The sequence below is a fragment of the Candidatus Nitrotoga sp. M5 genome, from assembly GCF_927904885.1.
GTDB lineage: Bacteria > Pseudomonadota > Gammaproteobacteria > Burkholderiales > Gallionellaceae > Nitrotoga.
The window spans coordinates 1-45,529 of sequence record NZ_CAKMNW010000034.1; the positions used below are offsets into that span (position 1 = coordinate 1).

The 45,529-nt window shown below is 48.5% G+C and carries 37 protein-coding genes and 1 pseudogene; 21 read left to right on the forward strand and 17 right to left on the reverse strand.

Features of this window, described 5'->3' with window-relative positions; translation table 11 throughout:
- The first annotated feature begins 113 nt into the window (after window positions 1-113).
- The 3 genes from MJ770_RS08455 (at window position 114) to MJ770_RS08465 (ending at window position 4,644) form a co-directional block, all read left to right on the forward strand.
- Entirely contained in the window at window positions 114-290 is a 177-nt protein-coding gene (locus MJ770_RS08455; RefSeq protein ID WP_239251385.1) for a 4-oxalocrotonate tautomerase, read from the forward strand.
- Window positions 287-1,534 carry a TIGR03862 family flavoprotein gene (locus tag MJ770_RS08460; RefSeq protein WP_239251400.1) on the forward strand — a complete coding sequence of 416 codons (1,248 nt, stop codon included), beginning with the start codon at window positions 287-289 and terminating at the stop codon, window positions 1,532-1,534. The genes MJ770_RS08455 and MJ770_RS08460 overlap by 4 nt, the downstream gene beginning before the upstream one ends.
- Before the next feature lie 230 nt (window positions 1,535-1,764).
- Window positions 1,765-4,644: an aconitate hydratase gene (locus tag MJ770_RS08465; RefSeq protein WP_239251413.1), complete on the forward strand. Its 2,880-nt coding sequence runs from the start codon at window positions 1,765-1,767 to the stop codon at window positions 4,642-4,644.
- A gap of 125 nt (window positions 4,645-4,769) precedes the next feature.
- Here MJ770_RS08465 and purT read toward each other — a convergent pair whose 3' ends face one another.
- The 5 genes from purT to MJ770_RS08490 form a co-directional block, all read right to left on the reverse strand.
- On the reverse strand, window positions 4,770-5,981 hold the full coding sequence (purT, locus tag MJ770_RS08470) for a formate-dependent phosphoribosylglycinamide formyltransferase (RefSeq protein ID WP_239251424.1): 1,212 nt from the start codon (window positions 5,979-5,981) through the stop codon (window positions 4,770-4,772).
- 184 nt (window positions 5,982-6,165) lie between these two features.
- Window positions 6,166-6,336 (reverse strand): hypothetical protein, encoded by a 171-nt coding sequence (locus tag MJ770_RS08475; protein WP_239251426.1) that lies wholly within the window; start codon window positions 6,334-6,336, stop codon window positions 6,166-6,168.
- A 27-nt stretch (window positions 6,337-6,363) separates the two neighbouring features.
- Entirely contained in the window at window positions 6,364-6,843 is a 480-nt protein-coding gene (locus MJ770_RS08480; RefSeq protein WP_239251435.1) for a GGDEF domain-containing protein, read from the reverse strand.
- A gap of 33 nt (window positions 6,844-6,876) precedes the next feature.
- Window positions 6,877-7,158 carry a hypothetical protein gene (locus MJ770_RS08485; RefSeq protein ID WP_239251437.1) on the reverse strand — a complete coding sequence of 94 codons (282 nt, stop codon included), beginning with the start codon at window positions 7,156-7,158 and terminating at the stop codon, window positions 6,877-6,879.
- 124 nt (window positions 7,159-7,282) lie between these two features.
- On the reverse strand, window positions 7,283-8,203 hold the full coding sequence (locus MJ770_RS08490; RefSeq protein ID WP_239251449.1) for a hypothetical protein: 921 nt from the start codon (window positions 8,201-8,203) through the stop codon (window positions 7,283-7,285).
- A 338-nt stretch (window positions 8,204-8,541) separates the two neighbouring features.
- Here MJ770_RS08490 and MJ770_RS08495 point away from each other — a divergent pair, with 338 nt between their 5' ends.
- The 12 genes from MJ770_RS08495 to accD all read left to right on the forward strand — a co-directional run bounded on the left by MJ770_RS08495 (window position 8,542) and on the right by accD (window position 23,345).
- A complete protein-coding gene (locus MJ770_RS08495; RefSeq protein WP_239251463.1) occupies window positions 8,542-10,320 on the forward strand; it encodes an ABCB family ABC transporter ATP-binding protein/permease in 1,779 nt (592 codons plus the stop codon).
- Between the two features lie 197 nt (window positions 10,321-10,517).
- A complete protein-coding gene (gene leuC / locus MJ770_RS08500) occupies window positions 10,518-11,921 on the forward strand; it encodes a 3-isopropylmalate dehydratase large subunit (protein WP_239252126.1) in 1,404 nt (467 codons plus the stop codon).
- A 30-nt stretch (window positions 11,922-11,951) separates the two neighbouring features.
- The gene (locus MJ770_RS08505; RefSeq protein ID WP_239251472.1) at window positions 11,952-12,098 is read left to right on the forward strand and encodes an entericidin A/B family lipoprotein; all 147 of its coding nucleotides are present in this window, start codon (window positions 11,952-11,954) and stop codon (window positions 12,096-12,098) included.
- Window positions 12,099-12,100: 2 nt separating this feature from the next.
- Window positions 12,101-12,745 carry a 3-isopropylmalate dehydratase small subunit gene (gene leuD, locus MJ770_RS08510; protein WP_239251492.1) on the forward strand — a complete coding sequence of 215 codons (645 nt, stop codon included), beginning with the start codon at window positions 12,101-12,103 and terminating at the stop codon, window positions 12,743-12,745.
- A gap of 4 nt (window positions 12,746-12,749) precedes the next feature.
- On the forward strand, window positions 12,750-13,835 hold the full coding sequence (gene leuB, locus MJ770_RS08515; protein WP_239251505.1) for a 3-isopropylmalate dehydrogenase: 1,086 nt from the start codon (window positions 12,750-12,752) through the stop codon (window positions 13,833-13,835).
- A 134-nt stretch (window positions 13,836-13,969) separates the two neighbouring features.
- Entirely contained in the window at window positions 13,970-14,992 is a 1,023-nt protein-coding gene (locus MJ770_RS08520; RefSeq protein ID WP_239251516.1) for an aspartate-semialdehyde dehydrogenase, read from the forward strand.
- Window positions 14,993-15,224: 232 nt separating this feature from the next.
- On the forward strand, window positions 15,225-17,879 hold the full coding sequence (locus MJ770_RS08525; RefSeq protein WP_239251525.1) for a FimV/HubP family polar landmark protein: 2,655 nt from the start codon (window positions 15,225-15,227) through the stop codon (window positions 17,877-17,879).
- Window positions 17,880-18,454: 575 nt separating this feature from the next.
- Window positions 18,455-19,216 (forward strand): tRNA pseudouridine(38-40) synthase TruA, encoded by a 762-nt coding sequence (gene truA, locus MJ770_RS08530; RefSeq protein ID WP_239251536.1) that lies wholly within the window; start codon window positions 18,455-18,457, stop codon window positions 19,214-19,216.
- 253 nt (window positions 19,217-19,469) lie between these two features.
- Complete coding sequence (locus MJ770_RS08535; protein WP_239251556.1) at window positions 19,470-20,099, forward strand: phosphoribosylanthranilate isomerase; 630 nt, start codon at window positions 19,470-19,472, stop codon at window positions 20,097-20,099.
- Window positions 20,065-21,276: a tryptophan synthase subunit beta gene (gene trpB / locus MJ770_RS08540; protein ID WP_239251582.1), complete on the forward strand. Its 1,212-nt coding sequence runs from the start codon at window positions 20,065-20,067 to the stop codon at window positions 21,274-21,276. The genes MJ770_RS08535 and trpB overlap by 35 nt, the downstream gene beginning before the upstream one ends.
- Window positions 21,277-21,306: 30 nt before the next feature.
- Window positions 21,307-22,107 (forward strand): tryptophan synthase subunit alpha, encoded by an 801-nt coding sequence (gene trpA / locus MJ770_RS08545; protein WP_239251598.1) that lies wholly within the window; start codon window positions 21,307-21,309, stop codon window positions 22,105-22,107.
- 323 nt (window positions 22,108-22,430) lie between these two features.
- Window positions 22,431-23,345 (forward strand): acetyl-CoA carboxylase, carboxyltransferase subunit beta, encoded by a 915-nt coding sequence (gene accD, locus MJ770_RS08550; protein WP_239251626.1) that lies wholly within the window; start codon window positions 22,431-22,433, stop codon window positions 23,343-23,345.
- A gap of 263 nt (window positions 23,346-23,608) precedes the next feature.
- On the opposite strand, the gene MJ770_RS08555 is transcribed toward accD, so the two are convergent.
- Genes MJ770_RS08555 through MJ770_RS08565 form a run of 4 tightly spaced genes read right to left on the reverse strand, consistent with a single transcriptional unit; the run spans window position 23,609 to window position 25,364 of the window.
- A complete protein-coding gene (locus MJ770_RS08555; protein WP_239251681.1) occupies window positions 23,609-24,409 on the reverse strand; it encodes a sulfite exporter TauE/SafE family protein in 801 nt (266 codons plus the stop codon).
- A complete protein-coding gene (locus tag MJ770_RS08560) occupies window positions 24,406-24,837 on the reverse strand; it encodes a YeeE/YedE family protein (RefSeq protein ID WP_320412224.1) in 432 nt (143 codons plus the stop codon). The genes MJ770_RS08555 and MJ770_RS08560 overlap by 4 nt, the downstream gene beginning before the upstream one ends.
- Window positions 24,827-24,922, reverse strand: coding sequence for a DUF6691 family protein (locus MJ770_RS15650; protein WP_445083140.1), 96 nt, complete (start codon window positions 24,920-24,922; stop codon window positions 24,827-24,829). The genes MJ770_RS08560 and MJ770_RS15650 overlap by 11 nt, the downstream gene beginning before the upstream one ends.
- A 10-nt stretch (window positions 24,923-24,932) precedes the next feature.
- Window positions 24,933-25,364, reverse strand: a complete 432-nt coding sequence (locus MJ770_RS08565) for a YeeE/YedE family protein (RefSeq protein WP_239251729.1) — start codon at window positions 25,362-25,364, stop codon at window positions 24,933-24,935.
- 548 nt (window positions 25,365-25,912) lie between these two features.
- Here MJ770_RS08565 and MJ770_RS08570 point away from each other — a divergent pair.
- Both MJ770_RS08570 and MJ770_RS08575 read left to right on the forward strand, forming a co-directional pair.
- Window positions 25,913-26,662 (forward strand): MBL fold metallo-hydrolase, encoded by a 750-nt coding sequence (locus MJ770_RS08570; RefSeq protein ID WP_239251754.1) that lies wholly within the window; start codon window positions 25,913-25,915, stop codon window positions 26,660-26,662.
- Window positions 26,663-26,857: 195 nt separating this feature from the next.
- On the forward strand, window positions 26,858-27,544 hold the full coding sequence (locus MJ770_RS08575; protein WP_239251793.1) for a dienelactone hydrolase family protein: 687 nt from the start codon (window positions 26,858-26,860) through the stop codon (window positions 27,542-27,544).
- 86 nt (window positions 27,545-27,630) lie between these two features.
- Here MJ770_RS08575 and MJ770_RS08580 read toward each other — a convergent pair whose 3' ends face one another.
- From MJ770_RS08580 to MJ770_RS08595, 4 genes are all read right to left on the reverse strand, one after another.
- On the reverse strand, window positions 27,631-28,806 hold the full coding sequence (locus tag MJ770_RS08580; protein WP_239251828.1) for a response regulator: 1,176 nt from the start codon (window positions 28,804-28,806) through the stop codon (window positions 27,631-27,633).
- 109 nt (window positions 28,807-28,915) lie between these two features.
- Window positions 28,916-29,137 (reverse strand): response regulator, encoded by a 222-nt coding sequence (locus MJ770_RS08585; protein ID WP_239251886.1) that lies wholly within the window; start codon window positions 29,135-29,137, stop codon window positions 28,916-28,918.
- The gene (locus MJ770_RS08590) at window positions 29,134-33,267 is read right to left on the reverse strand and encodes a PAS domain S-box protein (protein WP_239251910.1); all 4,134 of its coding nucleotides are present in this window, start codon (window positions 33,265-33,267) and stop codon (window positions 29,134-29,136) included. The genes MJ770_RS08585 and MJ770_RS08590 overlap by 4 nt, the downstream gene beginning before the upstream one ends.
- On the reverse strand, window positions 33,264-34,496 hold the full coding sequence (locus MJ770_RS08595) for an ABC transporter substrate-binding protein (RefSeq protein ID WP_239251933.1): 1,233 nt from the start codon (window positions 34,494-34,496) through the stop codon (window positions 33,264-33,266). The genes MJ770_RS08590 and MJ770_RS08595 overlap by 4 nt, the downstream gene beginning before the upstream one ends.
- 188 nt (window positions 34,497-34,684) lie before the next feature.
- Here MJ770_RS08595 and MJ770_RS08600 point away from each other — a divergent pair.
- Window positions 34,685-34,928: pseudogene (locus tag MJ770_RS08600) on the forward strand (hypothetical protein); the annotation flags it as partial.
- A 34-nt stretch (window positions 34,929-34,962) separates the two neighbouring features.
- On the opposite strand, the gene MJ770_RS08605 reads toward MJ770_RS08600, so the two are convergent.
- Both MJ770_RS08605 and xerD read right to left on the reverse strand, forming a co-directional pair.
- The gene (locus MJ770_RS08605; RefSeq protein ID WP_239251974.1) at window positions 34,963-35,850 is read right to left on the reverse strand and encodes a cytochrome c; all 888 of its coding nucleotides are present in this window, start codon (window positions 35,848-35,850) and stop codon (window positions 34,963-34,965) included.
- A 134-nt stretch (window positions 35,851-35,984) separates the two neighbouring features.
- Entirely contained in the window at window positions 35,985-36,881 is an 897-nt protein-coding gene (gene xerD / locus MJ770_RS08610; protein ID WP_239251995.1) for a site-specific tyrosine recombinase XerD, read from the reverse strand.
- Between the two features lie 859 nt (window positions 36,882-37,740).
- On the opposite strand from xerD, the gene MJ770_RS08615 reads away from it, so the two are divergent.
- Together MJ770_RS08615 and MJ770_RS08620 are read left to right on the forward strand one after the other, a co-directional pair.
- Window positions 37,741-38,649, forward strand: coding sequence for a mechanosensitive ion channel family protein (locus tag MJ770_RS08615; protein ID WP_239252015.1), 909 nt, complete (start codon window positions 37,741-37,743; stop codon window positions 38,647-38,649).
- 267 nt (window positions 38,650-38,916) lie between these two features.
- On the forward strand, window positions 38,917-39,618 hold the full coding sequence (locus tag MJ770_RS08620; RefSeq protein WP_239252032.1) for a DUF481 domain-containing protein: 702 nt from the start codon (window positions 38,917-38,919) through the stop codon (window positions 39,616-39,618).
- 115 nt (window positions 39,619-39,733) lie between these two features.
- Here the strand turns inward: MJ770_RS08620 and parC are convergent, their stop codons facing one another.
- Window positions 39,734-42,166, reverse strand: a complete 2,433-nt coding sequence (gene parC / locus MJ770_RS08625; RefSeq protein ID WP_239252049.1) for a DNA topoisomerase IV subunit A — start codon at window positions 42,164-42,166, stop codon at window positions 39,734-39,736.
- Window positions 42,153-44,126, reverse strand: a complete 1,974-nt coding sequence (locus MJ770_RS08630) for a DNA topoisomerase IV subunit B (protein WP_239252072.1) — start codon at window positions 44,124-44,126, stop codon at window positions 42,153-42,155. The genes parC and MJ770_RS08630 overlap by 14 nt, the downstream gene beginning before the upstream one ends.
- A 223-nt stretch (window positions 44,127-44,349) precedes the next feature.
- Here MJ770_RS08630 and MJ770_RS08635 point away from each other — a divergent pair, with 223 nt between their 5' ends.
- Complete coding sequence (locus tag MJ770_RS08635; protein WP_239252109.1) at window positions 44,350-45,279, forward strand: SEL1-like repeat protein; 930 nt, start codon at window positions 44,350-44,352, stop codon at window positions 45,277-45,279.
- Window positions 45,280-45,529: the final 250 nt, after the last annotated feature.

A 45,529-nucleotide genomic window follows, 5' to 3' on the forward strand; every position in this document is an offset into this window, starting at 1 on the left:
GCTGCTTGCGTAGCCTGATCTGAACGACAGAATCGAATAATTCAGTGTCGACTAAATAATCCTGTAGGTTTCATCTCCTCTTTAAATTTTTTTTGTTCACTCAGGAAATTACTATGCTTTATGTCAATTTTCGCTTCACTAGTACCCTTAAGTCGCGAACAGAAATCAAAGATCGCAGTAGAAATGATCGTGCTTTGGAGCGTATTGCACGCAAACCAAAGTATTACACCTCCATTGCCTTTAACGAACTGCCAGACGAACTGTGCGATTACAGAAAAGTTGCCAGATGAAGGATGAGCTGAACTTCAGATCAGTTGCTGTCATTGGTGGAGGGCCTGCGGGGCTGATGGCTGCAGAGGTGTTGATTCAGGGCGGAGTAAGAGTCGATCTTTACGACGCCATGCCATCAGTGGGACGCAAGTTTCTGATGGCTGGCAAGGGTGGAATGAACATCACGCATTCTGAGCCGATAACGCTTTTCCTTTCGCGTTACGGTGCGCATAGCGCCCAAGTCAAGCCGCTGCTTGACGCCTTCGGGCCGGAGGCTTTGCGAGAGTGGGTGCATAACCTCGGTATAGCGACATTCGTCGGTACGTCTGGGCGCGTATTTCCGACTGACATGAAAGCGGCGCCGCTCTTGCGCGCTTGGTTGCATCGCTTACGTGAGACAGGCGTGCATTTTCATATGCGTCATCGCTGGTGTGGGTGGGATGAAAATGGTGCGCTTCGTTTTGCTACACCACAGGGCGAACACACCGCGAATGTTGATGCAGTGGTGTTGGCACAGGGTGGTGGCAGTTGGGCGCGGCTCGGTTCTGATGGCGCATGGATGCCGTTGCTTGCGCAGTGCGGCATGTCCGTTGTGCCATTACGGCCTGCAAACTGCGGTTTCGATGTTGGCTGGAGCGAGCACTTTAGCTCACGCTTCGCTGGACATCCGCTAAAAGCGGTGACGGTGACGTTCACCGATGCAACGGGAGTGTTACACCGTCGGCAGGGTGACCTCATGGTGACTGCGACCGGGGTTGAAGGCGGCCTGATCTACGCTTTGTCTGCACTCCTGCGCGATGAGATTGCAGCTACAGGCGCGGCAGTCGTATACCTTGATCTCACGCCCGGAAAAGATTTGCCGCGTGTTATCTCCGAAATAGCGCATCCGCGTGGTTCCCGCTCGATGTCCAGCCATTTGCAGAGTCGAGCAAACATCAGGGGAGTAAAAACTGGTCTGCTGCGCGAACTGGTGCCGCCATCAGACTTCGCTAGCCCTGAGCGCCTTGCGGCTGCAATTAAATCATTGCCGTTGCGCCTTATCGCATCGCGCCCGCTTGATGAGGCCATCAGCAGTGCAGGGGGCGTTGCTTTCGAGGCGCTGGATGAGTGCTTGATGGTACGCGCTATACCCGGCGTATTCTGTGCGGGTGAAATGCTTGATTGGGAAGCGCCCACCGGTGGTTATCTGCTCACCGCCTGTTTCGCAAGTGGGCGTACCGCAGGGTTAGGAGCACTGGGGTACTTGGCAGCCTGTCGGACTTAAAGAATCGTAGCCAAAATTGAGCTGAATGAGGGGTGATTTTGCGAGCTTTTAATTTGCGGCGAAGTGACCGCTTACTCCACAAATATTTTTTATTATTTGTTCAAACTGCGTAGTTTCGCTGCATTTCGCAGCATATAGTACCTACAGTTTTAGTTGGCCGATGTCAGTTCCACCCCCGACGCGTTATAATTGCGTTTTTTCATTCATAGCTTTCATTCGGAACCTTCGCCATGTCGCATAATCTGTTCAATACTCGCCAAACATTCACTCTCGCCAACGGCAAAACTGGCACGTTATACTCCTTGCAAGCACTTGAAACAGCAGGGCTGGGGAAAATTTCACGCTTGCCGGTTTCCGTCCGCATTGTGCTTGAAGCGGTGCTGCGCAATTACGATGGCAAGAAAATCAGCGAAGCGCACATTCGCCAACTGGCGAGCTGGCAGCCAAATGCACCACGCACCGAAGAAATTCCGTTCGTAGTAGCACGTATCGTGTTGCAGGATTTTACCGGCATTCCGCTGCTGGTTGACCTCGCCACCATGCGCGATGCCGCTGTGAAGCTTGGCAAAGATCCGATGATCATTGAACCGTTGGTGCCAGTGGATCTGGTAGTGGATCATTCTGTACAGGTGGATTATTACAACAGTCCGGATGCGTTGCGACTCAATATGGAGTTGGAGTTTGAACGTAATAATGAGCGCTACAAATTCATGAAATGGGGCATGCAGGCATTTGATACGTTCAAGGTGGTGCCGCCCGGCGTCGGCATTGTGCATCAGGTGAATTTGGAATATCTGGCGCGCGGCGTGCTGCAAAAAGATGGCGTTTATTATCCCGATACGCTGGTAGGTACCGACAGCCATACCACTATGATTAATGGCGTCGGCGTAGTCGGATGGGGTGTGGGCGGCATTGAAGCAGAAGCAGGCATGCTTGGCCAGCCGGTCTATTTCCTCACGCCGGATGTGGTGGGTGTTCATCTCACGGGCAAGTTGCGCGAAGGTATCACCGCGACCGATCTGGTGTTGACCGTCACCGAAATGCTGCGCAAGCATAAAGTGGTGGGAAAGTTTGTGGAATTTTTCGGTTCAGGCACCGCTGCGCTTACCCTGCCGGATCGCGCCACCCTTGCCAACATGGCGCCGGAATACGGCGCAACAATGGGTTTTTTCCCAGTGGACGACATAACGTCGGACTACTTGCGCAATACCGGGCGCAGTGATGAAGAAGTGGATGCCTTCCAGTCCTACTTTAAAGCGCAAGGGTTGTATGGCATACCTGATGCAGGCGAAATCGATTACAGCAGTGTTGTCGAGCTGGATTTGAACAGCATCGAACCTTCTCTGGCCGGACCAAAGCGTCCGCAAGACCGCGTACCGCTCTCTGGGATGAAAGAGAATTTCAATGCTTTGTTCAGCAAGTCGGTGGCAGAGAACGGCTTCAACCAGTCGGCTGAAAATTTAAAAAAACGATATATAACTGATTTGGCCGATCTTAGCGGGAACGTTTGTGTACCCATCGCCGGAGGTGGCCTGCAGGATCAGGAAAGCGCACCCGCTGGAAACGGTACACAAAGTAAGAACAACACCAGCACCGTGACTGAAATCGAGATGATGGATAACCACCCGACACCCAGCGTGCGCTGCGAAACAAGCGGTGAGATGATGCCGGCATTACAGCTGCGTCATGGCGATGTATTAATAGCTGCCATCACTTCCTGTACCAATACTTCCAACCCCAGTGTGATGCTGGCGGCAGGTTTGCTTGCGAAAAAGGCGGTGGAAGCAGGTCTTCGCGTGCAGCCGCACATTAAAACGTCGCTCGCCCCCGGCTCACGCGTGGTGACGGACTATTTGACTCACTCTGGTCTGCTACCCTATATGGAGCAACTCGGTTTCCGACTGGTGGGTTATGGTTGCACCACTTGTATCGGCAATTCTGGCCCATTGAATGCAAAAATAGAAGATGCCATTCTCACTCACGATTTGATTGCAGCAGCAGTGTTGTCCGGTAATCGCAACTTTGAGGCACGCGTCCATGCCAACATTAAGGCCAACTTTCTTGCCAGCCCGCCGCTGGTCGTTGCCTTTGCTCTGGCTGGCAGAGTAAATATTAATCTGGATAGTGAACCAATTGGCATCGGCCGCAATGGTCAATTAGTCTATCTGAAAGATATCTGGCCGAGCAGTGCGGAAATCCATGCAGCAATGAAATTTGCCGCTGACCCCATGGTGTATCGTCGGCTATATACTGACCTTACTCGCGACCTGCCACTGTGGAACGGTATTGCGGCTCCCGCTGGCAACCAGTACCACTGGGATGATTCCACTTACATTGCGCGCCCACCGTACTTCGACGATTTTGGCATGACTGTCGGTAGTGTTGCCGACATCCGTAATGCCAAGCCGCTAGGCATTTTCGGTGACTCGGTTACCACTGATCACATTAGCCCGGCTGGTAGTTTTAAATCCACTACTTCTGCTGGCAAATACTTGCAAAGTAAAGGCGTGGCCATCAAGGATTTCAACAGTTACGGCGCACGACGCGGTAATCATGAGGTCATGATCCGCGGCACTTTTGCCAACGTGCGTATAAAGAATCTGATGTTGCCACCCAATGCTGACGGCAGTCGCGTGGAAGGCGGCTACACGCTTTACAACGGTGAACAGATAGCGATTTACGACGCAGCAATGAAATATATCGCAGATGGCACCCCTACTGTTATTTTTGCCGGGGAAGAATACGGCACGGGCTCATCTCGAGATTGGGCAGCGAAAGGCACACAGTTGCTGGGTGTGAAAGCAGTCGTGGCGAAGAGCTTTGAGCGCATCCATCGCAGCAATCTGGTGGGCATGGGTGTACTGCCTTTACAATTCAAGGGCGACGACAGCGTCGCTTCGCTTAAACTGACCGGCGAAGAAACATTCGATCTCACCGGCATAGAAAATGTCATTAAGCCACAACAGGATGTAATGCTCACCGTCAAGCGTCGGGATGGAAGCACGCAACAAGTTAAGCTGCTGCTGCGGATCGACACGCCCGTCGAAGTGGATTACTACCGCCATGGTGGCATTCTGCCTTATGTACTGCGCGAGCTGGTAACTCAGTAGTATCAATACTCGACAGCAATATTAATAATGCTTCATGCAGCAGTGGATCCAGATGTGTTTAAACATTTGGATCCCACCCGTTCAAGAAGTTAAATGATGCTGCCTTCTGGCAACCGGAAATAACACTAAACCTTGACTGGCACCACTTTGCTGGCAGCCAGTTTTGCGCGTACCCTTGCTTCGTCGGTATTTGCTCCGTTCGCCAACGCCACGCCCATGCGCCGTTTGGAAAACGATTGCGGTTTACCAAACAAGCGTAAATCGCTTTGCGGGACACGTAACGCTTCATCGACACCAGTGAAAGCAATAACCGATTCTTCCAGTTGTCCGTAAATCACGGCGCTTGCGCCCGGTGCACGCAAAGCGGTGCTTACAGGCAGTCCAAGTATGGCGCGAGCATGCAACTCAAACTCATTCTGAACCTGACTGCACATCGTAACCATGCCAGTGTCGTGCGGACGTGGGCTGACTTCACTGAACCATACCTCATCGCCATTGACGAACAGCTCTACGCCAAAGATGCCTAAGCCCCCGAGATTGTCCGTAACTTTCCTGGAAATATCTCGTGTGCGCTTTAAAGCCAGCTCAGACATAGCCTGCGGCTGCCAGCTTTCAACATAATCTCCGGCAATTTGGACATGTCCGATTGGTTCGCAAAAATGAGTTTCAACTTCGCCATTACTACCTATCGCACGTATGGTGAGCTGAGTAATTTCATATTCGAAATTAATAAAACCCTCGACGATTACCCGCCCCTGGTTCACGCGGCTGCCGCTGGCGGCATCATTCCACGCTTGCTCCACATCTGCCGCACTATCGACTTTGGACTGTCCTTTGCCGGAGGAAGACATCACTGGTTTCACCACGCATGGATAACCGATGCCGTTATCGATCGCGGCACGTAACGATTCCAGACTGCTGGCAAAGGCATAAGGAGAAGTGGCCAATCCCAGTGTTTCTGCTGCAAGGCGGCGAATCCCCTCTCGGTGCATGGTAAGTTGCACGGCACGTGCGGTGGGAATAACCCGCGCCAAGCCCTCTCGCTCGATCTCGACCAACATGTCGGTCGCAATCGCTTCGATCTCCGGTACGATTAGGTGCGGCTGTTCGCGCTCGATCAGATTACGCAATGCCGCAGCATCTGTCATGTTGATGACATGTGCGCGATGTGCCACCTGATGTCCCGGTGCATTGGGATAACGATCCACGGCTATCGTCTCTACGCCCAAGCGTTGCAAAGCGATGATAACTTCCTTGCCGAGTTCACCGCTGCCCAGCAACATAACTTTGGTAGCAGAGGGGCTGAGTGGGGTGCCGAATGTGAGTTGTTTTTTCATATCTAAATTTCGGAGCTAGCTCCCTCTTTAAAATGCACTTGATATAATTATTTTAAAAATTAAATACGTCCTGCAAAAGGTTCGGATTGTGGTTTTGCTCGTACGATCTTACCTTAGAGGTACCTTTCTTACTGTAACTACTCCGTTTAAACTGGCTTTATTCCATATTATTTAACTGTGAATTTCACAAAAAATACAGCGACTGGCTCGGACTAAATATCAGCAACTCCTTTATTTTATGGCTAAAACTAAGACTAATGGAAGCTTGGCGCTCAGCTTCAAAGTCAGTCGGTAAACCTACGCCGGAAAATAATTTAAATTCCGGGCTAAAGTCAGTTGATTTATAACCAAGCATGACCGTTGTACCAAAGGAAGTAATAAATTAAGCGCTTTTCATAATGGGCATCTGCGTGGGTGCTGGCGCGCCAACCACTCGATTACGCCCAGTCTGTTTGGCCTGATAAAGTGCAGCGTCTGCTCGTGCCAATGTTTCATCTACCGTTTCATCCGAAAATCTCTCTGCAACACCCGCACTAAAAGTAATGAGTACACGCTCGTTATTATTTAGAAAAAAATTCTTGGTTAGATCGCGCTGCACTCCTTTAACTATTTCTATTGCATCATCTATTTTTGTGCCAGGAAGTATAATAGTGAATTCCTCACCACCGTAGCGGGCCAGCATATCGGTACTGCGTATTACGTTCTTAACCACTTTTGCCAAGTGTGCCAGTGCCACATCACCAGCAGAGTGTCCAAGGGTATCGTTAATTTTTTTAAAATGATCAATGTCCATCATTGCAAGTGATATAGGTGTGCCATGCCTATCTGTTCTGTCGAATTCTTGCACCAGCGCCGCATCCATACCGCGTCTATTCAGCGCACCTGTTAAAAAATCCTAGTGCGCAGTTTCACTTATATAGTCAAGCTTTGTAGTGAGTTCATTAATTTTTTCCTCAGCTTCGCCCACTTTTTTCTGAGTTTCTTGGAAGACTGCAAGATTACGTTTCACATTCACACTCATTCTACCTATATCGTTCACCAAATCCTCAAGTATGGCGTCTAAATGGGTTATGTCATGTGTCGATGTGATTTGCTCCTGATAATTCTTGAGCTTAAGTTGATAACTATCCGTGCTATCTGTCATGTCTGCCAAATTATTTACAAAATTTGCAGACATTTTTTGAATAGCTTCTTTAGCCTCAATGAGTCCAGGTCTGATATGTGATTGCTTATAGATTAGCTCTTTGAGGCTGCTTTTTGCATTGTAAAGTGCATCAATATTGATCGGCTTTGAAATAATCTCATGAACAGATTTTTATCTGTCCATGTAACCCATTGTCTTCGATAGTCATCTCGCTCATGCTGGAAACCAGCAGACGCAGCATTTGAACAAGCAATTCCTGCATGCGACGCTGTACATCGTTCTGCAACTCCGCACGGAGCAAGGTAGATTTTAGTGCCTCACTTAGCATATTCACTTCTTCTATTGTCAGAGATTCGCGCATGCGATTTAGCAGAATTTCTATTCTCTGCGACGCACCTGAAGTATCAGCTAGTTGTGGAGCAATGGCTAAATCAATGGTTCTGATCAGCATGTCTCGCCAAACATTTGCCAATTCCTGCTGGCTTTTGCCAGTATCAAGTCCTGGATTAGATGGCTGAAATATTGCCTGAGTTGAAGGCTGTGCTTGCATTCCTTTTTTTTTGCTGGAGTGATTTATTTCTGCAGTTTGTTGGGTTGCCGGATTTTTCTCCCAGGATAAGATTAAAATATGCATTTCCCGGCCCAACTGCTTGGGGTCATTGGAAAATTTGATTAATACATGATTTAGTTTTTCAATTTTTTGACTCAGGTTAAAATTTTCATGATTAATTTCTAATTGTTTTAGAAGGGCGCATAAAAGCGTAGTCCAATTCACCCCAACGTCTTCATCACCTTTTGAAAGAAGGCTGCGCAGGAAAGCCTCCAGTTCAGTCGGATCCGGTTTCTTAATTAAGTTACAAATGGTCTTGGCAACTTTTGTCAATTCGGGACGTTCCTTGCCCATCTCATCTAAAGCTTTTTCCAGCGATTGATAAGATTTTTCAGAATTGTCTACAGACACTACGCCTGCTATTGCGTCATAAACACGACGATAGTTATCCGGCGTTGGTGGAATCTTGTCATTGGAAAGGCGCATTAATGCTTGCCGAGCAAGCTCTATTGGTGTCATGTTTTTCATATCTATCCTGAACGCTTTTAGCGGCAAACAATATCACGCAATTTTTTGGTAACGTAGAAATGGGAGATCTGCGTTATACCCGTAGTTATATTTAAAGATAATTGTCCTCAAATATGGTGTTCGATTTTTTGCAGGAACAAAATCTAAATAGAGGGCAATATGGAAGCCCCTGCTCCAGAAAGATATGACGATTGAATTTGACTGTCAATTCTGAAAGCTAAAGTGGTAGGCTGGCTTTGATATCGGGTCGGGTGAACTGTGCCAATTTGAATCGACCATGTGAAATGTGCATTGCGTGACGCACGTTATAATGAACCTCCCCTTTTTTGCACATCATAATGCTCCCTCTTCCTGCCTCCTCAAATTCTGCGCCTCGTGGCGATTGGAATGTCATTCGCACCCTGCTGCCTTACCTGCTGGAATTCAAGAGTCGAGTTGTGCTGGCGTTATTGCTGCTGGTGCTGGCCAAACTGGCTAACGTGACAGTACCACTGTTACTCAAAGAAATCGTGGATGCTCTGGATAAACCAAAAGCAATGCTTTTGGTGCCGGTGTCACTTGTGGTTGGCTATGGATTGCTGAGACTCTTCAGCACACTGTTTGGCGAATTGCGCGATGCGGTATTTGCTAAGGTAACACAGCGTGCCATACGGCGCGTGGCACTCAAACTGTTTGTTCATCTACATAGCTTAAGTCTGCGCTTCCATCTGGAGCGGCAGACTGGTGGCGTATCGCGTGACATTGAACGTGGTACGAAAGGAATAAGCTTTTTACTCAATTTTATGCTGTTCAGCATATTGCCGACGTTGCTGGAAATTGGCCTGGTTGCCGGCATTCTATTTTATAAATATAACCCTTGGTTTGCGATTATCACTTTCATTACACTGACTGTGTACATCGTCTTTACCTTATTCATTACCGAGTGGCGCATGGTATTTCGCCGCTCCATGAATGATATGGATTCAAAGGCAAACACGCGCGCCATAGATAGTCTGCTTAACTATGAAACGGTAAAGTATTTTGGTAACGAGGACTATGAGGCGCGACGCTACGATGAACACATGAGCAAGTGGGAAACTTCGGCGGTGAAGAACCAGACTTCTTTGGCAACGTTGAATTCTGGACAGAGTACTATTATTGCCATCGGCATGACTGCGTTGATGTTGCTGGCTTCGAACGGAGTGGTCAAAGGGGAATTGACCTTGGGCGACCTGGTTCTCATCAATGTTTTCATGTTGCAGCTTTATATGCCACTGCATTTTCTGGGCTTTGTTTATCGTGAGATCAAGCATTCTCTGGTGGATATGGAAAAAATGTTCCGCCTGCTTGATGAAAACCGTGAGATACAAAATGCGCCAGATGCGTTTGAGCTGAAGCTTGGCCAAGCTTCAGTTCGGTTTGAGCAGGTGTGTTTTTCTTACGAGCCTAAGCGGCAAATTTTATTTGATATCAGTTTTGATATTCCGACTGGACATACGGTCGCTGTGGTAGGTTCAAGCGGAGCGGGAAAATCTACCTTGTCACGATTGCTGTTCCGTTTTTATGATGTCGATTCAGGACGCATACTGATAGAGAATCAGGATATTCGCAAGGTGACGCAGGCCAGCTTGCGCGCCGCGATTGGTATCGTGCCACAAGACACCGTGCTGTTTAACGATAGCATTTATTACAATATAGCTTATGGCCGTCCCGAAGCTACACGTGAAGAAGTTTTGTATGCGGCGAAATCGGCCCATATTCATGCTTTTATAATATCTTTACCGGATGGCTACGATACCATGGTAGGCGAGCGTGGATTAAAGTTGTCTGGCGGGGAGAAGCAGCGTGTGGCGATTGCGCGCGCTATCCTTAAAAATCCTGCTATCCTGATTTTTGATGAAGCGACTTCTGCATTGGATTCAAAATCCGAGAAGGTGATTCAGCATGAATTACGCAACGTTGCACATGATCGTACCACACTGATTATTGCTCATCGCCTCTCTACTATCGTGGATGCGAACCAGATATTGGTAATGGAGGATGGGCGAATTGCTGAGCGTGGTACTCACCGTGAGTTACTGGCGAAACAAGGTGCATATGCGCAAATGTGGGCTTTGCAACAGCAAAAAAAAGAGTGACCAAATCCTAATTGTGTGTTGGTGCATTTTTGCCCAGTACTTTGCCAAAGTAAAATTAGCCTGAGCGTCTTGATCACAGGTTACTGTTGTTTGGAAAAACACAGCCATCCTCTCCAGCATCATGTGTTTATAGAGGCCGTTCGTGGCGACAGTCCTCATGCTGTGGCATAATCATGAGCTATAAAACGGAAGTGAATATGGGCACACAAACTCTTTACGACAAACTTTGGAACAGTCATGCGGTGCGCGAAGAACCTGATGGCACCACGTTGATTTATATTGATCGCCATTTGGTACATGAAGTGACCAGTCCGCAGGCATTTGAGGGCTTGCGCCTGGCTGGGCGCAAGCCCTGGCGCATAGCATCCATGCTCGCTGTGGCAGATCACAATGTGCCAACTACGGATCGCACACAGGGAATTACCGATTCGATTTCGCGACTGCAAGTAGACACACTGGACAGCAATTGTGATGAACTCGGCATTACCGAGTTCAGGATGTCAGATGTGCGCCAGGGTATCGTGCATGTCATTGGGCCTGAGCAGGGTGCAACCTTGCCGGGCATGACCGTGGTATGTGGTGACTCACATACCAGTACGCATGGTGCGTTTGCTGCACTGGCGTTTGGCATTGGCACTTCAGAAGTTGAGCATGTAATGGCGACACAGTGCTTGCTAATGAAAAAAGCGCGTGCCATGCAGGTGTTGGTGGAAGGCACGCTCGGCAAGGGTGTCACTGCCAAGGACTTGGTGCTGGCAGTGATCGGCAAAATTGGTACGGCAGGTGGAACAGGTCATGCGATCGAATTTGGCGGTAGCGCTATTCGAGCGCTGTCTATGGAAGGACGAATGACAGTATGCAACATGGCCATCGAAGCAGGAGCCCGCGCGGGAATGATAGCAGCCGATGACACCACGATCAGCTATCTCAAGGGACGGCCTTTCGCACCTCAAGGTGAATTATGGGACAAGGCGGTAGACTATTGGCGTACGTTGCATAGCGACGAGGGCGCACAGTTTGACAAGGTTATACAAATTGATGCGGCGGAAATAAAGCCGCAAGTAACTTGGGGTACCTCGCCGGAAATGGTGGTAGAGGTAGATGGCAACGTACCTGATCCGGCGCGGGAGAGCGATCCCGTTAAACGCAGCAGTATTGATCTCTCATTAAAGTATATGGGATTGCAGCCGAATACACCTATTACTGAAATTCGGATTGACAAAGTATTTATCGGTTCATGCACTAATGCTCGCATTGAGGATTTGCGTGCTGCGGCAGAGGTGGTGCGTGGCAAGCATGTAGCTGCCAACGTAAAGCTGGCGATGGCAGTGCCCGGCTCAGGACTTGTCAAGCTGCAGGCTGAGCGCGAGGGTCTGGACAAAATATTTGTTGAGGCGGGTTTTGAGTGGCGTGAGCCAGGATGCTCCATGTGCCTTGCGATGAATGCGGACAAACTGGAGTCAGGTGAACGGTGCGCTTCAACTTCCAACCGTAATTTCGAAGGACGGCAGGGGCCGGGTGGCAGAACACATTTGGTGAGCCCCGCCATGGCAGCAGCAGCAGCAATTGCCGGCCATTTTGTAGATGTCAGAAATTTTTAGTATGACTTGGGCGTTCAGGAGAGTATGAGGATGTTTAAAATGGTGTGGGTGTTGGTGTTGCCCTTAGTTATGGTGACGGGATGTAATACTGTCGGAGGGTTTGGCAAGGACCTGTCCAAAGTCGGCAGCTCGATTGAGAAAACAGCAGATGAGGTAAAAAATAGCAATGGGAAATAGCAATGGATAAGTTCATCCGTATTGATGGATTGGCGGTACCACTTGACCGTGCCAACGTGGATACGGATGCGATCATCCCCAAACAGTTTCTGAAATCGATCAAACGCACCGGTTTTGGCCCCAACTTATTTGATGAATGGCGTTATCTTGATCACGGTGAACCGGGCATGGACAACACCAAGCGCCCACTTAACCCGGATTTTGTTTTGAACCAGCCGCGTTATCATGGCGCGCAGATTTTACTGGCACGTGAGAATTTCGGCTGTGGCTCATCTCGTGAGCATGCGCCGTGGGCATTAGACGGTTACGGCTTCCGTGCCATCATCGCGCCAAGCTTTGCAGACATTTTCTGTAATAACTGTTTCAAAAATGGTTTGTTACCTATTGTGCTGGATACTGCGAGCGTAGATGACTTGTTTCAGTCGGTGATCGCTACGCCGGGCTATCATTTAAAGATTGACCTGGAACAGCAAAATATCTCTACGCCGAATGGGACGATGTACCACTTTGAGGTGGATGCCTTTCGCAAAAACTGCCTTTTAAACGGACTGGATGATATTGGGCTGACTCTGCAGCATGTGCATGAGATCAATGAATATGAAGCACGGCGTAAATCTGAAGCACCGTGGTTGTTTAAAGAAAGTTGAATTGATGAAAATCGCTATATTACCGGGTGACGGTATTGGGCCAGAAATTGTTGCTCAAGCCGCTAAGGTGTTGGAAGCCTTGCGACGCGAAGGGCTGCCCTTGGAGTTGGAGTATGCGCCTATCGGAGGAGCGGGATATGATGCTTCAGATGATCCACTGCCTGATGCTACGCTAAAGTTGGCACAGCAGTCAGATGCCGTATTGCTCGGAGCAGTGGGAGGCTATCAATATAACGCACTGCCGCGCTTGTTACGTCCGGAACAAGGCCTGTTGCGCATACGTAAAGGACTTAATCTTTTTGCTAACCTGCGTCCGGCGATATTGTATCCGGAGTTAGCAAATGCGTCTTCACTGCGTCCGGAAGTAGTGTCTGGGCTTGACATCATGATTTTGCGGGAATTGACTGGTGATATTTATTTCGGCCAGCCGCGCGGTGTCAGGACGCTCGATAATGGTGAGCGGCAAGGTTTTGATACCATGGTGTACAGTGAATCTGAGATCTCGCGCGTGGCGCATGTTGGCTTCCAGATTGCCATGAAACGTGCCGGAAAAAACGGTTTGGGAAAAGTGTGTTCAGTCGATAAAGCTAATGTGCTGGATACAAGTATGTTGTGGCGTGAAATTGTGACTGAGGTAGCAAAGGAATATCCAACAGTCGAACTGTCTCATATGTATGTGGACAACGCAGCGATGCAGCTGGTGCGGGCGCCCAAGCAGTTCGATGTAATTCTCACCGGCAACATCTTCGGTGACATCCTGTCGGATGAAGCCTCCATGTTGACAGGCTCGATCGGCATGCTGCCCTCCGCTTCGCTGGATGCAAACAATAAAGGTTTATATGAACCTTGTCACGGATCCGCGCCGGACATTGCAGGCAAAAATATTGCCAATCCATTAGCAACAATTTTGTCATTGGCAATGATGATGCGTTACACATTTGCACACGAAGATATTGCGCAACGCATCGAGTCTGCGGTACGCAAGGCTTTGCAACAGGGTTTGCGCACTGCGGACATTGCCGAGGCAGGTATGGATAAAATTGGTACGGATGCGATGGGTGATGCTGTGGTTGCGACGTTGTTAAATTAATTTAATGAGGTTGACAATCCGGCTTTGCCAAAGCAGCTCCTCAAAATTGGATCTACAGTCTCTGAATTATATGAAATGGGACAGTAAATAAACGGTACATACCGTTGAGGGTAATTAATAAAGAGGGTGGAAGCATGAGCAAGAAATACGATGTTGCGATATTGGGTGCGACAGGTGCTGTTGGCGAGGCAATGCTGTCAATTCTGGAACAGCGCAATTTCCCGGTCGGCAAGCTTTTCCCCTTGGCTTCCAGCCGTTCAGCCGGTTCAACAGTAACATTCCGTAACCAGGAAGTGACAGTTCTGGACGTGGAAAATTTCGACTTTTCGCAGGTACAGATCGGCTTATTTTCAGCTGGTGGCAGTGTATCGGAAAAGTATGCACCTATCGCTGCGGCAGCTGGCTGCGTGGTGATCGATAATACTTCACAATTCCGCTACGAAGATGATATTCCACTTGTGGTGCCGGAAGTGAATCCGCATGCCATTGCGCAATACAAGAACCGGGGCATTATTGCCAACCCAAACTGTTCCACCATCCAAATGATGGTGGCGTTAAAACCTATCCATGACGCAGTAGGCATAGAGCGCATAAATGTTGCCACGTATCAGGCAGTATCTGGTACTGGCAAGGAAGCCATTGAAGAATTAGCGGAGCAAACTCGTGCTTTATTTAACCATCAGGAAGTGAAGACCGAAGTTTATTCTAAACGCATCGCATTCAACGTGCTGCCGCACATTGATGTGTTCATGGATAACGGTTACACCAAAGAAGAGATGAAGATGGTGTGGGAAACTCGCAAGATCATGGAAGACGAAACCATAATGGTAAATGCTACTGCTGTGCGGGTGCCAGTGTTCTATGGCCATTCAGAAGCGGTGCATATTGAAACACACAAGAAAATAACAGCTGATGAAGCGCGTGCTTTGTTGGAAAAAGCGCCAGGCGTACAGGTGATAGATAAGCACGAATCTGGTGGTTACCCCACTGCCATCGAAGCAACAGGACAAGATGCGACTCTTGTCGGGCGTATCCGAGAGGATATATCACATCCGCGTGGCCTTAACCTGTGGGTGGTGAGTGATAATGTGCGTAAGGGGGCAGCGCTTAACAGCGTGCAGATTGCCGAAATTTTGATTGAAACTTACTTGGGATGAGTCAATAGTCGATGTTCCGTTTTGGATGCACTGGCGGGATGTAGTGCTAAGCGTTTCAAGTGCAGTGTGGCTAGCCACATAAGCTAGGGACAGCGAAGTAATGCGCCAATCATCGTATCCAAAATGGAATTTGGATGTTTTCTTATCCTTAAGCCTGAGCTTTTTGCTTGCGCTGATAACTCCGTGATGTTATGTTCATCGCGTTAAATAAAATCTATATAAAGGTGGTAGTGTGCTGAAATCACTCGTCAAAGTATCGGGGTTAGTTATCGGTTTGGTTCTGTCTTGTTATTCTTATGCTATTAGCATGGGTGATATTAACGTGACCAACACTTTGGGTGAGCCCATGAATGTGTTGATAGAACTCGGGACAGCCAGAAAAGATGAAATAAGTAGTCTGTCTGCACGTTTGGCTCCGCCCGAAGTATTCGAGGATGCGGGCTTGGACTACCCATCCGAGCTGCCTCCTTTGACATTCAAGATTGAGACGAATGCTAATGGCGAACCTTATATTAAAATAACTTCCATGCAACCGATTAACGAGCCATTCGTTAATCTATTGGTGGAGTTGACTTGGTCGTCAGGCAAGCTGCTGCGAGAATATACTTTTCTGCTTGATCCACCTGGTTATGTTCCAGCATTCCCCGAGCCCGCAGAGGTGAAGCCAGTAGTGCCTAGCGTTGTTGATGTGTCCGAGCTTGAGCCCAAAGTCGCAGTGGCCACAGAAGAGAAAATTGCCTCTCCGTTGCCAAGCACCCCCTTCTTGGTGAGTGATCAAGAAGTTGTTGACGAAATGGTTGATGAAACACCTACGGAAACAACTACAGAAATACCTGCAGAAATACCTGCAGAAATACCTGCAGAAAGACCTGCCGTCGTTAATGCACCCGATGAACCTAGTAATGTTTCTGCAGGCACTATTACGGTGATACGTGGCGACACCCTAAGCGATCTTGCTCTTCAAACAAAGTCACCTGATATTAGCCTGGAACGCGCTTTAGTCGCTTTGTATCACGCCAATGCTGACGCGTTCGATGGCAAAAATATGAACCGACTGAAAGTGGGTACAATCCTGCGTATGCCAGAGCAATTTGAGCTGGATAATCAGTCGCAAGTGGAAGCAGTGAAAGAAATTCGCGCTCAAGCTGATGATTGGCACGCATATCGCCAAAAACTTGCCGCTGCCAGTGGACTTGCGACAGAGAATGAGTCCGGGCAGGAAGCCTCCGGTAAAATAAGTACTACGGTAGCTGGTGACGCCACTGCAGCCAAAGAGACTGCGAAGGAAGTAGTGAGATTGTCTAAGGGCGAATCACCTGATGACAATGCAAAAAATTTGCAGAATAAGATTCAAGCACTGGAAGAAGAAGCGATCGCCAAGGGCAAGGCACTTCAGGACAGCAATGAACGCGTTGTGGCGTTAGAAAAAACCGTCCAAGATTTGCAACGTTTGATTGATTTGAAGGGTCAACCACTTGCAGAACAGGCGCAGCCTGTTGAAGGACAGGCTGTAACCGAATTGGACGAAGCCCAATCGGGAGCTATGCTACAAGCACCTGCTCCTTCTGAAGCTGAAGCTGTCAGCCCAGTTGCGACCGACAGCTCAGTGAAGCCAGACGAGCCAATAGAAAAACAAAAATCAGCTGGTACGCAACCTTCCCTGATGGAAGTAATACTCGGTGAACCGCTTTATATGGTGGGTGGCGCGGCAGTGCTGCTGGGGCTGATTGGACTTGTCTATTCGCTGACTCGACGCGGCAAGGACCGCAAGGTGAAAGCCAAGCTTGGTGACAAACCAGTTGATCATGTGATAGGTTCTTCTAATCAACCGATTATGCCAATTATTTCTCCTGCGCAGGCTGGGGGTGATACTAATGGCATTGCCACGACCAGCGATACCAGTCAAGCGCAGACTGATGATTTTGACCCGATCAGCGGGGCAGACTTGTTCCTGAATTTTGGTCGTGACGAGCAAGCTGAAAAAATTCTGAAAGAGGGGTTGATCAAAAACCCAAATAATCATCAGATCCATTTAAAGCTGCTGTCAATTTATGCAGATCGTAATGACACACGTTCATTCGCTACCATTGCGCGTCAGTTGCGGGATTCAGGCGATACGAATGCTTGGGAGCAAGCAGCCATAATGGGGCTCAAGCTTGAGCCGAACAATCCCATGTATGGTGGCAATAAAAGTGCAACTGTAGAAGAGTCATTCGATGCTCCTCCTGCTCCCGATGTCATGCTCAATGAGGACAAGGCAAATAAAACACCATCTGCACTGGATTTTGACCTCGATCTCGACTTTGGTGAGCCGTCAGGATCACTAGGCAGTGCTGAGTCAAGCCTGTCGAACTCTAAATCAAAGAATGCAATGATGGATTTTGATGTGACAGCTAGTCACGCTAAATTGTCTACATCAAGCATTGGCAAAAACGAAACATCTTCAATTGATTTAGATAACTCTATTCTAGATGTGACAGCTGATGATGCTTTTACCCCTGTGAGGACTCCGGAAAAAACGGGAATTTCTGCTCCAGTTGATGTTAATGAACCTATGGACTTCAATCTGAATTTCCCTGATGCCAATAAGAGCGACGATAAGTTTGAGGTTCCATCAGTAAAAGCTAGCCCCAAAGAAACAATGGATATCGGTCTGAACGACATCAGTCTGAATATGGATAAACCTAATGTGCCTGCCTCTACTATGTCAGCAGAGGAAAGGGATGCAAACTGGCATGACGTGGCTACCAAGCTTGATCTCGCAAAGGCTTACCAGGAAATGGGTGATGCCGCAGGTGCGCGCGAAATTTTGGAAGAAGTTGTGCGTGAGGGAGATGAGCAGCAACGAACAGCTGCTGAAGCATTGCTACAGCAATTATCTGCATGATTGTAATATGTGTTTGTAGAATGGCAGCCTGCATTCATAGGTGCTATTCTTATTAAAGCGGCACCATTCACTGGGATTACGGCCATCATTCGAAACTGTCTCCTTCGCATTGACCGTTTTCTCTCATGACTACACTGCTCGGCGCACGCACTGGATTATGATGTCACTGCTTCTCATCTATGCCTATGCGATATTGGTTGAAACAATGTGATTGTCACTTGCACAATTCAGCCCAACACATGAAGGTTTACTTAACGGCATTCTGCAATTGTGTCGTTTGAAATTTCTCTTGGCAGGCTATGCTATTAAATCTGTTGCCCCGACAGCAGCTAAATGGTGGGCTGTCTTGCGATTGTTGGTCTGTCGCGCGAGCGTCTGGTAGTTCGCCTGATGCTTCCTTGCAGTATGACTCATCATTTATGTGGGATACCGCGGGTAATTGGCGCGGCAAAAGCGAATGGATGCTGGTCTCAGCGGAGGTTAAGCTGCACAGTATCGAATTGCAACATCCCATTCATAAAGCATGATGGCATGAAACTAACTATAGGCTGTACCGTGCTTGTGTTGGAATTGCTGTGAGAATTGCGCTCGGTGTGGAATATGACGGCAGCCATTATTTCGGCTGGCAAAGTCAAGCCGGTGGTCGTACGGTGCAAGATGCTCTGCAAGTTGCATTGAGCGGCATTGCTAACGAACTCATTTCAATCATCGCTGCTGGGCGTACTGATACTGGCGTACACGCGTTGGAACAAGTCGTGCACTTTAATACCAACGTAGAAAGGCCCCTAACGGCATGGGTACGCGGAGTCAATGCCTTGTTGCCGAACAGTATCGCTGTGTTGTGGGCGCACCCTGTGCCGGAAGACTTTCATGCACGGTTTTCTGCTCAAGCGCGTAGTTACCGCTATTTGCTTATCAACCGTTCTGTGCGTAATGCTGTACAGCACGGTAAAGCGGGCTGGTTTCATGCGCCACTGAATGTAGAAATGATGTGTGAAGCCGCGCAGTATTTATTGGGAGAGCATGATTTCAGTGCTCTTCGCGCCGCGGAATGCCAAGCCAAGTCACCTATTAAAAACTTGGCGCAACTCGACATTCACAAGCAAGGCAATACCATAATTCTCGATCTTAGTGCTAATGCCTTCCTGCACCATATGGTGCGTAATATCGTTGGTTGCCTGGTATACATTGGTAAAGGCAAACACCCGCCACATTGGATGCGCGAAGTGCTGGAAAGTCATGATCGTAGTCGTGCGGCACCAACTTTTGCACCAGATGGCTTGTATCTGCGTCGGGTTACATACGATGCGAAATGGAAATTACCACAACTTGATTAGGGGGCGCTTGTGCGGAACATTCAAGCAATACCCCGTTCGTGGCGTCATGATTATTTTAAACTTATTTAGAAAAATGTTGAATGAATTGATATGTCAATATTTCTTCATACGCTGGAATTCTAGTTTGGGTTGAGCCCTTTCATTCTTTAATCCGCTAGGAGCAATGAATTAAAAATATATTAGTTGAAATTTAGTCTGTCGCTTGAATGCATTACAATGCGACCTCGATTTGTTAACAGCAAGTTTCGTGACTATGACCCGAATAAAGATTTGCGGCATCACGCGTATGGAAGATGCGTTGGCGGCCGCGCACAGCGGCGCGGATGCGCTCGGACTGGTATTTTATGATAAAAGCCCACGATATGTGACGCTCAAACAGGCTGCTCAACTGGCAGCTGCAATTCCACCCTTCGTTACGCGGGTGGGGTTGTTCGTGAATGCCAGTGCTGAATCGGTGCAAGGAGTATTACAGCAGGTACCACTAGATACATTGCAGTTTCATGGGGAGGAAGAGCCAGCATTCTGCGCGCAGTTCGATCGCCCTTATTTAAAGGCGGTGCGAGTCAAATGTGGAGTGGATTTGGTACAATGTGCGGCACGTTATAAAGATGCACAGGGTTTGTTGCTTGATGCCTTCATCGAGGGTACGCATGGTGGCACTGGAGTATCGTTTGATTGGACACTGATTCCGCACAATTTGCCCATACCTGTAGTTTTGTCCGGGGGCTTGCACTTAAAAAATGTAACAGAAGCAATCAAGCAGGTGCGGCCTTGGGCAGTGGATGTTTCCAGCGGTGTGGAAGCTGAAAAAGGAATTAAGGATGTAGCAAAAATCGCCGCATTCATCAATGAGGTTAAGAAAATTGGCTTACAACTATCCTGATAGCACGGGTCATTTCGGCCCATACGGCGGCATTTACGTTGCCGAAACATTAATGGGCGCGCTGGATGAGTTGCGTATCGCTTATGAGAAATTTTCTGCTGACCCTGAATTCAAGGCCGAGCTTGCCTATGAGCTAAAGCATTATGTTGGACGGCCCAGTCCGATTTACCATGCGCGGCATTGGTCGAAGCGGTTGGATGGTGCGCAAATTTATCTGAAGCGTGAAGATCTCAACCATACCGGCGCGCATAAAGTGAATAACACCGTAGGACAAGCGCTGCTGGCTAAGCGCATGGGCAAACCGCGCGTGATCGCTGAGACCGGCGCGGGGCAACACGGCGTAGCCACGGCAACCGTGGCGGCACGTTACGGCATGGAGTGTGTGGTATACATGGGCGCTGAGGATATTAAACGTCAGGCTACTAATGTGTATCGCATGAAGCTCTTAGGTGCCACTGTAGTGCCTGTAGAAAGCGGATCCAAAACGCTTAAGGATGCGCTCAACGAGGCGATGCGCGATTGGGTTACCAACATCGAAAATACTTTCTACATCATCGGCACTGTAGCAGGGCCGCATCCGTACCCGATGATGGTGCGCGATTTCAATTCAATAGTAAGCCAGGAATGCATGGTGCAGATGCCGGAATTGGCAGGGCGTCAGCCAGATGCGGTGATCGCCTGCGTGGGAGGGGGATCGAACGCCATGGGAATTTTTCATTCTTACATTGATGTGCCTGGTGTGCAGCTAATAGGTGTGGAAGCGGCAGGTGGCGGTATTGTTAGTGGCCTACACGCAGCTGCGCTCACTGCGGGCAAGCCAGGCGTGCTACACGGTAATCGTACTTATTTGTTGCAGGATGGGAATGGTCAAATTATTGAAACGCACTCTATTTCCGCCGGCCTGGATTATCCCGGTGTCGGCCCAGAACACGCATGGCTAAAGGACAGTGAACGAGCACAATATGTAGCGATTGAGGATAGTGAAGCGCTACAAGCTTTTCATGATCTATGTCATTACGAAGGTATCATTCCAGCGCTGGAATCCAGTCATGCTTTAGCTTATGCAGCCAAGATAGCACCGACAATGGGGCATGATAAAGTTCTGCTGGTCAATCTATCCGGACGAGGCGACAAGGATATGGCGACAGTAGCGCGGGTTTCTGGTATTGAACTGTAACTTTTTCTGGAATTACTTTGCAGGTACCCCATGTCACGCATTCAGACCACTTTTGAAAACCTTAAGCAGCGCGGCTGCAAGGCGCTGATTCCCTTTATTACGGCAGGCGATCCCAATCCGCAAGTGACTGTTTCGCTAATGCATGCACTAGCAGAAGTAGGAGCAGACATCATTGAAATCGGTGTGCCTTTTTCTGATCCTATGGCGGATGGGCCGACTATACAGCGCTCTTCGGAGCGAGCACTCAAGCATGGCATAGCATTGCATGACGTACTCGATATGGTGGGAAAATTTCGTACCACGGACGAAAAAACACCCGTAGTGCTTATGGGCTATGGCAATCCTATCGAGGCAATGGGCTGGGAACGCTTCGCCGCTCGCTGCGCTCAAGTGGGAGTGGACGGCGTGCTAACGGTGGATTTCCCACCGGAAGAAAGTCACGAGGCATTCGGTCACCTGCATCGCTATGGCGTGGATCCAATCTTTTTGCTTGCCCCCACCACATCAAATGCGCGTATCGAGCAGGTGGCCAAGCTGGCGCGTGGTTACGTATATTATGTGTCGCTTAAGGGTGTAACTGGGGCAGGGCATTTGGACTTGTCAGCTATAGCACAGAAAATTCCTCACATTCGGCAGCATATCGGCCTACCTATAGGCGTAGGCTTTGGGATCCGTGATGCAGAAACTGCTCGAGCAGTCTCAAAGCTGTGCGATGGCGTGGTGGTAGGCAGCCGTATCGTGCAAGAAATTGAGGAATCGAGCGAAGAGTCGGTGATCTCTAATGTCGCAGGGCTGGTTAAAGAATTGCGTTTGGCAATCAATCAGGCCTAATCGCCTATTAGGGTACCTCCTGACACTTAACGTTTTTAGAGCCATTGTGAGAATGTTTCAAGCAGACAGACGGAAATCTGCTTGCAAAAAGATTCCAGACTTAACATATGATTTGCTTCGAGTATGTAATATCGCGTGCGCTCTTGCGGGCCTTCAGAACATCAGGCTTTACTCTGTCGAGTGTTTGAGTAACTCATACTTTCTCCACATTGAAGCTTATCCGACAAGTGGGGTTCGTAAAGTTGGGCACTTTGCCAAGCTCGCAAAGATTCTGCGCAATTGTCACGCAAAAAATATAACATTAAGAATTTAAAGAGGATTGAATGAGTTGGTTTCGAAAATTATTGCCCCCAAAAATAAAGCGTAGAGAGCAGGGGGGAGAGAATAAAAAGAATGTACCAGAAGGACTGTGGCGCAAGTGTCCATCATGCCAAGGGGTGCTGTACTATTCTGACTTGGAGAAAAATAAAAGTGTTTGCCCCAAGTGTAACTACCATCACCGTGTTACTGCGCGCACTCGTCTAAATTGGCTTATTGATACTGAAGGGCGTTTCGAGATTGGTGCAGAAGTACAGCCGCTGGATACCCTGAAATTTAAAGACAGCAGAAAGTACAGCGAGCGTCTGACTGCGGCGCAACGTGATACGGGTGAGAGTGATGCGCTGGTGGTAATGCAGGGAAGTGTGCATGCTATTCCTCTGGTGGTGGCAGTGTTCGAATTCAGCTTCATGGGTGGCTCCATGGGTTCGGTAGTGGGCGAACGTTTTGTGCGCGGCGTACAGCTTGCTACCGAACAGAAAATGCCTTTCGTGTGTTTTGCCGCCAGTGGGGGGGCGCGTATGCAAGAAGGATTGTTATCATTGATGCAAATGGCAAAAACATGTGCCGCACTGACTCAATTAAGCTCAGAAAAACTTCCATTCATTTCAGTGCTTACCGATCCAACCATGGGCGGTGTGTCCGCTAGTTTTGCTTTCATGGGCGATGTGGTAATTGCCGAGCCAGGTGCAATGATCGGCTTTGCCGGTGCGCGAGTAATTCAGCAGACAGTGCGTGAAACGCTGCCGGAAGGCTTTCAACGCTCAGAATTTTTGATGGAGCATGGTGCTGTTGATATGATTGTGGATCGTCGCCAAATGCGTGACCAGCTCGCTGCGTTAATAACGCTGCTTAACAAAAGGCCGTCGGCTGTAGCACTAGATAGGGCAGGCTCTAGTCAAACTATTGCCATAGATTAGTACAGGCCATCTCTAAAAATAAAAATATTGCGATCAGCCGCATTACGACTTGCATGCTTGGCTCGTTTCATCGCAATATGGCATTGCCCTAAAAAATTAGAGGTTATATTTCTACCTTACGCCACGCTCAAATTGTTTCTCGTGCCTTGCCTGTCGAATTTCAACACTGATAATACTTACAAAATTTGCGAAACTTCACTACAGAATGTTTTTAATTCACGTAAACTCTTGTGGTTGAGTTATTGCCGTTTTGCAACTGAACGTTATACAAAAGATTTGATCATCATTCCAACTGCCACAATTGCAGACAGAATGGCAAAACTTATTTGCAATTGGGGGCCTGCCAGCCAAGAAGATATGAATTTTCCAACTATCATACCTGCAAGGGCCCCGGAACAAAACGGTATTGCAACCACCCAATTCAAGCTACCAGTGATAGAACTGAACAGGACGCCTGCTAATGACACCAATGCGATGACAGTTAATGAAGTGGCGATGACGGACTGAATGGCTAGATCCGAATAGCGTTGTAAAGCTGGAACAATCACAAAGCCACCCCCCACACCCAATAAACCAGAGAATAAACCCGCTACACTTCCAGACATTGCCAATGCGCGCGCGCAGCGTGTGGTCCATACGAACTGGCCGCTATTTGCGTCTCGAACGCATGCGAGTATTGGGGTTTTACTGCCTTCATTATCGGTTGAATGACTCTTAGCCTGGCGGAATGTCCGATACGCAATAAAGAACAAAATGAGGGAAAACAGAATACTTAGCCAACGGTTGTCGAGTCTGTGGGCAAGCCAAATACCTAAAGGCGACAGAATGATGCCGGTAACGGACATCAACATTGCTGCTCTATAGCGAACAATACCCGCTTTCAAACCGACTGCAGCTCCCAAAGCAGCAGCTAACCCAACGGCTAATAAACCAATCGGCCCTGCTTGGACAACATTTAGCTGCAGGACGAATACGAGCAGTGGAACTGCCAATATCCCACCCCCGGCACCTGTCAGTGCCATTACTGTGCCAACTACCACGCCTAATCCCAGTTCAACTATCATTGTTGCCTTTTATTGAATCGCGCATCGTATATCAGAGTAGTCGTCGCCATTTGCATACGCGGTTCTGAGTAAATTTTGTTAGACTGCTTTGCGTTTGTGCGCGCTCGACGTCTATCCTGAATTTCTAAAATTGCCATACCGACAACCATGGTGACGATGAAAATCAGTGGATTGCTCCCACTGTAGGCAAGCGAAACCAACGCAGGGCCTGGGCAATATCCAGCAAAGCCCCAGCCAACTCCAAAAAACAGTCCGCCCAAAACTAATCGTCTGTCGATCTGGCGTGTACTTGGTAAGCGTATGACGTCACCCAGCAAAGCTTTCGGGTGAATCTTAGCAAAGTTAAATGCGATCGCCGCTATCAAAATAGCACCACCCATGATAAAGCCAACGATGGATTCCAGGTGCCAGCAAGGTTCAAAATCCAATCACTTTGGCCGGGTTTGTCATGCCTGACAAAAGCAGACCCAACCCAAATATCAAACCTGTGGTGAAAGCCATTAATACTTGCATCGTAATCCCCTTAACTCATCAGGTGGTGAGTGATAAAGACCGATACAAAACCGGCCACCATGAAGAGGGCAGTAGCCAACATCGAACGCGGTGAACGCCGCGAGAGTCCGCACACGCCATGCCCACTAGTACAGCCTGAACCATAGCGGGTGCCAATTTCCACCAACAGGCCAGCAATAATCAAAGACGCAGCGTCGGCATCAATCTTAACCGCAGGAAGAGGCGCGGCTACGCTAAACACGATAGGCGAAATAATGAGGCCTGCTACAAAAGCGGCCCGACACCCAATATCACTTTTTGCCGATCGTAGCAGCCCACCCAGAATACCACTGATAACCGCAATCCGGCAGTTGATCAAAAGGAACATCGCTGTAGCCAAACCGATTAGTATGCCGCCAGCTAAAGTTGACCAAGGGGTAAAATTTGCCCAGTAGATCGTCATTTTTCCCCTCCTTTACCCAGTTTACAGAATTGTTCGAACGAAACAGCCATGACGGCCGTCCCAAATTTTTTAGTTGTAACACCCATCAACCTATCTCCCTCAATAAGAATATTTTAGTTGGATAATATTAAAAATATTATGCTGATGAGCTACTTGTCTTTGCCAGCTGTTAGTCAGCATAATGCTAGTTATGAAGTTCTTATCGATAGGAGGCTACGGTGGCTTTAGCCTGCAATGCAGGTGGTGTAGACGAGGCGATCCGTATCGATATCGGAATTGCGTTGACTGCTTTTGATTTACTAGCGAAGATGGATACAATCATGTAAATGAGCCGCTGATTCTGCAGCAATATTGGAATACTGTATTCGTTGGACTCTGCCCTCTCAACAGCCTGTTGAAGATCAATAGCTGCAAGCAGCAATCTTGATTATTTTTTAAATTTTTAATGACGTGCCGTATGCATCGGTCCAAAATTGCAGTTCATACCAGAACAAGTCGCATACTCACGGCACGTTTGTTTACGAAACATTTAAGTTAAAGGCACCGCCATGATCTTCCGTCAGCTGTTTGAGCCGTTATCAAGTACCTATACCTATTTGCTTGGCTGTGAAGAAACTGGGCAAGCTGTACTTATTGATCCAGTGATTGCTTCTGTCGACCGTGATCTTGCCGAAGTTAGTCGGCTTGGATTGACGCTGGCCTATAGTCTGGATACCCATATCCATGCAGATCACATCACCGCAGCTCTCGAATTAAAATCAAAAGTAGGATGCAAGATAGCAATGCCTGCTATTGATCAATTGCCTTGCGTAGATGTGGAAATTGAAGAAGGAACGCCGTTTAACGTGGGCAATATCCAATTGCAGCCGATACATACCCCTGGGCACACTGCCGGACACTTTGCCTATCTTTCAGGCGACCGAATATTCACAGGTGATTCACTGCTAATTGATGGATGTGGCCGCACCGATTTTCAGAATGGCGACGCGGATGCGCTATTCAAGAGTGTCACAGCAAAGCTGTTTTCATTGCCGGATGAGTTTCTTGTTTATCCTGGCCATGATTACAACGGCAGGCATGTTTCTTCTATTGCGCAGGAAAAAAAACGAAATCCTCGCCTGGGCGGAGAGATCACACTGGCACAATTCAAAGATATTATGGCGAACCTCAATTTGCCCTATCCTAAGTTCATTGATTTTGCAGTGCCGGGAAATAAACTGTGCGGCGTCTGCCCAGATCATTTGCCTGAAAATCTTGAGAAATATTGCGGTCAGATGACCGATAGTCTGCAAGGATAATGACGCCGAATTAAAATGATGAGAGTGGTGAGATATTGGGCTTTATTTTATTCAACCTCAGATTGATGTTCCCAATATCGCTGCTACCAGAAGCCGTGCTTACGCTCATGTGGATTTATATAAGTATTTGACTTAAAAAGTAATGTATTATAAGTTGACCATTGTTAATCACACGTTTAATAAGGATAAATTACCATGGATTCCATGATCAGTTATACCCGCCCGGACGGGAAAACCGTACAAGGCTATCTCGCCAAGGCCGAACAGCAGATTGGTTCTCTCGTGGTACTTCAAGAATGGTGGGGCTTGAACGATCAGATTCGGGGTGTTGCTGATCGAGCTGCCAAGGCAGGTTTTACTGTCCTTGTGCCAGATCTTTATCGTGGCAAATTCACAGTGGAAGCAGAGGAGGCACACCATCTAATGACTAGCCTCGATTTTGCTGACACCGCCTCGCAAGATGTGCGCGGCGCTGTACAATTTCTCGCCAAACTCGGTGGCAAAGTGGGTGTTACTGGCTTTTGCATGGGTGGCGCACTGACGATTCTTTCCCTCACAACGGTAGCAGAAGTGGCAGCTGGAGTAGTTTGGTATGGCCTGCCACCACTTGAAGATGTGGACGCCAGCAAGATTAAGGTGCCGATGATGGCGCACTGGGCCACGCAGGATCAGTTATTTCCAATAGCCAGTGTGGATACTTTGGAAGATAAACTGCACTGCGCGAAAGTGCGTTTGGAGTCACACCGATATCTTGCCCATCACGCATTCGCTAACGAAACCGCACAGGGATCAGGACGTAATCCGGCAATGCAATACGATGCAGCTTGGGCGCAAATGGCCTGGGATCGAACTATGCGCTTTTTTGGAACGCATTTGGCCTGAGTTTCCCTTTTTGCAGTGTCAGATTTTTCTGAAAACTAACTCTGGCGTTGGCCCAAAAAAATCCAAGCGCTTCGCTGGGCTAATACTCACGCTTTCTTTAGCGTATGGTTAAGCTTTGCAAGCAGGGCGTCGCGCACGAAAGGTTTGACGATAATATCGCATGCTCCGGCCTTTAGGCTTTCCATAATAACCGTTCTTTCGCTCTTGCCCGTCAACATGAGTATAGGAATATCAGCAAAGCGCTCAATTGATTTGATTTTTTTCACAACTTCGATGCCATTCACGCCGGGCATTACGACATCCATCAAAATGAGTTCTGGGCGCGTCTTGCGCAGGACATTCAGAGCCTCGATACCATTGGTGGCGAACTGCACTTGATAGTTTTCTTTTTTCAAGATTTCATTGAGGATGTTGTGTTGGAACTCGTCGTCATCAACCACAAGCAACATTGACGGGATACTGGTCGCCATGGTGTTGAGCGCATTTATAGACTTCAGATGCGGTGCAGTCGCCTCACGTAACTCGCCAGCCCATTGTTTCAACGGTTTTACAGAATTCATTAACGAATTACCTGGCACCTCGATAGCTTCGTGTTTTAGGTGCCCGACCTCCTTCTGAAAGCCATCAGCATTTTTAATTTCGAGTACGTTCGGTAGTTCATTTCTTGCGAGCCGTTGCGAAAAGTCATTGAAGGCTGCACTTGCCACCAAGTCTGCTTGCGCAACGGCTCGTCCGATCGACTCGACATATTCTTCGCCAAGAGTCAGCTGCTGATTTAATAGGTTTCCCAAAGTCGACAATCGCCGCGCTTCGGTGGCGAACTCTGCAGTAGTAGGCGAGTTAGCCTTACACATGCTCATTTCGCGCAGTGCCAGATACACCGCCATGGGTAGGCGTGGTGCATCTTTAGTCATCGGCCAGAACAGGACATAGTCGTCAAAAATGTCCTCGCGGCACAGCTTGTAGGCACGCAGAATTTCTTCTTGGTTGCAAAGCACAATGGAACGGTGAGGGTGGAAATTAGCTGTATTGCCGTGTCGATAAAGTTTAAGGCAATGGCGTTCCGATTTCCCCAATTCCTTGAACGCTAGCACCAGAACATCTGGCCGATGTTGGTCGAAGTCAGCTACCGCTTTGTCTGGATCGGGAGAGACAAAAACGTTGTCGAATTCGGAATCAAGAAGCCTTTTTACTAGTTTTGCATCACTTGTTATATCTGATGCGATAAGGATCTTTGCATCACTGGTGAATGATTTGTTCATGCAGCGCCCCCGTCTGTATAGTTGTGCGTAGGAACGGCCCAGTCTTCAGCATTTTCTACGTCTACGGCCACTGCTTCAATGACGAGCTGAACAGCAAGGTTGAGGCTATTCATGTATATCGCTTGCCGCCTAACATCATGTTAGGCATGTTGATGTCAAGCAGTATGACATCCGGAAAACAGTCTGTCGTTTTGCAAGTTGCCAGCACAGCGGCACCTCGTTCGAGACAAGTCACGCGGCTATAGCTCAACTTGGTGAGTATGCGGCTGAGCAACTTGAGCATGAAGGGTTTGTCGTTCAATACTAAGTAGATTTTTATTAGTGTGTTCAATATGTATCCTCCTTGTTATTTTCTGGTTCTGCCGCATCATTAATCCATGTTACCAAATAGTTATCTACTGCGGTCATTGCTTCATTAAAGTGGCTCAAAAGCTCGGGGAGGGCGGTGCTTTCTTCTGTATCGCAGGCATGCTCAATTTGTTCGCACAGCTCACCGAGCTTGAGCGCCCCGACGCTACGAGACGAAGATTTCAATTTGTGTGCCGTTACACCCGCCTCGACGATCCGCCCAGCGGCATAGTCCGTATTGAGCTCAGCCGCAATGCGGACTGACTTTACTCTAAAATCCTTTAGTAACGCATTGATCACAGAGGTATCATTGCCAATTAAATTTTGTAGCACCCGCACATCCACCGGTTGTTCTATAGCTTCTCCCTGTTGCTCTATAGTTTCTCCCGGTTGTTCTATAGCTTCTTCTACCTGAGAGGCAATTAGAGATGGTGTCGTCAAAGGCATCCATTTCTCCAGCATCGCTTTGAGGTTAGCAAGCTGCACGGGCTTGGAAAGGTAATCATTCATCCCTGCTGCCATGCAATTTTCTTTGGTGTCTTTTAGCGCATTGGCGGTGAGTGCGATGATCGGTATATGGCTAGTGCATGTTTTTTCCTCGGTACGTATGGCTGCGGTGAGTTCAAAGCCGTCCATATAGGGCATGTGTATATCGGTGAGCAGTAGCGCGTACTCGCTCGACTTCCAGCGACTCAATGCTTCGTGACCATCCCCGGCCACTATGGACGGGAACCCGAGAAGAGCAAGTTGTCGACGGATTACTTGCTGGTTGATTTCGTTGTCTTCGGCTATAAGTATTGGTTTGCATTGTTGATCTCCTTCATCGTGCGATGGCGCATCAAAGTCTTCGCGGGGAAGACCGATTAGTTTGGGCAATATTTCTTCGTCTACGCGTCCCGCGGCGATTGCTACAGCCAGCAGGGTAGCCTGCCGCGTGAGCAGGTTGCCATCAATACATACCAGATCATCCGCTACTCGACGGGGGCGGCGGCGATTGCCTCGAGTGATAACGAAAAAACATATGTCATGCTGTTTATGCAAACAGGATTTGGCACGCAACTCGTTCAACATCGGTGGTGCACCTAAGGTGTCAAGTATCCATATCCAAACGGGATTGGTCGGTACATCCGCATGTTGTGCTAGATCAATGTCCGACACACGCTGAACCTGAGCGCCGGCATGGGTAAGTTGCGTTGCGATGTCGGCTGTCAATCCCGTGTCATGCCCAATCAACAGGCACGGCAACCCGTCCACCAGTGAATGCATCGTTTCCGATTGTGGCACTTCTGTAAATGACAGGTGTACGGTGAAGGTGCTGCCAGCGCCCAGTTCACTTTGGACGTTGATCTCACCGCCCATCATGTGAATGAGTTGGCTCGAGATGGCCAATCCCAGTCCACTTCCGCCAAAAAGTCGCTTAGTGGAGGAATCAGCCTGTTCGAAGGGTGTAAATAGCCGACTCTGAGTAGACTCATCCATACCGATGCCATTGTCACGTACGGAGAATTCCAAGTAAATTCGACCTTCTTCGCGTCTGGATATTCGAACGCGCACCATTACTTGAGCAAGGTGGTTTTGTGCGCTTGAGAACTTGAGGGCATTGTTGATTAAGTTCGTTAGAACCTGGTGTATTCGCAATTCATCCCCTAGAACGTTGGGGATCTCCGGATCAACGAACAGAGTCAGCTCTACCTGCTTCTTATCAGCCATATAGTCAAACATTGAACAAGCCTTTTCCATCACGTATTCTATGGATAAGCAATTTTGTTCAAGCTCGAGTTTGCCTGCCTCGATTTTAGAAAAATCGAGAATGTCTTCGATGATGCTGAGTAGTGTGTATGCTGAATCGCGGATCAGCTTAGTCATCTCGGTCTGATGGTTATTGAGGCTGGTTTGCGTCAGCACCTCCAACATGCCAATGACGCCGTTCATCGGGGTGCGAATCTCATGGCTCATCGCAGCGAGAAAATTCGATTTGCTTTGGTTGGCGGACTCGGCGCTTTCTTTTGCGTCTTGTAACGCCTCATCAGCCTGCTTGCGTAGCGTAATGTCGCGCAGGACGCCAATGAAGTGGCGTTGGCCACCGAGACACATCTCGTTCATGGCCAGTTCAATCGGGAAACAACTGCCATCCTTGCGCTGCCCCGTTACTTCGTATGCGCTACCGATGTAATGCGTCTCACCTGTGGCTGAATAATGATCGTGCAGATTGTGATAGTGGTCGGGCATCAGAATCTTGATATTTTGCCCGATGATCTCGGTAGCGGCATAGCCGAAAATATGCTCGACAGCCCGGTTCACTGTCTCGACCATGCCGCTTTCATTGATGCAGAAAATGCCATCCGCCACGGTATTAATGATTGTCTCGATACGCGTAGAACTGTCGCGCAGGGCCTCCTGTATTGCGTATTCCTCAGTTACATCATGTAACACCAGCACAGCTCCAATGACATTGCCTTCACGATTGCGGATCGGCGCGCAACTGTCAGTGATGTGATATTCGCTATCGTCTCGCGCAATCAGTATCTTGTTTGTAAATAGTTGAGCAGTTCCTCGATTAATTACCTCAAAAATCTGAATGCTCACGGGATCACGCGTTTTTTTATTGAAGAGGTATAAAATTTCATTGACGGGATGACCAACGGCTTCCGCCTGTGTCCAGCCGATGAGCTGCTCGGCGACGCGGTTCAGGCGTGTCACCCGACCTTTGACATCGGTGGACAGCACTGCATCGCCGATGGAATTCAGCGTGACGGCGATATTTTCTTCTTTGACATGCAAGGCGGAAAGGGTTGTCTCCAGTTCGTTCGTGCGCTTCAGTACACGTGCTTCCAAATCCGCATTGAGCTTGAGGATTTCCAGTTCCGCCCGTTCGCGCTCGTTAATTTCCTCCGTTAACTGCTGATTGGTAAAATCAAGTTCTTGAGTGCGCTGTTGAACTCGTTGCTCAAGCGTGCTGTATAAGGATTGCAGATTTTCGGTCATGCGATTGAAGGCGCGTCCCAACATGCCGATTTCACCGGCACCTTGTTCATTCACCCGATGTGTCAGATTTCCCTGCGCCACATCTTCCGTGCCGATCACCAATTCCTGGAGCGGAGTCACTAACTTTCGTCCGAAATAGATCGCAGTCATAGACGCAAGCAGTATTGTCAGCAACAAGGTCCACAAGGTTTGAGTGCGTTTTTGATACAGGGGTGCGAAAGCCTCATCCACATCCATTTTGATTACCATCCCCCAATTTAGCTCCGGCAGATAGCGCCATGCGGCCAACACTGGCTCGCTGCGATAATCCATTCTCAAGCCTGATCCCGCCATGCCGGAAATCGCGTCTAACATCGGGGGTGCATTTACTTGTTGCTGATTCAATTGAAATTTCATCGCGGCATCTGGCATATTCTTGGTCGGCACAGTAAACAGCGCGGCGTCCCCATTCCGCTGGGCAAACATCGCCTCGCCACTCACACCCAAGCCGACCGTATTCTGTGCCACTTGGTAAAACAGTTCGTTGCCAAGCTGTACCGCGATCATCCCCTGGAACAGTCCATTCAACATAATGGGTGCAGCAATGAACATTGCTGCCTTCTGCGATGGCTCGTAATACTCATAATCGGAGATCGCTGGCTCCAGTGTCGTACGCACGACGTGGAACATTTGTGCCAATTTTGTACCACTATAAGGATCGTCCAGCAAGTTGGTGGCAAATTCGGGCCCATGCTGATGGGTATAGACGATCTCGCCCTTCGGGGTGATCAAGAGCATGTCATTAAGCAGCCCTAGTTCTGATATATAGCGAGCAAAATACAGGTGTGCGTGTGTATTATTATTGGTATTTTTAGCCGCAGCGGACAGATAGCGAGAATTTTCTCTTGATAGGTGAGCCATTTCTTCTATCATTCGAGGGTCGAGCGCCAGATGTTGCACATCCAGCATCCTCTCCGCCAGGTAAGCTTCAACCTCTATTGCTTTTTTGTCTGCCACAGCGGACATCTTGCCCATTATCTCTGAGTGCAACATTTTTTCGTTTTGTTGCCATTGGATATAGCTTGACACCGCTAGCGGAATTACAGCCACCAGCAGGAACAGCAACAACAGCCGCGTAGCAATATTCATGGCGCGCCTTCCACCATTGCTTCATACTCAGAATTCGAAATGAAGAACGGGAAAGGGGCGGGTGCGATGCTGCGTTCGGCGTGCCAGACGATATCGAACTGGCCATCAGTACGCGCACGACCGATGCGCAACATCTTCCACAGATGTCTTGTATTGCTATCCACCGCTACGGCACCTTCAGGCGCTTTCAATGTCAGCTGCGCTAAAATAGCCTTGACGACAGACTTGTCCAATGTTTTCGCCCGGCGCATGGCGTTCACCCACAGCTTCACCCCAATGTAAGCTGCCTCCATTGGATCATCAAGTACCCGATCCTGGCCGAAGCGGTGGCGGAAGCGTTCTATGAAATCGCGATTTTCTTTGTTCGACACACTCTGGAAGTAACCCCATGCCGCATAATGACCAGCCATCAGCTCCGGCCCCATCGCTTTCAGCTCTACCTCGGCGATGCTGGTGGAAAACACCGGAATATCTTCAGCGCTGACACCTGCTTGGCGCAGAGCGCGGAAGAAATGCAGATTGCTGTCACCGTTTAATGTGTTCACCACAAAATCGGGGCGGTTTGCTGCGATCTCGAGAGCAAATTCATCCAGGTTCTGCTCTCCCAGTGGCGTGTAGCGTTCTGCCACCAGCTCTCCGCCCTGAGCAATCAACAATTTTTTGATAATTTTATTTGCGGTGCGCGGGTACACATAATCTGAACCGATTAGCCAGACACGCTTGCCGCGTTGCTGCAACGCCCAGGACACCATTGGAACAATCTGCTGGTTGGGCGTGGCACCGGTGTAGAGGATGTCTGGTGATTGCTCAAATCCTTCGTGCTGCACAGGGTAGATCAGCAAATGATGATGTTTTTCAACGATGATTTTGACCGCTTTGCGGCAATTGGATGTCCAGCAGCCGAACAGCGCCTGCACCCCGTCCTGCGTAATCAATTTTTCGGCCTGTTGTGCGCAATACGCCGCATCCGAACGACAATCGGTAACGATCATCTCAATCTGTGCATCGTTCACCCCGCCCGACTGATTAGCCTCTTCTACTGCCAGCCGCACCGCATCCACCATCGGGGATTCGCTCAGCGCCATCGTGCCGCTGAGCGAATGCAATACACCTATTTTGATGCTCTGCTTGGCGTGGTCAAATTGGCTATATATCAGTGCAGCGAGAAGTAAAACCGCTATTACAGTGACAAAAAACAGATTTTTTTTTCTACCAATAAATTTTTTCAATACCTGACCTTCATTTACATTGGTGGCTGTCGCGGCAATCTGATGGTGCGAATGGTTAAATCTCAAACTGGCAATAAATTGCCAAATATTTAACGGCTAACGGCATTCTTTCAGGAATCTTTAACAAAATGGTGTGCCCGTAAAGCATGTTGGTAGCTCATCGGATGAGCCACTTTGATGTGCATGCTATGTGTCACGGTGAATATGCGCTGGTTCATACAGGAGGTAGAAATGAGCAGGCGGATTTGAAACGAATCACTGCCGCGCTAAGGCAACTGACGCCCGATCAGCGTAAGCATGTAGCGGTTGAATTGACGGCGCCGGATGCGCAGCCGGCATTGACTGTGCTTATGAGGAGGCTTCACATGTACCGCGATGTGCCCGTACTGTCAGTCTATGCACGTGATCAGGAACGGCCACGCCAAAGGATTGTAACGCTATCGTTGTCGGGCGTGCTGCAAGACGTTTAGCGAATGTCTTGGCGCTTCGGGCTACGTTTTGTTGCGCTCATTGCCTGGAGATAGGCAATAATTTCTTTTGTGACTTTCGCTCTATCAGGGATCTCCTGTGCAAGTGCCGGCATCAGCGTGTTAAATCGAATACTCGATGGGTTTTCGATCCAGCGAGTCAGGTATTCAGGCTTGATGTACTCGACTACACTTGTTGGATAATTGAGTTCAGGTGCTTTGTCGCCGCCTTCTCCATTGATTGTATGGCATGCCATGCAATGCTTGCGAAAGTGCAAGAAACCAAGCTGCACTTCTGTGGATGCCTTGGTTGGTGGGGAAAGATTCGGAAAACGAGTCGCAAATTCTGTGAGTTCGATACTCTTCACTTGGTAAGGCATGTCAGACGCGCCATCCTCAAGCAATGCTTCTGATTTAATGTTGTCCCAGATTAAGTAGAGTGGCCCAAGTTGTACTACCTCGTTATTTTGCAGTACGTTGGTCATTGTAAATGGTGAGTTATCATTGTGAGCAAAGGCGAAATAAGCATCATGTGAGAGGAACTTTGTTACGGGAATGCTCGCTTGATACCCATCAGTGGAAATAAATACGATCTCTTCTGCTTTCCCCCACTTTTTGCCAAATATTTTGTCAAAAAGCGCTCGGGCAGAATAAGCTTTGTAGATGCGCTCTTTTTTCTCGTGAATCTCGAAAATTTTTAACGAAACTGCTGGAGCGACAGTAGCAAGATCGCTTAAAGACAGCGTACTAACAATTTGATCTTTTTCCTTGAACTCAATGCCGATGTCGCTTTGTGAAAACGCGGTTGCAGGTAAGCAAATATTGCCGCAAATTGCGACAAGCATCAGAACAATATTCCGGCAGTTTCTTGTGGTTCGATTGCTCATATTGTGGCTCCCTGGCTGCTAGTAAATGTTCTTGAAATGATGACATAATTGGATGCTGGTCGTCGATAAAGCACGAATGTGACTTCGTTTGTACCAGAGTTTGAAGCCGCCAAAAAACCGGACGCTAAACGCCATTACCCTCTCGGGTGATGTAGCGCATGCAGTTGTTTCAACCGTTCGCGTGCAACATGCGTGTAAATCTGCGTGGTAGAAATATCGGCATGGCCAAGCAGAAGTTGCACAACGCGCAGATCTGCTCCGTGGTTAAGCAAGTGAGTGGCGAAGGCGTGACGCAAGGTGTGCGGTGACAGTGGTTTGTATAGGCCGCCGTGCTTTGCGTGACGTTTGATCAGATACCAGAACATCTGCCGCGTCATCGCTGTGCCACGTTGAGTAACGAACATCGCTGCATTTATTTTATTGCCCAGCAAGGCAGGGCGTGCATCAATCAAATAGCGCTGCAGCCAGTCCAGGGCTTCTTCCCCAAGTGGTACCAGACGTTCTTTATTACCTTTGCCCATTACGCGCACTACTCCCATGTCGAGGCTGATTTGTGCAACGCTCAAGTTGATCAACTCAGACACGCGCAGGCCGCTGGCATATAGTACTTCCAGCATGGTGCGATCACGCATACCCAGAGGAGTATCCGTATCAGGTGCTTGCAACAGCAAATCCACATCCTGTTCTGTTAGCGTTTGGGGTAAGTTACGTGGCAACTTGGGAGTCGCGATTTGCAGAGTGGGGTCTATGTCTATTTTGCTCTGCCGTAACAGGTAACGGAACAGGCGTTTGAGGCTGGATATGGCACGGCCGGTACTGGTGGCTTTGGCTTTTTGTTCGATGACCAAATAGGCTAGAAATCCTTGAACGTCAGCGTGTGAGGCCTTTAGCAAGGTTGAGTTATGGTTTTTTTCCAGCCAGATAATAAATTTGCACAGATCGCGTCTGTAGCTTTCTAGTGTGTTGCGCGATAAGCCGTCTTCCAGCCACAGGCAGTCGCAGAATTCATCCAGGATGTCAGCGTTGTTCATACATTTTTTTCAGTAAACATCCATCGGTAAAGTCGGTGGCTTTAATTTTGTTCGTCCTTCAAATGGACAAAATTAAAGGTAATGCATTTTAAATAATTCATTGTCAGAATGCAGTTGCTCAGCTTGAGATTATTCAATATAGCGGCTCATTGCTAGGCTCATGTTTGTAACTGCTTGCGTGATACTCAGTCTTTGATCAATTGCCATGCGTGCAAGGTCTAATTTACGTGCCGCTTCGAAATATGCTTGCGGTGCTTGTGCTGAACAATATTTCTTTCGAGGTGTAAGTTTCTATTAGAGCACTACATATGTTTTCGGCGTGATATTAGCCGACAATCTGTGAGCTGACGAGCTCCTTTGAGTCATGTCGCGGAGGGTGCTCATTTGTGCAAAATATAGTTTCAATATCGTCGCTACTCAGTAGTATCAGCGTTCCCGCTTCGTGAGCAAAACGACACAGCAAGAACATCCACGCTGTCTCGAAATTGTGCAAACTGGGCAAAACTTGCTATAAAATGCGGGGCTGTTATCAGTTCGAAATCTTTACCGCCCCAGTGTTTATTGGGGAACGAATAGAAAATTTCAATTCAGATGAAATTTACCTTCCCCATAGGTGTCTCTAAAAATCCAAGTCCGACAGGCTGCCAGACAAAACAAGTCATGAGTAAAAAATTTGACCGCGGCATAGGGTGAATGTGCAAGCGAAAGTTTTTTCAAGTAATGCCGTATTGTGACTAAATGAGGTAGCCGGCTGCTCGCGAAATTACAATTTTTTAAAAAGCGCCCCTTAGTGTGTGCAGGCGGAAACGGCAGCACACGTGCGATAGAAGTTTTACTTTTACTAATTGGAGTGCGCGCCATGAATAGCGATGCTTTATTAGCATACATGCATTTCCCCAAAGAGCTGTTACGGGCCATTGTCATTTTGATACTGGCGTGGCTTTTGATGGGGCTAAGTAGCAAGTTGATCCGTATGTTTCGTAGATACATGAATTCGCGCGCAGACTCAATCGAAAAGACGCGCCGCATTGAAACATTGGCGAGCGTGCTGCGCTACATAGCCACAGTGGTGATCTCACTGGTCGCGGGCATGCTGGCGTTGAGCGAGCTGGGTATTTCCATTGCACCTATCCTCGGTGCTGCCGGAGTGGTGGGTCTTGCGGTCGGCTTCGGTGCGCAGAGCCTGATCAAGGATTATTTCAACGGCTTTTTCTTATTGCTGGAAAACCAGATTCATCAGGGCGATGTGGTCGAAATATGCGGCAAGAGTGGTTTGGTGGAAGATATTACTCTGCGTTATATTCGTCTGCGCGACTTCGAAGGGAGCGTCCATTACATTCCGAATGGACTGATTACCACGGTTACCAATAAATCGCGCGGTTTTGCATATGCTGTAATCGATGTGAATATCCCTTACAGCGAAAGCATTGATAAAGCCTATGAAATCATGCGAAAAGTCTCCCAGAAGTTGCGTGCGTCGGAAGCGTTCAGCGCAAAGATAATCGATGACATCGAAATTGTCGGAGTACAAGAATGGGCGGCGTCGGCGGTCGTCCTGCGCTGTCGTTTCAAAACCGCCACGTTGGAACAATGGGGAGTCCGACGCGAGTTTTTGCGGTGCATGAAAGAAGAGTTCGATGCGCAAGGCATTCAGATTCCCTATCCTCACATGGATGTGACACTTTATTCCGGACTGGACAAACAAGGCAATGTTCCAGAATTTCAGCTGGTCACGCAACGTGATAAGTCATTAGAGGTGAGCAAATAGCCGCTGTTCCGTTTTTGGGGGATGTTGGCGAGATGCAATGCCAAGCGTTCCCAGTGTAGTGTGGCTTAGCCACATAAGCGAATAATAACGCTGCAATGCGCACATCAGCGCATTCAAAATGGTGATGACGGTTGCTTCCTCACTCCTTAGAGCATGCTTCACGAATTTAACCCTTAATATAATAAATGGAGACAACGTATGAAAGTATGTGCAGCATTACTGCTTCTGGTAATCATTGGAACTTGGGGAAACGCGCAAGCAGACGAAGTGAAACGAGATGGTAAATGGCGAGGAAGTGGTGGGGCAGCTTTGTCAATTTCTTCCGGTAATACTCGCAGCAGCAGTATTAATCTTACAGCTGATGCCGCACGCGTGACACCGGTCAACAAGTTGACACTAAATAGCCAGATTCTTGGAAGTCGTTCTGAAAGCAATGGACTTACCTCTACTACAGCCAACCAGTGGGCTGTCAGTACTCGCTATGACCACAATATTTCGCCACATGTGTTCGGCTTTGGCGGGCTTAATTTAAATCATGACCAAATTAAACTTTTGGCCTTGCGCAGCGTGGTCAGTGGCGGCTTGGGTTACCATCTAATAAAGTCGGAAGATCATCAATTTGATATCTTTAGCGGATTTAGTTATAAGTCCGACAAATACAGCGGATCAGGTATATATATCAATAATCAGTTGAGAACCAGCCTCAATGCAGCAGAGGTGCTATTCGGTGAAGAATCAACCAACAAACTGAGTGAAACTGTCAGCTTTTCGCAACGTCTGGTAATAAACAGTAGTTTAAACAACACAGGAAACCGCGCCACGTTTAATGCTAGCCTGCTGGTGGCCCTGAACAAAACATTGAGCTTAAGTGTGACGTTGCAAGATCGATATGACGGTTTTGTAACAGCCCCACTTAAGAAAAACGATATTTTATTCTTCACGGGTATTAACGTTAAATTTGGTGGATAGCTCAGATTTAACATGAAAGAAGCCACATTGGGGGCGAATCAAAAGCGGGCTATCGAAAAGCCATAGAATTTTAAAGCCATAGAATTTTAAAGGGCACCTCTAAAAATTCAAGTTTCTATGGCTTCAGCAAAATCACAGATGACTTTGCTTTCATTGGAAGCGTCTTGCCCATTCTGGCTCGTTTGCCAAAATAAATTGGCAGATCAGTATCTGATAGATTAATCGACTGCTCGCGGTTCCCGTTACTGGTAATGACAGTGACCTTTGGCTTGGCCACTATGATTGCTGCAGCCATCTCATCGCCATCCGCGATACCCATTACTACGACCCCCTTGCCACCACCTGAAAGCTGCTTCATTTCAGCCAGAGCGAAAACAAGCAACCGACCCGAACGGCTTGATGCGATGATCAGTGATTGCTCAGATGGAGTGAACAGAGCGGGAGGAAGAATTTGTGCATCAGCAATATTGATGAATTGCTTTCCAGCCTTGTTGCGGCCAAGCATATTCCCGATTGTACAAGTGAAACCGTAACCAGCAGAAGTGGACAAAAATACGTTTTGTTCGGCCGCACCGCACAAAACATGAACGATTATTACGCCAGATGCCATGTCTATTAACGAGTTCAGTGGCACGCCTTCACCACGACCGGACGGAAGTTGGTGTACTGGGATGCTGCACACTCTGCCGTTGCTGCAAATCACAACGCACTGATCGGTTGTGCGGCACTCGAAAACCCTGCGTAATTCATCGCCATCCTTAAAGGAAGCACCAGACAGATCGAGACCATGCCCCTGTCGTGTTCGTCCCCAATACTTCTTGGAAATGATTACCGTTATTGGCTCGTCTACGATCTGGGTGGTCAACGTGACGCGTTCGGCCTGCTTGATGAGGGTGCGGCGATCGTCACCGAAAGTCTTTATGTCGTCATTGATTTCTTTTGCTACAAGTTTATGCATTAACAAATTAGAACCAAGAAGCTTGTTCAGTTCCTCGCTATCGCGCTTCAATTGTTGCAGCTCGCGCTCGATCTTGATGCCTTCCATCTTGGCCAATTGCCGCAGCCTGATTTCAAGAATGTCATCGGCCTGCCGTTCGGATAGCGAAAATCGAGCTATCAGTGCCGCTTTAGGCTCATCAGATGAACGGATCAGGGCGATCACTTCATCCAGATTGAGATAGACCGTCATGCGTCCATCCAGAATGTGGATACGATCATTGACCTGGGCAAGTCGATGTTCACAACGGCGGCGTACCGTGGCCACGCGGAACTGTGCCCACTCACGAATAATTTCGGTGATAGGCTTTTGTTTCGGTCGCCCGTCGATGCCAATCATCACCATGTTGAGCTGAAGTGAACTTTCAAGACTAGTGTGCGCCAACAGTATGCTCATCAGCTCATCAGCTGATTGTCGGCTGGATTTTGGTTCAAACACCAGGCGAACAGCATGGTCCTTGTCTGACTCGTCGGCCACCCTGTCCAGCACAGATAAAAGAAGTTGCTTGTTTTGCGCTTGTTCCTGTGTCAAAGTTTTCTTGTTGGACTTGATCTTTGGAGTCGTCAACTCTTCGATTTCCTCCAATACTTTCTTGGTGGAAATGCCATGTGGTAGCTCGTAGATAGCCACACGCCACTGGCCACGTGCCATGTCCTCAATTCTCCATCGGGCGCGCATCTTCAGCGAGCCGCGCCCAGTTCTATAGCACTCTTTTATGTCCTGTGCCGAGGAAATAATTTGTCCTCCGCTTGGCAAATCTGGGCCAGAAATCGAGGCTAGTAGTTCTTCATCAGAGCAATCCGGGTTTCTGGCGCACAGCGCGGCCGCCGTACCGACTTCTCGCAGGTTGTGCGAAGGTATTTCCGTAGCCATGCCCACGGCGATACCGGATGCGCCGTTGAGCAGCACCATGGGCAGTCGTGCAGGCAGCATGGCTGGCTCTTGGAAATGGCCATCATAGTTGGTTTTCATGTCGACCGTACCCATGTTTAGCTCAGACAGCAGCAGATCAGCGATGGGTGTCAGGCGAGTTTCCGTGTAGCGCATTGCCGCCGCGTTGTCGCCATCGCGTGAGCCGAAGTTTCCTTGACCATCGACCAGTGGGTAGCGCAGGGAAAAGCTTTGAGCCAAGCGCACCATCGCCTCATAGGCAGATGAATCGCCGTGCGGATGGAATTTACCCAGAACTTCACCCACGACGCGTGCAGATTTAACATAATTGCTATTGTGAGCCAGCCCCATTTCACGCATAGCGTAAAGAATACGTCTTTGAACAGGCTTTTGACCGTCGCACACCTCCGGCAGGGCACGACCCTTGACGACCGAAACGGCGTATTCCAGATAAGCACGCTCGGCATACTGTGCAAGTGGCACTGAATCACCATCGGGTAACGGCGGAAGCGGAGAAAACTGGCGAATATTTCCGCCACCGCCATTGGTTGCAACAGGTTCGGTAATATCTTGTTCGTCCGTGATATTTATTTTACCTGATGGCTGTTCTTCATCAGCACTGTTAAATAGTTGGGTTTGTTTGAGATCAGACATCGACATTTACTTCATTCCCGTGATATTCGAGCCAAGCTCTCCTTGAGCCTGACTCTTGTTTAGCCATGAGCATGGTCATGATTTTCTCCGTCGCTGCAAACGAAGTGTTGTCCAGCTCAACACATAACGCTCGCCGCGTATCTGGGTTCATGGTTGTATCCCACAGTTGATCAGGATTCATCTCGCCTAGTCCTTTAAAGCGTGAGGTTGACCAAGCTCCTTCGCGTATTTTGTCTTTTCTCAAGTGATCCTCTATTGACACAAGTTCGCCTTCATTCAATGCGTATATCTTGCGCATTGGCTTTTTGCCTTGAGCAGGAACATCAACGCGGAACAGGGGCGGCTGCGCGAGGAAGATATTTCCGTTCACGACTACTCGAGGAAAATGTCGGAAGAACATCGTCAATAGCAAAGTTGTAATATGGGAACCGTCCACGTCAGCGTCGGACATAATGTAGATACCTTTGTAGCGCAGACCAGACAGGTCAACTTTATCATTCATTCCGTGTGGGTCCACCCCGATCGCCACGGCGATATCATGCACTTCCGCATTGGCGAACAGTCTGTTACGGTCGACCTCGAAGGTGTTGAGTACCTTACCGCGCAACGGAAGAATAGCCTGAAATTCTTTATTGCGCCCCTGCTTGGCAGAGCCGCCAGCGGAATCCCCCTCAACAAGAAATAGTTCGTTCCGTTCAGGATTGAAATCTGCCGCATCGGTGAGCTTGCCTGGCAGCACGGCCAAAGAAGATCCTTTCTTTTTCTCCACTTTTTGTGCCGATTTCATTCGGCTCTGCGCCTGCTTGATTGAAATTTCTGCGATGCGCTTGCCATACGCGATATTTTCGTTCAGCCACAGCAAGAGCGGGTCACTGACCATCGTCGAGACCAGCTTCAATGCGTTGCGCGATATCAATTTTTCTTTTGTCTGCCCTTGGAATGAAGGGTCTAGTACCTTTGTGGAGAGAGCGAAACTGACGCGATTGAACACATCGTCAGAGGTCAGCTTTACCCCTTTCGGCATCATGCCGTGCAGCTCGATGAAGCTCTTAACGGCATTGAAAACGCCGTCACGCAAACCAGAATCATGTGTTCCGCCAGACCAGGTTGGAATCAAGTTTACGTAGGACTCTCTGGTGATGGCACCTTCTTCAGTCCAGGCAACTGCCCATGACGCACCTTCGCCCTCAGCGAAGTTATCGTCCCCGCCCTTTGGGATGAAGCGCTCCCCTGAAAAAATGGGTGCGGCAAGCATGCTATCTTCTTCCTGAGAGGACAATGCCTCGGTCAGATAGCCGCGCAGGCCATCAGGATAAGACCAAGATTTGGTTTCGCCGGTACTTTCGATATTAAAAGTAACATTTACGCCTGACAACAATACCGCTTTAGAACGCAGGACACGCTCCAGCTGCACCATATTGATAGTTGGCGCATCGAAATACTTGGTGTCTGGCCACACCCTTACGGTGGTGCCGGTCTTGCGTTTTGGGCACTCGCCCTGTTTGAAAAGTGGTTTCAGCGCGACCCCATTGTCGAAGCGTATCCTGTACTCGCCACCATCGCGCTGCACGATGATTTCAACAGCCGCTGAAAGGGCGTTGGTTACTGCGACGCCGACACCGTGTAACCCGCCTGAAAACTTGTATGCGCCACCGGCATCCTTATCGAACTTGCCTCCGGAGTGCAATACGGTAAATGCTACCTCGACGACCGAAACACCTTCCTCTGGATGGATGCCAACGGGAATTCCTCTGCCATCGTCCTGAATGGACACGGAACCATCAGCAAATGCTGTTACGGTGATATTTTTGGCGAATCCGGCCAAGGCCTCATCGCAGGCGTTATCGACTACCTCGGTGACGATGTGATTGGGATTGTCCAGTGTTGTATACATACCAGGACGCTGACGTACGGGTTCTAGACCTCGCAGAACCTTAAAGGATGATTCATCATAATTAACGCTCAACTAATACTCCTATGTTTTGAAGATGTGCAGCGCAAGGCGTTCGGGATATTGCATCTCGATTCGCAGGATTCGCAAATGACCGAACGCAAAATTGAAAAATTGCATAATAGAGCCATAATCGTCAGGAAGAAAGGTGCGCTACAATACATTGTGATTGTTCATTTTGCTACAACTTGAATTCCAGGAGAAAAAATATGCAACTATCAATAGAAAGGGGGATTTCATGGCAGTACTGACACCTCAAGCTTTGGCTAAGGCTTATGAGGACGGGATGAAATTAATCGACCGCAAGGACTATATCAATGCTGCTGCATCATTAAAAAATGCAGCGGAGCATGGCCATGTAGAAGCGCAATTTTATCTGGCGGGTATGTATGCCGATGGTCAAGGGATTAGAAAAGACTATCAACAGGCTATGCATTGGTATCGTAAAGTCGCAGACCAGGGTTTTGCAGAGGCTCAATTCAATTTGGGTGTTATGTATTACAAAGGGCAGGGCGTTGAACCAGACTACGAGCAGGCCTTGCATTGGTATAACAAGGCTGTAGAGAAAGGAGATGCATTAGCACAATACACGCTGGGCATTATGTATGAAAAAGGCCATGGCGTTACGCAGGACTATAAACAGGCTGTGTCATTGATTAGCAAGGCTGCAGAGCAGGGGATTGCGCAGGCCCAATACAAAATGGGCCTTATGTGTGAAGAAGGTAACGGGATTGTGCAGGATGACGAGCAAGCTGTGATCTGGTATCGCAAAGCTGCAGAGCAAGGCGTCGTACACGCGCAATTTAAATTGGGATTCATGTATGACAACGGCATAGGCGTTTCTCAAGATACTGAGCAAGTAGTTTATTGGTGGAACAAGGCCGCAGAACAAGGCGATGTGGAGGCCCAGAACAATCTTGGCGTCATGTACGACATGGGTTTGGGCGTTCCCCAGGACTACATCGAAGCACATAAATGGTTCAATATTGCTGGCGCGGGTGGCAAGTGGTTTAAAGTTGCGGGTGAATGGGTCAACAATATTTCTGGTCTGGGTGATGACGCAGATATAGGCAGTGGTTTGGGGATTGTGGAATCATTTATGACGCCAGATCAAATTGCCGAAGCTCAGCGACGGGCCAGTGAGTGGATGAAGAAACATAATAAGTAATACGACGTAATATCGGAAATCTCCCTGAGATGCTGACTTTATGGTACCTCTAAAAATTCAAGTTTCCAGGTAAGACAAGGCGCGAGTAAAAAGTTTAAGCGCGGCATATAGTTGAGAAGCAAGCGATATTTTTCGAGTAATGCCGAAACGGGGTGAGCAGGCTGCTCTCAAAATTGAATTTTTAGCGGTGCCCAATAACCATTCAGCACGTTGATGTGCCAGATATATTATATATTAACGACAAAAATTC

Excerpts from the sequence above, each read along its gene's own strand:
- MJ770_RS08455 (WP_239251385.1), top strand. The coding sequence starts at position 114 with ATGCTTTATGTCAATTTTCGCTTCACTAGTACCCTTAAGTCGCGAACA.
- MJ770_RS08460 (WP_239251400.1), top strand. The coding sequence starts at position 287 with ATGAAGGATGAGCTGAACTTCAGATCAGTTGCTGTCATTGGTGGAGGG.
- MJ770_RS08465 (WP_239251413.1), top strand. The coding sequence starts at position 1,765 with ATGTCGCATAATCTGTTCAATACTCGCCAAACATTCACTCTCGCCAAC.
- purT (WP_239251424.1), bottom strand. The coding sequence starts at position 5,981 with ATGAAAAAACAACTCACATTCGGCACCCCACTCAGCCCCTCTGCTACC.
- MJ770_RS08475 (WP_239251426.1), bottom strand. The coding sequence starts at position 6,336 with ATGCTTGGTTATAAATCAACTGACTTTAGCCCGGAATTTAAATTATTT.
- MJ770_RS08480 (WP_239251435.1), bottom strand. The coding sequence starts at position 6,843 with ATGGATGCGGCGCTGGTGCAAGAATTCGACAGAACAGATAGGCATGGC.
- MJ770_RS08485 (WP_239251437.1), bottom strand. The coding sequence starts at position 7,158 with ATGTCTGCAAATTTTGTAAATAATTTGGCAGACATGACAGATAGCACG.
- MJ770_RS08490 (WP_239251449.1), bottom strand. The coding sequence starts at position 8,203 with ATGAAAAACATGACACCAATAGAGCTTGCTCGGCAAGCATTAATGCGC.
- MJ770_RS08495 (WP_239251463.1), top strand. The coding sequence starts at position 8,542 with ATGCTCCCTCTTCCTGCCTCCTCAAATTCTGCGCCTCGTGGCGATTGG.
- leuC (WP_239252126.1), top strand. The coding sequence starts at position 10,518 with ATGGGCACACAAACTCTTTACGACAAACTTTGGAACAGTCATGCGGTG.
- MJ770_RS08505 (WP_239251472.1), top strand. The coding sequence starts at position 11,952 with ATGTTTAAAATGGTGTGGGTGTTGGTGTTGCCCTTAGTTATGGTGACG.
- leuD (WP_239251492.1), top strand. The coding sequence starts at position 12,101 with ATGGATAAGTTCATCCGTATTGATGGATTGGCGGTACCACTTGACCGT.
- leuB (WP_239251505.1), top strand. The coding sequence starts at position 12,750 with ATGAAAATCGCTATATTACCGGGTGACGGTATTGGGCCAGAAATTGTT.
- MJ770_RS08520 (WP_239251516.1), top strand. The coding sequence starts at position 13,970 with ATGAGCAAGAAATACGATGTTGCGATATTGGGTGCGACAGGTGCTGTT.
- MJ770_RS08535 (WP_239251556.1), top strand. The coding sequence starts at position 19,470 with ATGACCCGAATAAAGATTTGCGGCATCACGCGTATGGAAGATGCGTTG.
- trpB (WP_239251582.1), top strand. The coding sequence starts at position 20,065 with ATGAGGTTAAGAAAATTGGCTTACAACTATCCTGATAGCACGGGTCAT.
- trpA (WP_239251598.1), top strand. The coding sequence starts at position 21,307 with ATGTCACGCATTCAGACCACTTTTGAAAACCTTAAGCAGCGCGGCTGC.
- accD (WP_239251626.1), top strand. The coding sequence starts at position 22,431 with ATGAGTTGGTTTCGAAAATTATTGCCCCCAAAAATAAAGCGTAGAGAG.
- MJ770_RS08555 (WP_239251681.1), bottom strand. The coding sequence starts at position 24,409 with ATGATAGTTGAACTGGGATTAGGCGTGGTAGTTGGCACAGTAATGGCA.
- MJ770_RS15650 (WP_445083140.1), bottom strand. The coding sequence starts at position 24,922 with ATGCAAGTATTAATGGCTTTCACCACAGGTTTGATATTTGGGTTGGGT.
- MJ770_RS08565 (WP_239251729.1), bottom strand. The coding sequence starts at position 25,364 with ATGACGATCTACTGGGCAAATTTTACCCCTTGGTCAACTTTAGCTGGC.
- MJ770_RS08570 (WP_239251754.1), top strand. The coding sequence starts at position 25,913 with ATGATCTTCCGTCAGCTGTTTGAGCCGTTATCAAGTACCTATACCTAT.
- MJ770_RS08575 (WP_239251793.1), top strand. The coding sequence starts at position 26,858 with ATGGATTCCATGATCAGTTATACCCGCCCGGACGGGAAAACCGTACAA.
- MJ770_RS08580 (WP_239251828.1), bottom strand. The coding sequence starts at position 28,806 with ATGAACAAATCATTCACCAGTGATGCAAAGATCCTTATCGCATCAGAT.
- MJ770_RS08590 (WP_239251910.1), bottom strand. The coding sequence starts at position 33,267 with ATGAATATTGCTACGCGGCTGTTGTTGCTGTTCCTGCTGGTGGCTGTA.
- MJ770_RS08605 (WP_239251974.1), bottom strand. The coding sequence starts at position 35,850 with ATGAGCAATCGAACCACAAGAAACTGCCGGAATATTGTTCTGATGCTT.
- xerD (WP_239251995.1), bottom strand. The coding sequence starts at position 36,881 with ATGAACAACGCTGACATCCTGGATGAATTCTGCGACTGCCTGTGGCTG.
- MJ770_RS08615 (WP_239252015.1), top strand. The coding sequence starts at position 37,741 with ATGAATAGCGATGCTTTATTAGCATACATGCATTTCCCCAAAGAGCTG.
- parC (WP_239252049.1), bottom strand. The coding sequence starts at position 42,166 with ATGTCGATGTCTGATCTCAAACAAACCCAACTATTTAACAGTGCTGAT.
- MJ770_RS08635 (WP_239252109.1), top strand. The coding sequence starts at position 44,350 with ATGGCAGTACTGACACCTCAAGCTTTGGCTAAGGCTTATGAGGACGGG.